The sequence below is a fragment of the Shewanella litorisediminis genome, from assembly GCF_016834455.1.
GTDB classification, from domain to species: domain Bacteria; phylum Pseudomonadota; class Gammaproteobacteria; order Enterobacterales; family Shewanellaceae; genus Shewanella; species Shewanella litorisediminis.
In genome coordinates, this window is record NZ_CP069213.1 from 3,882,532 (window position 1) to 3,939,642 (window position 57,111).

Here is a 57,111-nt window from a genome sequence, read left to right on the forward strand (position 1 = left end):
GCGGGGCCACAGCAAGATATTCAAAGGTGGAATCATGAAAAAATCACAACTGGCACTGCTGCTGCCACTGCTCGTGGGCGCCTCTGCCGCCAATGCCATGGAGCTTTACAACGACAACAAAAACAGCCTCGGCCTTACCGGCTGGCTTGGCTTCAATGCCCTCTATGACGGCGATGAAACCGCAGTGAACGACAACCTGTCGCAGCTGCGTTTTACCTTCGAGCGGGAAGAGCGCAATGGCTGGCGTGCCTATGCGGTGACCGAATGGGGCGTGAATATCGTCTCAGGCAATGAAGATCTGGTGATGCAGGGCGGCAAACTGAATGCCGAAAAGAGTGGCGACTTCCTCAATAACCGCCTTGGCTATGTGGGCCTGTCCCACGACCATTACGGCAGCCTGACCTTCGGCAAACAGTGGGGCGCCTACTATGATGTGGCCGGCACCACAGACCTGCCCAACGTGTTCGCAGGCTACAGCGTGGGCGCCTACGGCTTTGGCGATGGCGGCCTGACCGGCACCGGCCGCGCCGACAGCGCCTTTTTGTACCGCAACAGCTTTGGCCCCGTTTCCATCGCGCTGCAATACGCCGCCAAAAACAACGGTGATATCAGCGTGACCGACAGCGACGGCAACCAGATTGACGATGCAGAGCTGAGTTTTGACAACAGCTACGGCGCCTCTGTGACCTGGGCGGTGACCGATAAATTCAGCCTGCTGGCAGGCATGAACCGCGGCGATATCACAGGCCACATCGGTAACAGCCAAATCGATGAAGCCAATCAAATCATCGGCATCGGCGCCATGTACGGCAGCTACTACCACTATGCCGACGAGCGCAAGGCCGACGGTCTTTATGTGGGCTTTAATGCCCACCAAAGTGAAAACAACGAGCAGGTGAATGGCGACCTGTACGATGCCACCGGCGCCGAGCTGATGCTGGCCTGGCAGGCCGACAATGGCTTTGTGCCCATGGCAGTGCTGACCTATCTCGATTTGGATACCGACGACAGCACCCCCATCACAGGCAACTGGACCCGCCGCTTCGCCATGGTAGGGCTGCACTACAGATACAGCCTGGATACCGTGATGTTTTTCGAGGCCAAGCTCGACTTCTCCGACATGGACGACAAGTCGCTGGAAGCATTGGAAGACAACCAGTTTGCGGTGGGCATTAACTACTTTTTCTGATTGCGCTCCTGATCCCGCTACACAAAAAGCGGCGTGATTTACACGCCTTGATGACCGCCACACCCGGGGCAGATTCGCCATGAGGCCCCGGGCAACAGCGCCGACCTCCACTTCCACCGGCGCTGCGGTTTGGTCATATCCTCTCGCCACGGGGATTTCCCGTGGTGTTTTTTGTGTTACCGCCCACTACACCCGCACGTTCTTGAACTGCCAGGCGTAGTCGTCATCCACATCTTCGGGGAAGAGTTCGCCACGCTGATAAAGCGGTGTCCAGTCAGTGTACTCTCCCACCACGGGCCCAAGATAAGGCCCCATGATCTCAAGGTTGCGGCGATAGTCCATCTCGTCCGACTCCACCACCCCGGCATTGGGGTTTTCCAGCGCCCAGACGATACCCGCCAGCGCCGCCGAGGTGACCTGCAAACTGGTGGCCCCGTTGAAGGGCGCCAGGGCTCTGGCCTCTTCGATAGACAGCTGCGAACCGTACCAGTAGGCATTCTTCTTATGGCCCGCCAGCAGCACCCCAAGCTCGTCCATACCGCTGACAATCTCATCCCGCATCAGCCGCTGACGCGACTGCATCTGGAAATTTTTGCCATTGAACTCGTGAAGCGACATCACCGCATCGTCGCAGGGGTGGTAGGCGTAATGACAGGTGGGCCGATACACCAGCTTGCCTTCCTGCTTGAGGGTAAAAAAATCGGCGATGGAGATGGCTTCGTTGTGGGTGATCAAAAAGCCGTGGAAATGGCCGTAGTTTGGTGTCCAGGTACGGACCTTCACAGTCGCGCCGGGGCGTTTTAAGTAAATGGCCGCGCCGCAACCCTCTTCGTGGCGGCCACCATCACGGGGGAAGTGTTTCTCGTGGGTGCCCCAACCCAGCTCGGCGGGTTGGGCACCTTCACTGACAAAACCGTCGCAGGACCAGGTATTCACAAACTCATCCATGGCCTTGGCCTGATGGGCCACCTGGGTATCGCGCTCGGCGATGTGAATGACCTCGATGTTGAGGTCGTGGGCGAGCTTGGCCCAGTCTTCGCGGCTTTTGGGTTCAATATAGGTGCCGAGAATGTCCTGTTGCAGGTTCATCAGCGCCTGTTTCACCAGATGGGACACCATGCCGGGGTTGGCCCCCTGGGCCACCACGGCGGTGGGGCCGCCGCGGTATTTGTCTTTGAGTGCCAGCACCCGCTCCCGCAGGGCATAGTTGGAGCGGGCGGCAAAAGACTTGCTGGGGTCGGTATAGCCACCTGCCCAGGGCTCGATACAGGTATCCAGATAACGGGCGCCGCGGGCCTGGCAAAACTCAATCAGGGCGATGGAAGACACATCCACCGACAGATTCACCAAAAAGTCGTTCTTGCCCAACAAGGGCATAAGTTCACTCTGGTAATTCTTACGGGTCAGGGGCATCTCGATAAAGCGAATACCCAGTTTATCGGCCTCTTCGCGGCCCCTGTCGTCGGCGGTAATGATGCAGATGTTTTTGGGAGAGATATCGATATGTCGCAGTATGAGCGGCAGCAGGCCCTGACCTATGCTGCCAAAGCCGACAATCAGGATGCGGCCGGGGGCTTTAACGTACTTGATTGGCTGAGTCATGTCGGTGAGAAACCTCCTTCCAGCAATGCCTCAATACCCGAGGCAATGAAATGTTCATCGGATGATGAACGCAACAGACGCTGACAGGAGCCAGTTGCAAACCCTGACGTGCTCAGGCTACAACCAGCGCCGTACCCTGGCCTTGTACTCAGTAAAGGCATCGCCGAAGCGCGCCGCCACCATGGCCTCTTCAGCGGGAATGCGCTGGGCGTTCATCAGCACAAAAAAGCACAGCGGCGACAGCAGCGCCAAGCCGCGCCCCAGTAGACAGACCTGTGCCAAGAGCAGCAATAACATGCCAAGATACATGGGGTTACGAGTGAGACCATAGATCCCATGGGTGACCAGTGCATCCGGGGACTTGGTTGGGTCTACCGTGGTGCCAACGCGCCTGAAGAGGCCCGCCGCCGTTAACAACAATAAGGCGCCTGCCAGCCCAAGCGCTGCCCCCAACAGCAGCAAGAATCCATTTCCGGCCAGCCAGGGCTCGCCATCCAACAAGCTGATACCAGCGGCCGCAGCCAAGCCCAACATCAAAAACAGCGGGTATCTGGTCAGTGCTGCAACCATCTTCTTGCCCATCAGGATTCCTTATCTGTTTGGCTGGAACGTTACCCGAGTGTAACATCGCAGGGATTAAAGGATGCTTGAAATTTGCCCGATACTGTGACGCCGCCATGCAAAGCCACGACCACAACACCTCCCAACAACATGCCACCAGCGCGCCCGAATTTGACGCCGCAAAGGCAGAAGTGCGCTTGATAGAAGGCAGAGATGCCAGCCTGATTGCAGACTATTTCGCCCGTAACCGGGCTCACTTTGCGCCCTGGGAGCCTTTGAGGGCGGCGGACTACCACAGTGCGGCCCAGTGGCAGGCGCGCATTTCGGAATCTCTGGCCAATCACAGCCAATGCAGCTATCTGGTGTTGGCCGACCCGGCGCACATTTGGGGCATGGCAACCCTCAGCAATCAGGTGCGCGGCCCCTTTCAGGCCTGTTATCTGGGCTATGGCATCGACCAATCGCTGCAGGGCAAGGGGCTTGCCACCCGGCTTTGTGAAGCCGCCCTCACCTATGCCTTCGATGAGTTGAAACTGCACCGGGTGATGGCCAACTACATGCCCGCCAATCACAGATCCGCCGCGCTGTTAAAGCGGCTCGGCTTTGAGACGGAGGGGCTTGCCCGCGCCTATCTTCAAATCAACGGCCAATGGGAAGACCATGTGCTTACCGCGAAGATTGCTCCAGGGTCAGCTCGTTAGGTTACCCAATCTGGCGAAACGTCTGGCACTGTTTATAGCGGTTCTCGGCGAGCTTTCGTATTGCCATGGCTCGGGCAGGTACTTGTCCCTCACCTGCAACAGGTATTTGCTGGCCAGCATTTTTTCGCGCCCTTTGAAAAAGGCAAAGGCATAGAAGTTTGCGGCGATATTGGCGAGATACTTGTCAGGTCCTGTGAGGCAGGTGTCGGTAATGGCCAAGGCGCGCAGCTCATCGAGAATATGTTCCTGCATGAAATAGTGATCGGCAAAGGGGACTTCTTCCTGCATGGCGCTCAACCAGCGCTCCACCCAAACCGACACCAACAGCGAGTTGTAAGCGGGATTTCTGGATGCCAACGCCCTTGCCACCTGTTCGTCGAGCTCATCCCCGCCAAACCATTTTTCATTGAGAATTTGCATCAGGGTCATGCCCAACGGCAGATCTGCTGTTTCACTTTCAAACAACAGGGCAAGGGTTTCCTGCGCCAATACCCAGGCATCCCCGGTGGCGGCCTGGGCCCACAACAGCTCTTGCCGCACCCGCAGATCCCGGGGCGAGATATCCCTGGCTTGCTGCAGCACATTCACGGCCTGATTACCCCAGCGCTGCCATTTTCGCACCGCGCTTTGGGGCAGATAGTCTATGGTCAGACCGGAGCGTTCTTTCCAGGCCCGAATGAGTAAGCGTCGCCCCTCAAAGAGTGCCGGAATTGGGCTGGATGAGGCGCGAAGCCAGGGCCCAAACCAGCGTGCGGCGTCGGCCTGAACGGCAAAATAGCCAATCAGCACTTCCTGTTCGCCCCGGCTGATGGCATCGAATGCATCTTCAAACTGTGGCCAATCCCGATTGCGAAGCCATCCCTCAAACTCAGCTATTCGGCCGTAGCCGAGGGCGGGATCATGATCCGTTTTTTGTCCAAAGATTCGTACGTACCAATACACGAGTGGCTTCAGCATCTTCATTCCCTGAATGCGTAAAAACACAGCCTACTGAAAATAAATAATAAATTCACCAGCAACCTGTAGGCGAACCCGCTTTTTTTTATACAGGCCCGCTTCAACTTGCCGGCAAAACACAGGCGCATAAAAATTAAGCTTGCCATAATGATTACAATTGTAATAGGTTTAGTATTACATCTGTAATCAATAATACAGGCAGCGCCATGACCCAACCTGAATTGAAAGACATCAGCCCCACCGAACTGGAAGTGCTCAAGGTGCTGTGGCAACAAGCGCCCCTCTGCGCCAACGATATAGTCGAGGCCCTTAACCGCAGCGGTGAATGGCATGAAAAAACCGTCAAGACCCTGATAAACCGGCTGGTGAATAAGGGCGCTTTGGGGTTTGAAAAGGATGGCCGGGCGTATCTTTACTTCCCCAAGCTCGCCGAGGATTCCTACCAGCGCAAAGAAAGCCTGAGCTTTATCGAGCGGGTATTCGGTGGCAAGCTGGCGCCTCTGGTGGCGGGCTTTGCGGGCAGCAACAAACTCACCGAAGAGGATGTTGCCGAACTTAAGCAACTTATCGATGCGTGGGAAAAGGAGCAAAAGCATGATTGAGCTCGTTCTCAGGCTCACGCCACCACTGACGCTGCTGCTGGCACTGCTTCTGCTGCTGCGCCCCTGGGTGCTGGAGCGTTTCGGTGCCCGCCTTCAATATGGCCTGTGGCTGTGTGTGCCCGTGCTACTGCTGGCGCTTATCGTACCTATGGCAAGCCCGGCCAGTGGCAACGCGATGGAAACCTATAGGGTCACCCTGGGCGAGCTTTCCCACGGCGCCGGTAAAACCGATTGGCTGAACGCGGCATATGTCACCGGTCTGGTGCTTGCTGTGTCTGTGCTCGGCTTAAGCCTGCTTCGTCTTGCCCGACTGATGCAAGGCGCCAAGCCGGTGGCCAGCACCACCTATACCAATAACAGACTACGTTTACTCGCTTCTACTGACGCCCAAGGACCCTTTGTATTCGGCCTGTTTCGTCCCACTGTTGTGCTGCCCGAAGGCTTTGAAGCGCGCTTCAACCACAAAGAACAAGAGCTTATTCTCGCCCACGAACTCAGCCATTGGCGCCGGGGCGACCTGCATTGCAACTTACTGGCGCTGGCACTGTTATGCCTGTGTTGGTTTAACCCCCTGTGCCTGCTGGCGTATCGCCGCTTCAGACAGGATCAGGAAATGGCCTGCGACGCCGATGTCACCATCGAACTCAGCCAGGCCGACCGTATTGCCTATGGCCGCGCGCTCATTGGCAATGCCGCTACGGTTGCCCGGAGTTGGCAGCCGCTTTCACACCACTATGGAGATAAACACACCATGAAACAAAGACTCATACAGCTCAAACACAGCAAGGGTTTCAGCGCCAATTCTCTGCTGACCCCACTGGCACTGGTGGCCGCCCTCGGTATCTGGGCCCAGGCCCCTGCCATGGCTGGCGACCATAAGGAAGAGGCCAGGCCTGTGGTCCGGATTGAGCCCAAGTATCCCATTAATGCTGCCAAACAGGGCATTGAAGGCTATGTACAGGCGAGATTCGATATCGATGCCAAAGGCAACGTATCCAATGTCGTGATATTTAAATCAGAACCCCAGGGCGTATTTGATAAGGTATCAATCGATGCGTTGAACCAATGGCAATATGAACCCAGGGCAACCAAAGCCGTTGAGATACAACTCGACTACAGGCTGACCCCACCTCAGGCCAGCAGTCAAAAACCGGGTGACGGCGAGCGCGAACGTATTGCCGTGCTGCCCCACAACGAAGAAAAACACTGATATCAATTCGCTAAGCAGCAACACAGACTTTCCGGCAATGGGCCAAACTGCCGGTTAAGCAGGCACAGTGCAAACCCACAAGCGCTCTGCACGCCACGCGGAGAGATTATGCGCATGCGCTTATCGTTATATTTACTTTGCAACGGAGTGTTTATTCCCATGTTAAAAAAGTTACTGTTCAGTTCTCTATTTTTTGCTACCTGTGTTGATGCACAAGAACAGGATTTTTCAGCCATGTTATCTTGCAATGCGTCATCGGATAAACCCGGATTTGCTGTCAGTATCGAACAAGCTGGAAAGCATATCTTTAAAGGCGCTCTCGGTGTTGCAGACATAAGCACTCGCGAACCACTAAAAGTTGATGACATTTTTCAAATCGGCTCAATTTCAAAGCAATTTACTGCCGCTGCGATACTTCAACTCGCTGAAAATAAAAAGTTATCCTTAAAAAGCACTCTGGGTGATTTTATTACAGATATTCCAGTGGCGTACGCCAGCCTGACGATTGAAAGCGTGCTAAGCCATACTTCCGGGCTACCAAATTACAACACGGATACTGAGGTGAGACAGCGATGGGACAAGTACGCACCCATTGATGAAGTGATTAATGTTGTCAGTAAAATGCCCGTCCTGACTCAGCCTGGTATTGATTATGCGTATTCAAACACCGGTTATATTTTATTAGGAAAGGTGATTGAGATTGCTTCTGGGCTGACATATAGCGAGTATTTACAACAAAATATTTTCTCGCCATTAGGCATGAAGAATTCATCCGTTGTGACTAAAGGGGTAAGTTCAAAGCAAATGGTTAAAGGCTATACCTCAAACAGAAACGCACCTAATCTGTATTTGCCTCCCGAAACCGTTGACCGCAGTTGGATTTTTGCGGCGGGTGCAATTGCATCGACTCTTGATGATATGAGCCTGTGGTATCGTGGTTTACGTTCTGGGAAGGTAATTTCGGCTGAAAATTATCAGCTGATGGTCACCAGAGCAACATTAAACAACGGTGAATCAATCAATTATGGGTTTGGTATGGATGTCTATCCGATAAGCGGCCAACCGTCGTACAGCCATCAAGGGCAAGTGCCAGGTTTTATGGCTTGGTCAGTTTATTTTCCCTCGCATGATTTACTTGGCACCGTATTCGGGAACAATGATTCTGTTCATCCTGGTCCAACTTTGTTAAATATGATTGCAAGGCAACTTCATCTTTCACCAGCACCAATTCTTCATAAAAACATTACAGAACAAGCTAAGGCTCTGATTGGCCTTTACAAAGGTGAAGACGATACGGTGATGACTGTTACATTCGATGATGGCAAAATCAGAGCGAAAACAGGCGATGGTGTCATCCGAAAATTAGTCCTTCGGGAAAATAGCTCATTTTCATTTGAATGCACGGAAGATTATTATCAACTTCGACAGCAGGATGATAAGCATTTGCTTGTTCCTGTCAGTATTTACTTTGGTGAGCGTGCACCTTTAGTTCGAATGGAAATATAACAATCGCCATCAAAAACCGACCCAGACAGGCCATTTTGTCGGGTTTATATCGCCCCCAAGCTTGAAAAGCTGGCGCGGCTATTGGAGGATGACAAGGCCAAGCCATTTGGCCACGACCTTAAGCTACCCAAGGCGTGATTTCACCACAAGGGACTGTCATGGAATACGCACCGGAATACAGTAAGCAGGAAAAATGGACGCGGGTATGCCTGTATTCGCTGCTTGGATTGCTGCTGATTATGGGCCATCGGTTGTGGTTCAATCCATTGATTGAAGACTTCGCCAATCGTCCCCACTGCTATCAGTTTGCCGGCCTGAATGGTGCCGACTATTTCTGGCAGATCATCCTGGTGGGTATTCCGGTACTGGTGCTCATCCCCATGTTGTTTACTCTGGTGCCGATGGCCATCAGGGGACTGGTGCAAGGCCGCTTTCCCCCCGAGGGAGAGAAAGTATATAAACCCACACTGGTGGTCCGTGGCTACAAAGCCTATGTAAAACCTGTTCTCTACCTGACCATAACGGCGGCCTGCGTCCTCTTAATCTGGTGGGGCCAGCAGCAAGCCGCTATCATGCCAGCGCTGGACAGCGATAAGCTGGACCCCAGCCTGTGTCAGCCAGACACAAGATCAATTCAGATAGGTTAAGGAGAAACCTGATGTCCTGGATTTGCAAACATTGCCACACCAAGGTGGAAGACGAAGCTTTTGAAGTCTGCTGGCAGTGCAATACTCCCCGAGATGGCGAAGCGCCTGCACCAAAAGCTGTGCTCGCCTGCTTGCGTTGCCATACTCCCCTGCGTTTTGTCGGCAGCAAAGACTTCCATGAAGGCAGCCGTTGGGGTGTGCTGGGTGAACTGGGAGAGCTTTTCGTCAGCAAAGAAGCCCTCGATATGTATGCCTGCCAAAGCTGCGGCAAGGTGGAGTTTTTTCTCTCCGGCTATCAGGGCGAAGACGCCTAATCTCAGGCAGCTGATGTCAGACAAACCCGGATTCGCCACCTTGAATGCATTATCCACTCCATAAGAGAACAGGCTGGGTGAGCAAGCACTCTGTGGTTTGTCCACCAGACCTGTCCTGGTCCTAACGTTTGCCCGGCAGAGCATACATCCAACTACACCGCCAGTGGCGATGCCAAATCGGCTGCGAGCCCCTTAGCCTTGTCGAGCGCCTCGGCCACCGACCTTTGGTGGCGCTCATCACCAAACTCTTGATACTCGGCGGCAATATGGAAAAACCGGCTGGCGCCGAGATAGCGGCTTAGAAGCTCAATGTGGGCGCCCAAGTGATCCCTGTGCGCCTGAGCGCCGCCGGGCTCAAAGCCGGACTCGCCGCAGGAACTCAGCAGCACCAGGGTTTTACCGCTCAGGATGGGTTCAATCGGGCAATCGCCACGGGCCAAATCGAATGAGAAGGTCTTGTTGATGCGAATGACCTGATCGAACCAGGCCTTCAGCGCCGCCGGCATGCCGTAGTTATACATGGGCGCTGAAATCACTATCACATCAGCTGACACTACCTCATCTATAAGCTCATCGGAAAGCGCCAACACCCTCGCCTCCTCATCGCTCAGGCTGGTCCTCTTAAAGCAGGCCGCAATCCAGTCCACAGTGATAAAATCGGGCGGTGTCAGTGCCAGGTCGCGCTGAATATATCGGGCGCTTGAGTGCTGCGACCGATAGCTCTTTACAAAGCTATCAGCCAATCTGCGTGAGATGGATTGATGTTGCGACTTTTCAGGGTCAAAGTTGCGGGCGCTGGAGTCGATTTGTAACAGTGTGGCCATGGGCATTCCTTGGTGTAATTAAGACCCTGGCATTTTTGCAAGCACCGCCTTGACGGACAAACGAGAAAGCACGCAATATAACTTAGCTTATCTCATTCATGATACTCACCATGTTTTCACAGTTACCCTCCCTGAATAACCTTAAAGCCTTTGCGGCAGCGGCCCATTTCAACAGTTTTAAAGTCGCTGCCGAGGCACTTAACGTCACGCCAACCGCCATTTCTCATCAGATAAAGCATCTGGAGCAGTTTTTGAGTGTTCGCCTGTTCGAGCGGCAAGTACGCCAGGTTGTGTTAACCGCCGAAGGGGAAAAACTGGCAGCGACCACAGAGCGGATGTTCCGTGAACTCAGTAACACCCTGACAGAGCTGACCAAGCCTGCCACGCAAATCACAGTGTCCTGCTGCACGTCGTTCGCCACCCTGTGGTTGGCACCGAGGCTTGCGGATTTTCAGCAACGCTATCCAGACATCGACGTACAAATCCTTGCAAGCGACAGCCTGCATGACTTCAGCGAGGCCACGCAGCTGGATATCGCCCTGCGCTACGGTCAAGGGGTGAATGATGGGGAAATCCTGCTTGCGACTGAAACCCAAAGCTGCTACCAACTGAGCACCAACCCTCAACCATCAGGCAGACTGTTTGTGACCCACTGGCGGGAAAGCAGCGCCCTTGGAAATCTGCCATGGCAGCAGCACCTTGACGGATTAGGCTTTACTATCAAAAGTTTCGAGCAGGAGCAGTACACCCTGCAGGCGGCGCTGGCGGGGCAAGGAATGGCGCTTATCAGCAATGTGCTCGCCGAATCCGTGGTCAAACAAGGGTGGCTTGCAAAGCAAGACCACATGCCGGAATTTGCAGGCTACAACTATTGCCTGCGGCTAAATCCCAAGCGCGAGCACAACCACAGGGTGCGCGCCTTCGCCCACTGGCTGCAGGCAGAGTTTGCTCCGTTGCAGAACAGCAGCACCACGGATTAATAGCTTTATGATGCACAATCTTAGCGCACAGCATTCGGTGGCAAGCAAGTAGGCTTTACTGTGTTTGCCATTCTCTTGTGCCCCTACCGCGGTTACCATATTGGCGGCTCGCCAATCCGGAATACCAAAAGGTCATTAACCATCCATTGCAGGATTTGTAATCCATATCAACCCATTTAGCATAGATGTCGGGCCAAATTGAATTACCCTCAACAGCATAAATATGGAAACCCAGCGCTGCTTTTCCTTCCCCACAGCCGCGGCGCGCACCTTTCCTCCCATGCCTTAATTCATAAGGCTTTGCATTATTGGGAACTTTGAGATGACTAACTACTTTGACAATCCCTTTGCGGGCAAACCGATAAAGGATCAGATTACCAACCCCAATATTAAAGCAGGCCGCCACAGCTATTACTCCGGCTACTACCATGGGCACAGTTTTGATGACTGCGCACGCTACCTGAGCCCGGAACGCGATGATGTGGACCAGCTCATCATAGGCAACTTCTGCTCCATTGGTTCGGGCGCCGTGTTTATGATGGCGGGTAATCAGGGACACAGGACCGACTGGGTTACCACCTTTCCGTTTTTCTATCAGGACAACCCGCACTTCGCCGGCGCCGTAGATGGCTTTCGCCGCGCGGGCAATACAGTGGTGGGCAATGATGTGTGGATTGGCTCGGAGGCCATGATAATGCCCGGTGTGACCATAGGTGATGGCGCTGTGATTGCCAGCCGGGCGCTGGTCACCAGGGACGTTGCACCCTATGAGATTGTCGGTGCCAACCCCGCCAGGCACATACGTTTTCGATTTGATGAACGTCAAATACAGCAATTACTGGAAATGACATGGTGGCACTGGAGCGACGCTGAGCTGCAGGGCGCCATGGCACTGCTGTGTTCGGGCGATATCGACGGACTTTATCAATATTGGCAGCAGCAGATACTGCCCAACCGTGCCAACCAGCCGACCTGAATCAACCCCGTCTATCCACCTCGGGAGATGCACTAGTCTATGAAGTTTTATTTACGCCGGATGAAGCCCAAAGCGGCCTGCCCACCACGCCCGCCGATGAAAAAAATCCTCTGGTCCTGGCTTGGGGCCTTTGTGGGCATCTATCTGGTAGCAAACCTGGGGCAATGGATGGGGTCGGTAGAGCCGGGGCACATGTTTGTGATTGGCTCCTTTGGCGCCTCAGCGGTGCTGGTGTACGGCGCGCCCATGGCGGATTTTTCCCAGCCCCGTAATCTGATATTGGGTAACCTGCTTTCGGCCTTAATTGGCGTGAGTGTGTGGCAGCTTGTGGGTGATAATCCAGTGCTCGCCTCAGCCCTTGCGGTATCACTTGCCATTGCCGTGATGCACCTGACCCGCACCATGCACCCACCTGCGGGCGCGGCGGCGCTGATTGCTGTGATAGGCGGTGACAGCGTGCAGCGCCTCGGCTACCTGTATGCCATTACCCCTGTGCTGCTCGGCTCCCTGGCCCTGCTGTTGGTGGCGCTGGTTATCAATAATCTGTCGTCCAATCCCAAACGCCACTATCCGCGATACTGGCTCTAGGCGACTGGCATCAGGTGACTGGCTCCGGGCCGCTGTGATTGCGGAAGCTGTCTCCTGACGCAGCTAGCGCGCTGGCTTTTTCTGCCCGAAGGCAGCCCCCGACCGACGCTGCTTTTTGTCAGCTTTGGTGGCATGCTGCATCAGGCGCTGAAACTTCGGGCATTCGAGGTAACTGGGGGCGCTGCACTGGGCTGCATGCCTCAGGCCATCGCGCATGGCGCTGAGCCGTTTGATGCGTGCATCCAGTTCGTCGGCCTTTTCTAACAGCCTGGCTTTGTCTATCTCGGGTACGCCATCAGTTCCGAGCATGCCGGCAATCTCATCCAGTGAAAAGCCCACCGACTGACCCAGGGTAATCAGCGCAAGCCTCTGCAAAATCCCGGGCGGAAACACCCGCTTGAGGCCATCGCGGCCGATGGAGCAAATAAGCCCCTTTTCCTCGTAGTATCTGAGCCTTGAAGCCGCAACGCCCGATTGTTTGGCCACCAGTGAAATATCCATCCCATCCTCCTTGACCTCAAGTCGACTTGAAGTTGTACCCTGCAGATTGCTTAACAACAAGGACCGGAGAGAAGAATGCAACTTTTGCTGCAAATACTGATGATTGGCGCTGGGGCGACCCTGGTGATGGATCTCTGGGCCATGCTCAGACTCAGGCTGTTTGGGGTACCTTCGCTGAACTACGCCATGGTTGGCCGCTGGCTGCTGTGGATGCCCAAAGGGCGTTTTACCCATAACCCGATAGCAAGCGCCGAGCCTCAGCATGGAGAAATCTTAATTGGCTGGCTCGCCCATTACGCCATAGGTATCGCCTTTGCCGGACTGCTGCTGCCATTTGCCGGAGCAGAGTGGTTTACCGAGCCTTCAGCGGGCCCGGCGGTTGCTCTGGGGCTTGTCACTGTCGCAGCGCCTTTCTTTTTGCTGCAACCGGCGCTGGGTATGGGAGTCGCGGCATCACGCGCGCCGAGGCCCTGGCGCACCCGGGCACACAGCCTGGTAACCCACGCCGTCTTTGGGCTTGGCCTGTACATCAGCGCCCTTGTGGGTAAGGGTAAGGGCATTGGTCTGCACTAGCACAGAAATCTCTCGGGATAAAAAACGCCGCTGAACAGCGGCGTTTTTATTGGGAGATTATCCTGGCTTACGAGCCTTGGGCGCCGAACTGCCGCCACCGGGCTTGCCGGCACTTGATTTACCGGCACTGTTTTTTCCAGCATTGGGTTTACCAAAGACGGGCTTGGCACCCGGGCGAACATTGCTGCCGCCTTTACCCTGAGGCTTGCCCTGAGTATTCGCCGGGCTGTTACCTTTGGCGTTGGTCGCGCCCTGCGCCTTGCCCCTGGCTTGTGTCTTGCCCTGGGGCTTTCCTTTCTCGCCGGCACCCTTGCGGTCGTCGAATTGATTGGCGCTGAAGCGGGTAAAGGCCTGCTGGCCTTTCTCTGCCTTTTGCTTGCCACTGTTCCCCTTACCGGCCCACTGCTCGGCGCGGCCTTCGGGCGGCACCAGATGCTGGGTACCTGTGCCAATCAGGTGCTCCTTGCCCATGGCTATCAGGGCCTCACGAATGAGCGGCCAACCGGCGCTGTCGTGGTAACGGAGCAGCGCCTTGTGCAGGCGGCGCTGGCGGCCCTTTTTCGGTACCGGCACTTCTTCACTGCTGTGCTTGACGTTTTTCAGCGAGTTCAGCTCTGTGTGATAGATGGTGGTGGCATTGGCCATGGGCGACGGATAGAAGTTCTGCACCTGATCCAGCTTGAACTTGCGCTCCTTGAGCCAAAGCGCCAGATTCACCATGTCTTCATCCGTGGTGCCCGGGTGGGCCGAGATAAAGTAAGGGATCAGGTACTGCTCCTTGCCCGCCTCTTTCGAGTACTTATCGAACAGCTCCTTGAACTTGTCGTAGGTGCCCATGCCGGGTTTCATCATCTTCGACAACGGGCCTTCTTCGGTATGCTCCGGCGCGATTTTCAGGTAGCCGCCCACGTGGTGCTTGGCCAGCTCCTTCACATAGCGCGGGTCTTCGATGGCAAGGTCATAACGCACCCCGGAGGCAATCAGCACCTTTTTGATACCGGGCACATCACGGGCAGCGCGGTACAGGTCTATGGTGTGCTGATGGTCAGTATCCAAATGGCCACAGATACTGGGGAATACACAGGACAGGCGGCGGCAGGTCTTTTCGGCCTTCTCGCTCTTACAGCCCAAACGGTACATGTTGGCCGTGGGACCGCCAAGATCGGAAATCACCCCGGTAAATCCGGGCACCTTGGCCTGGATATCCTTGATTTCCTTAACGATAGATTCCTGCGAGCGGCTCTGGATAATACGGCCTTCGTGCTCAGTAATGGAGCAGAAGGAGCAGCCGCCAAAACAGCCACGCATGATGTTGATGGAGGTCTTAATCATGTCGTAGGCAGGGATTTTTTCCTTGCCATACACGGGGTGCGGCACCCGCTGATAAGGCAGGTCGAACACCGCATCCATCTCTTCGGTGGACAGGGGCCATGCCGGTGGATTCACCCACACGCCGCGATCGCCGTGGGGCTGAAACAGGGCACGGGCACAACCGGGGTTTTGCTCCTGGTGCAGGATACGCGAGGCATGGGCGTACAGGTACCTGTCTTCGCTCACCCGCTCGAAGGCGGGTAAGAGCACATAGGTTTGCTCCCAGGGGCGCGGCTTGGGCGGCTGTATGCTGATGGGCTTGGCCACGGTCACGCCGTCGGGCGCCGTCTCGTCGTTAAAGACCTTTACATCGGTGGGACCGGATAAATTCTGACAGCCCACATCATCGGCGCCATAAGGGTTGGGGATGGGGTCGATTTTATGCAGCTGATCGATTTTGCGGGAGTCCATGCCGCGCCAGCCTGGCATGGGCGTCTTGCTGATAATGGCGGTACCGCGAATGTCGGTCAGTTGTGATGCCGCCTCACCGCCAGCCAGACGGTGGGCAATTTCGGCCAGTGGCCGCTCGGCATTGCCATACACCAGGATGTCGGCCTTGGCGTCGAATATCACGCTGCGACGCACCTTATCTGACCAATAGTCGTAGTGAGCGATTCGGCGCAGGCTGGCCTCGATGCCACCAATCACTACGGGTACATCTTTGAAGGCTTCTTTACAGCGTTGGGTGTACACGGTAACGGCGCGGTCGGGGCGCTTGCCACCCACGTTTCCGGGGGTATAGGCATCGTCGTGGCGCAGTTTGCGATCGGCAGTGTAACGGTTGATCATCGAGTCCATGTTGCCCGCCGTCACCCCGTAGAAAAGGTTGGGCTTACCCAGCTTCATGAAATCGTCTTTGCTGGACCAATCGGGCTGGGAAATAATGCCCACGCGGAATCCCTGGGCTTCCAGCATGCGGCCAATCACCGCCATGCCAAAGCTGGGGTGGTCAACATAGGCATCGCCCGTGACTATGATGATGTCACAGCTGTCCCAGCCAAGCTGGTCCATCTCGGCCCGGGACATGGGCAGGAAGGGGGCTGTGCCGTAGCACTCTGCCCAGAATCTGGGATAACTGAAAAGGGTGGCTTCAACGCGCATCACACTAACCTGACGACTCAATCACTCTGGCATCATCCCCGGATGACGCCGTTTCAAGGGCGCGGAGTATAACAGGACTCCGCCCTTAAGTGTGACTAAAAAACAACCAAAGACCGAGTTTTTTCGTCGGATGTTATGGCGAAATTATCCCCCGAGGCCAAGACCCCATTGCGCCAGGTTTATCAGTGCCAACACCAGCACCACAATCCAGGTGCCAAGGGTGCCAAGGAAGCGCCCTGCATGGTAACCGCCCCGGCCCTGGGTCAGGCCAATGCCATGCAACACCCTCGCAATCAGCCAGCTTGCACCTATCAGATGCAGATACAGGGGCGACAATCCGTTGAGTTCGGCGCAGGCCAGCAACAGAAGCACCAGGGGGGCATATTCCATAAAATTGCCGTGCACCCGAATCGCCACTTCAAGGGCCTTACTGTGCCCGGCACCCAAGCCGATTTTTTCGCTGCGCCGCAGCCGGACGACACCCCAGGCAAACACCAGCATCAAGAGGGCGGACAAGCTTAAATACAAGGCTGCAACCGGTAGTGGCATATTTGTCTCCAAAAGGTTGTTGGATTGGCATTATTCTTTGAAATGTCATTAAATCCGGTTAACCCCCCGGTTGCAACTTGGGGTATGATCCGCGCGCCCGTGCAATCGCGGGCAGGCCGACTAACCTACAGGGTGGACATACTAGGCGTGGACAACGTAGAATTCATTGAAAAACGCAGGTTTATCATTAAGTTGGGAAAGGCTCTGCACAAGTTTGGCACGCCGGCGTACCGACTGGAGACCCACTTGCAAAATGTATCCAGAATGTTGGGTATCGAGGGGTATTTTCTGATTTCCCCCACCTCCATGACCTTCGTACTGCAACACGATGCCGATCAGGAATATAACCACGTCGCCCGGGTGAAACCCGGTGAGCTGGATCTGGGCTCCCTTGCCCGCACCGACGAACTGGTGGATGAACTTATCAGCGGCAAGCGCACCCTGCAGGATGCCATGGATCGCCTGGAAGAAATCATCAACAAACCCAATCCCTATGGCCCACTGCTCACCCTGCTGGCGTTCGGCTCGTCGGCCGCAGCCTTTGCCATGCTGATGGGCTCGGGTTGGAACGACGTGCTCTGGTCGGGTCTGCTCGGTCTGATAGTGTATGCGCTGGTTTACCGGGCCGAGCGTTCCAAACGCATGGCCGAAATGCTGGAGCCTCTGGCCGCCATTGTTTGTGCTCTGGGCGCCACCTTCATCAGCCAGTACGATCCCGGCATCAATATCCCTGTGGTGATTCTATCGGGGATCATTATCTTTATTCCCGGCCTCGCCTTGACTTTGGGATTGGCAGAGCTCGCCGCCCGGGATCTCATGTCAGGCACCATGCGCATCATGGATGCGGTCATGCTGCTGTTTAAGCTGTATTTTGGTGCCATTCTCGGACTGGTGGTGGGTAAAGCCTTGTTTGGAGAGGCTATTTATATGGAGTCTCAGCCCGTACCGAGATTAGCCATCTGGTCTGCGGTCCCCATTTTGTCCATGGCGCTGGTGATTATCTTTAAAGCCCGCATGAAGGATGCGCCATGGGGCGTGCTGGCCGGGATTGTGGCCTTCTTTTCGGCCATGGCGGGCGGTATCTATCTTGGCGACAGCATAGGCATTTTTATCGGCGCCTTTGCCGTGGGGATATACTCTAACCTCTTCGCCCGCTGGATGAAGGCACCAGCCTCCATTGCCTTGCTGCAGGGGATAGTGATCCTGGTACCGGGCAGCAAAACCTACATAGGGCTGAACGTGCTTATCTCGGGTGAAACCATGCTCAACCAGGCCCATCTGGGGTCGCAGATTTTCCTGATTTTTATGTCACTCATTGCCGGCCTCATCTTTGCCAACGTGGCCGTGCCACCGCGCAGAACCCTCTGATATATCGGGGCTAATGAGACACTTCATCAGCCCCGATTTTCGTCGATAGTTGCACATAAGCTTAAGTAAAAATTTGAGTTTTTTCTCGCCTTGCCTTGACTATCCCCTTGCTTGTACTGTTAATGAAATGTGGGTACCAGGCAACGGAGGGGCTGACAGTGGCAACAGAACTTCGAGTGAAAAGCGCGTTGTTGCTTGGCCTGCCCCTTGCCTTTGGCGCGCTGGCCGAGACGACTCCTCAAGCAGCCGCCGATGGGGAGGAAAGTGCCGAAGTGGGCAAGATCCTGGTCATCAGCCACCCCATCTTTGATGAGTCAGATCCTGACACCTTTTTTATTCACCGCTGGGCCAACTTCCTGCACATCAACACCCGTGAATCCACGGTCAAAAACCTGCTCAGTTTTAAAGAAACCGACTCTGTTACCCAAAAAGATCTGGATGAGGCTCAGCGCTTATTACGAGCCGAGCCCTATCTCAGAGATGCCAACATCAAGTTTGCCGAGCCTGACCCGGACGCCGATGAAGCAAACGGCCACAAAGATGTGGCGGTTGAAACCTGGGACAACTGGTCGTTACTGCCCACCATCAGTGCCAGTCATAACGGCGGTGACACCAAATATTCATTCGGCATCAAAGAAGACAACCTCCTGGGTACAGGGATAAAAACCCGCCTAAAATATCAATCCGATCGCGACAGGACAGGTTACAAGGTCGCCTTTGATATACCGCTCACCATAGCGCCCCATGGCAGACTGGCCGCCGACTTTTATGACAACAGCGACGGAGAGGCAGCGCACCTGTATTTCGAGCGCCCCTTTTACACACTGGACGGCAAACTGATGTACTCGGCCGAAGTGCTCCACGATAAACGCACAGATACCCTGCGGCAAAATGGCGTGGAAGTGAATGAATTTACGCATAATGTAGATTACGTCAACCTGCGCTACGGCTGGCTTGCCGACAAAAACCCTGACCACCTGAGCCGCTGGATAATTGGCATCACCCAAGATACCCACAGCTTTGAATCAAGCAGTCTTTATCCCGGCGCCGAACTGCCAATGGACCGGGACTTTCTCTATCCCTGGGTGGGCTGGCAGTACATTCAGGATGACTACCGGGTGCTGAGAAACATACATCTCATCAACTACAACGAAGACTTTAACCTGGGCTGGCAACATTATTTCACCGCAGGCCTCGAAGTAAGGGACACAGACGGCGACCTACCCGGCGTACACCTGGGCATGGCGTCTTCCAAAGGCTTTGCCAGCGAAGACAGCCTGCTGCTGTTATGGCTGAAAGGCAGGGCAACTTTTAACACCACGCAAAAAGACAATTATCAACTGCAGGGTATCGCTGAGTACTTTTACCAAATCAATCCCAAGTGGACTGCTTATGGCAAGGCGGTGATGGGCACCTCCAACAACACCTACGGGGATGTGACTATTGCTCTGGGCGATGAAACCGGACTCAGGGGCTATCCCAACGACTATCAGCATGGGGATCACCACTGGCTGCTGACGGGGGAAATCCGCTATTACCCCAATATCAATCTTTATCAGCTGGCAGAATTGGGCTGGGCTGCCTTTATCGATGTGGGACAAGCCTTTGGCGGCCCCGAGGCAGCACTGAATGAAAACCGGGATCCCATAGCCGCGATTGGCATAGGGGCCCGCATTTATTCGTCCCGCTCAAGCTACGGTCATGTCGCTCACCTGGATTTCACCGTGCCCTTTAGCAGCGGCGAGCATGTGGACAGCTGGGAATGGCGCTTTTTGGTAAAGAACCGATTTTAAGGGCCATTTACCAGATAAGCAGGTTGCCACACCAGGCTTACCAGCACTGTGATCATAAAACTTATAAAAGCAAAAAGGCCGCTCGAAAGCGGCCTTTTTATCAAAGAGTTGAGTCGACCTATAAGCCGGGTTCTGTGTCTCCCGAAGGAGCGGCAATCATTCCTCTAGGCCTGCAATCGCTCGCAGGCTCAAGCAATCTACCCGGTTCCGACGCGAGCCACGCCATAAGGAACCCTATTTGATCTTGCTCCGGGTGGAGTTTACCTTGCCACGAACTGTTACCAGTCGCGCGGTGCGCTCTTACCGCACCGTTTCACCCTTACCGGCCCGAAGGCAGGCGGTCTGTTCTCTGTTGCACTTGTCGTCGGCTTACGCCGCCCAGACGTTATCTGGCACCCTGCTCTGTGGAGCCCGGACTTTCCTCCCCGCTCTTGCGAGCGCAGCGACTGCCCAGTCGACTCGGCGCGGATTATAGCCCAACGACCGCGGCTCACCAAGGGCTTTCGACCTCGCCCTTGGTGATGGTATTACAATCCGGCATCCAGACCCGCTTTGTAGAGGGCATTTTTTTTCAGATCGTGAATTTGCGCCGCCATGGCTGCAGCCTTTTTCAATGGCAGTTCGGTCGCCAGCAGGCTCAGGGTCTCCATGGCCTTGGCGGGAATGGCCTCTTCGGTTTCCTCGGCCACAAAGCCGTGGCACATCAGCACCATCTCGCCTTTTTGCTGATTGTCATCACTCTTTACCTTCTCCAGTACCTCGGCCGCAGTACCACTCAAAAAGGTTTCGAAGGTCTTGGTCAGCTCACGCGCCATCACCATGGGGCGATCGGCGCCCAGCACTGCCACTATGGCTTCGAGCGTTTGCAAAATACGGTGAGGGGATTCGTAAAAAATCAGGGTACGCGGGTCTTCCCTTAGCGCAGTGAGTTTATCCGTGCGGCCCTTGTCCTTGGCAGGCAAAAAACCCTCGAAGGAAAAGCGGTCTGAGGGCAAACCCGAGGCACTGAGGGCGGTGATAGCGGCGCAGGGGCCCGGCAAAGGGATAACGGCAAATCCGGCTTCGCGCACCTGAGACACCAGATGGTAGCCGGGGTCAGATATCAGCGGCGTGCCGGCATCACTCACCAGCGCCACGGCCTCGCCCTGGCTCAGTTTTTCAATAATCCACTGGGCGCGTGCACGCTCGTTATGATCGTGCACCGAGGTGGTGCGGGTGCTGATGCCAAAATGACTGAAGAGACGACCCGAGTGGCGGGTGTCTTCGCAGGCAATCAAACTCACCGATTGAAGAGTCTCAACGGCCCTCGGGCTCATGTCTCCCAGGTTGCCTATGGGGGTCGGAACGATATAAAGCGCTGGGGGCAGGGACATAATTACCTCTGGAGTATGATGGCCAAGGCTTTAACCCCGGGCCGGAGAAGGTTAAACTGAGCTCAGCATATTACCAGAGTGAAGCCAAGTGTTGAAAAGCCGGAATCAATTGAAATTAGCAGGTGTTGCGCTGTTTCTGTCGTTATTGGCAGGTTGCGGCAGCACACCAAGGACAGAAGTCAGCCAGCCACAGGGCCCCGTCTCTTTGGTGAAAGCCGAGCTTTCTTCCAGCCAATATCTGGCGCTTGCCGATTCGGTAAAGGATACTGCATCACGCAGCCGCTACCAGTTGCTGGCCGCCCACGCCATGTTGAACGAGGCCAATCCCCAGGGGGCAGCGCAATTGCTTGGTGCCATCAGAGGCAACCTGGCACAGGACACAGAAATCCAGGCCGAGTTCAAATACCTGACAGCCCGCACCCTGGAGCAGTCCGGCGATGCGGCTGCGGCACTGAAAACCCTGGTTTACCCCGGTCATTGGAAACTGCCGGATTGGCAGTGGGTGTCCTATCATCAGCTGCGGGCACAGCTTTTCCGCATCAAGAAACAGCCCATGGACGAGGTGCGAGAACTCGCCGAACTGGGCAAGTACCTGAATGCCACTGACGCTGCCGAACTGAATGATCGCCTGTGGGGTATTCTGGCACCCATGCATGAAGAGACCATTGAAACCTTTATGCAGGAAGCCACATCCCCGGTTTACAAGGGATGGCTGCAGCTGGCCTTTATCGCCAAACATTATGCCGTCGACCCACAAACCCTGGTGCGTTTTCTGGGAGACTGGCAACGGGAAAATCCATTCCACCCGGCGGCCAACCGTTTGCCATCTGATTTGGACCGCGCCCTCAACGCCAAACCTTATCTGGCCCGCAACATCGCCGTCCTCCTGCCCCTCTCCGGCAGTGCCGCCTCGGCCGGCTACGCCATCAAGCAAGGCATACTGGCGGGCTATCTGGCCGCAGACGACAGCACGACCAAGGTGAGATTTTACGACAGCGGCACCAATGCAGTAGCGGCTTATCAGCAGGCGCTCGCAGAAGGCGCTGAATTTATTATCGGCCCCCTGCTGCAAAGCAGTATCGAAGCCATCGAGGCCCTGCCAAAGGCAGAAGGCCCATCGGTGCCTCAGCTGTATCTCAACCAAATTGGCACTTACCAGGCCAATGTTGATAAGTTCTATTTTTCCCTGTCACCTTCTGAAGAAGCCAGCGATGCCGCCGAACGTCTGTATCGTGATGGCGTAGAAAAGCCGCTGCTGCTCGCCAGCGCCGACGCCACCGGCCGCCGTATGGCCGAAGCCTTTAATCAAACCTGGCGCAAGCAAACCGGGGACATGGCCGAGGTCCATTATTTCGAGCAGGGCAATGAAATGAAGCTCACTGTTCAACGCGCTCTCGGCGTGCTGGACAGTGAAGCCCGTATCGCGCGCATGAAGGAGATCCTCGGTCGGCGTCTCGAGGCCGAGTTCCGCTCCCGCGAAGATGTGGATGCCATTTACATGATTGCCAGCCCGCAGGAAATACAACTGCTCAAACCCTTTATCGATGTGAGCTTCTCAGTGTTTGCCGATCCTGTGCCCATGTACACGTCGAGCCGCGCCAGACCCCAGGATAATGCCCGTCAGGTGCCGCAGGAGTTCAACAATGTCATGGTCAGCGACATCCCCTGGCTGATGCAACTGAGCAGTGAATCCAGGGATATCAATGATTTGTGGCCAACCTGGAACAACGGCCAGAAACGCCTGTTTATCATGGGCTGGGATGCGCTGGATCTGGTGGGCAAACTGGCACAAATGCGCGCGTTCCCGGGATTTCAGTTCCAGGGGCGTGGCGGCGTCCTGTCGGTGACCCACGACGGACTCATCAAACGTCAGCTGTCCTGGGGTAAAATTCAGCGCGGTGTATTGAGGCCTTTGTGAACCAGGGCCAGCTCGCCGAAGAGAGAGCCATGAAGCACCTGTGCGCCAATGGGCTGAGGCTTGAGGCGCGTAATGTGCGTTATCCCTTTGGTGAGTTGGATTTGGTGATGCGGGAAGGACGGGTGTACGTGTTTGTGGAAGTCAAATTCCGTACCCCTAAAGGCTTTGGCGACGCAGTGCAGGCCTTATCGGCAGCGCAGCAGCAAAGACTCAGGCGCGCAGCCACCCATTATCTTCAGTGCCATCGTATCGAGGCACCCTGTCGGTTTGATATGGTGGCCATCACAGGGGATAAATTGGAATGGATAAAGGATGCGTTTTGATACAAAAGTCGCTGCCATCTCTATGAACAACAATTTAACCCCCTACCCTCTACTCGCGCGCTGCTTTATGGCATGATAGCGGCAGTTTATTTTGTAAGGATCCACCATGTTAGAACGTATCAAAGACAGCTTTACCGAGTCGATTCAGACCAAGATCGATGCCGCAGAAGCCCTGCCGGATTCTATCGCCAAGGCGGCTGAGATGATGGTGGCCTGCCTTTTGGGTGGCAATAAGATCCTCGCCTGTGGTAACGGCGGCAGTGCCGGTGATGCCCAGCACTTTTCGGCCGAGCTGCTGAACCGTTACGAAGTAGAGCGCCCACCGCTGCCGGCCATTGCGCTGACCACAGATTCATCAACGCTGACGGCCATCGCCAACGACTACAGCTACGATGAAGTGTTTTCCAAGCAGATCCTCGCGCTGGGCCAGCCCGGTGACATACTGCTGGCCATCTCCACCAGCGGTAACTCGTCCAACGTGATTAAAGCCATGGAAGCAGCCCTGAGCCGTGACATGACCATAGTGGCCCTGACCGGTAAAGACGGTGGCGCCATGGCAGGACTCCTGGGTGCCAGCGACGTGGAAATTCGGGTTCCGTCCAATGTGACTGCCCGCATTCAGGAAGTGCACCTGCTGGTGATCCACTGCCTGTGCGACAACATCGACCGCACCCTGTTCCCTCAGGACGAAAACGCATGATAAGACTGCTGCTGACCGCACTTGCCTGTATCACACTGACCGGCTGTGCCGGTGCCGTGATGGTAGGCGCCGTCGGTGGCGCCGTGATGGCCAATGACGAGCGCTCTATTGCGACGCAATTGGACGACACCAACGCCGACTTTGTGATTTCAAGCGCCCTGATGAAAGATGAGGAGCTGAAGGCCAAAACCAACATCACCGCCGTGGTCATGAATGGCAACGTGCTGATGATTGGTCAGGCGCCCAATTCCACCTTAAGGGATAAAGCGGTAAAAGTGGTCCAGGATCTCAAGCTCGGCGGTAAGATCCACAACCAAATCCGCATCGGTAATCCCACCTCATTCACCACCCGAAGCAACGACACCTGGATAACCACCAAGGTGAAGGGGCGGATGCTCAATGAGAAGACCCTGGACATTACCCGGGTCAAGGTGGTCACAGAAAACGGTGAAGTCTTTCTGCTGGGACTGATTCCGCGATCTCAGGCAGAGCTCGCGGTTGAAGTCGCCCGTAACACAGCCGGCGTGCGTAAAGTCATTAAGGTTTTCGAACTCATCGAATAACCTCAACCTCACTGATGGCCTGCCACAGGCGGGCTATCAGTGGTGCAATCAGCGATGGCAGCACCACCAGCGCGGCTCCCCACCACACGTGCTCTCCCGGCCACTCATCGAACCACCACCATCCCAGCGCCACAATAAACAAGAGGCCGCTGTACTCTCCGATGGCAATATCCGCCGCTCTCGCCCTGCGATAGGCCAGCACACAAAACCAGTGATATGCCATTAAAAACAGGTTACTCGCCAGCGCCACGCCGAGTAATGCCCAGCTGAATCCGGCAAAGTTATTGAAGGCGGCAAAAATCAGTGCAATCGGCAGCCCCAGCAGGTTATAGAGCAAGATGGTCACCACCGGGCTTTCGGTGGCGGGCAGCTTTCTGAGCAGCAACTGACACAGCGAGAAAGTGACGGCTGCGCCAAGTACCATCAGTCCTGACCAGCCAATTTGGGTGGGCGCCAGAATAAGCAGAATTCCGCCAAATCCCAGGATGGCACACAGCCACTGACCTGCGCTGACGCGCTCACCCAGCAGCCACCATCCCAACAGCATGATGATGAGGGGGGCGGAATAGAACAGCGAACTGACGGTCGCCAGTGGCAAGGCCATCAGCCCCAGAATTAAAAAAAGCGCGCCAACAACACCAACACTGGCGCGCCAAAGGTGGATTTGTAAGTGTTGCGTATGAGGGCGGCCCGCAAGCCACCACAGCAGCAGCAGCATCAGGCTGGAGGTAAGTTGTCTGAGCAATAAAAAGCTGCCGGCGTTGGCATCCTCGGGCAACCATTTCACAGACACATCGTACAGAGCGCTGAAAACGTTGCCTACCAGCAACAACAACAACCCGGCCAGTACAGCTCTTTGCACCTTTAATCACCTCAGCTCATGGAACTGAGCGCATGATATAGCCCACAACTAGCTAAGAAAAATGATGTTTTTTTATCATCCATGAATTAGATTCATGCATTATCATCCCTGTAAGCGCTTTTCTGATGCGTAAACTTCCCCCTCTGCGGGCACTGCAGGTTTTTGAAGCCGCTGCCCGCCATCTGCACTTCTCCCGGGCTGCCGAAGAGTTGTGCCTGACCCAAAGTGCCGTCTCACATCAGGTCAGGGCACTGGAGCAACATCTGGGGCAAAGCCTGTTTGCCCGCCGGGGCCGCGAGCTGGCACTGACCCCAAAGGGCGAGCAGTTATTTCTGGCGGTACAATCCGCGCTGGATGGTCTGGATAGCCTCTGTCGTCAGCTGAATGAGGCTGAAAGCCGGGAACTGAGGCTGGCGGTATACAGCTCTTTCGCCGTGAAGTGGCTGATCCCGAGACTGGGGGATTTCCGCCGTCAACATCCGGGCATCAAAATTCACCTCGAGATGGTCAGCGGTGACCCACCGCTATCGGATCAGGTAGCGGACATGTTTATTTGCGGTGAGCAGCACCAAAGGGGCTTTTGGCAAACATTGCTCAGACCGGAGCGCCTGATCCCCGTGTGCAGCCCGGCACTGGCCAATGCCCTTGGCGAAGCGCTGGTCATGCCGCTGCGACTGGACAGCCTGCCGCTGCTTTCAGTTGACGAGGCAGATATAGGACCGGATTGGACTCGCTGGGCCAGGTCACAGGCGCAAACGCTGACCCAGGCACAGCTGCAGAGCTACAGCCATGTGCTGCTGGCGATTGAAGCGGCCATTGCCGGTCAGGGCATCGCCCTGGCATCGGATTTCATCGTGGAAGGTGACATCGCCGCCGGAAAGCTGATGGCGCTGCCCTGGCCGGCGCTGGAAACCGGGTTTGGTTTCCATTTCTGTTGCCGCGAGCGGCGCCTCAAGGAACCAGCCATGGCCGCCTTTGCCGAATGGATCCAGCAACAAGCCGCCACAGCCGGATAACAGACATAAAAAAATCAGCCTCTTGGGCTGATTTTTTTAACAAAGCCGACTGGCGTTATACCAAGAGGCCGATTTTTTCGTAGACCTGTTTCAGGGTTACTTCGGCGCGCGCCTGGGCCTTCTCTGCGCCGTCACGCATAACGGTATCCAGGAAAGCCCTGTCTTCACGGAATTGACGATAGCGCTCCTGCAGCGGCTCCAGCATGCCAACCACGGCTTCACCACAGGCAACCTTGAGATGGCCGTACATCTTGCCTTCGAAATCGGCTTCGAGCGATGCGATGCTCTGCCCTGTCACACCTGACATCAGGCTCAGCAGGTTGGACACGCCTGGTTTGTTGTCCACATCGAAACGTACCACTGGCGGCTCATCACTGTCGGTCATGGCCTTCTTGAGCTTTTTCATTACCGCCTTGGGGTCTTCCAGCAGGCCAATCACGTTATTGCGATTGTCATCGGACTTGGACATCTTTTTGGTGGGGTCCTGCAAGGACATCACCTTGGCACCCACGGGCGGGATAAAAGGCTCTGGCACGGTAAAGGTATCGCCGTAAGCGTTGTTGAAGCGAATAGCGATATCGCGGGTCAGCTCAAGGTGCTGTTTCTGATCCTGCCCCACTGGGATTTCATTGGCCTGATACAGCAGGATATCTGCCGCCATCAACACAGGGTAGCCAAACAGGCCCACGTTGATGTTGTTGGCATGCTTTTGTGACTTGTCTTTAAACTGAGTCATGCGCGACAGCTCACCCATCTGAGTGTAGCAGTTGAGCACCCAGCCCAGCTGAGTGTGCTGCGGCACCTGAGACTGGATAAACACAGTGCTCTTTTTCGGGTCAACGCCACAGGCCAGATACAGCGCCAGTGTATCCAGGCAAGCCTCACGCAGGGCTTGTGGGTCCTGACGTACGGTAATGGCATGCAAATCCACCACACAATAGAGACAATCATGACTGTCCTGCATCGCCACCCACTGACGCAGTGCACCCATGTAGTTGCCTATGGTCAACTCGCCTGATGGCTGTGCGCCGCTGAGAACGATGGGTTTAGTCATGTACTTACTCCGTTAATGTGTCGCCGTGAGGCGAGTCAAGATATCTGCAAAGGTGTTACATACGGCGTCTGGGCCAGAAAGCCCAATATCTTCACCGTAGTTGTAGCCGTAGGTCAAGCCAAAGGATGCAATTCCAGCGGCTTTGGCGGCCAGTATGTCGTTGCGGCTGTCGCCCACCATCAAGAGCTCTTCATGACCAAGCTGCCAGCTGTCCAAAATGTGGGTCAATGGCAGGGGGTCCGGTTTCATTCTTTCCAGCGAATCACCACCGAGCACCAGCTCAAAATGGCCGTCGATGCCAAACGCCCTTAACAATGGCAGGGTAAACCTGTGGGGTTTGTTGGTTACGATAGCCATGCGGATCCCCATGGCCGAGAGCTCATTCAGCGTTTCGATGACCCCATCATACAAACGACTGTGGCACTCCAGATGGCGCTCGTAATGGCGCATAAAGAGCGGCATGGCATCGTCCAGCATGGAGCCGGTTACATCGCGCCCGAGTGCATGGGTCAACGCCCTGGCCATTAAGACTCTGGCACCATTCCCAACCCAGGTTCGCACCTCGGCCTCAGTGCACTGGGGCAGATTCAGCTCGCGGAGGGTGTCATTAGTGGCTGCGGCCAGATCCGGTACGCTGTCAATCAGGGTGCCATCCAAATCAAAGGCGATGGCACGAATTCGATTCACCAGTGCCATCAGCCTGATACCTTGGCCAGTTCGGCACGCATGCGGTCAACGACAGCCTTGTAATCCGGCTTTCCGAAAATGGCGCTGCCAGCCACAAACATGTCGGCACCGGCTGCGGCGATTTCAGCGATGTTGTCTTCTTTCACGCCGCCATCCACTTCGAGGCGAATGTCGTAACCGCTGGCATCGATTCGCTCACGTACCTGCTTGAGCTTATCCAGAGTCGCAGGGATAAAGGATTGGCCACCAAAGCCAGGATTCACTGACATCAGCAGGATCACATCCAACTTGTCCATTACGTAATCCAGATAGTGCAGCGGCGTGGCTGGGTTAAACACCAATCCCGCCTTACAACCGTGGTCACGAATAAGTTGCAGGGTGCGATCTACGTGCTCTGAGGCTTCCGGGTGGAAGGTAATGATGGAGGCGCCCGCCTTGGCGAAATCCGGGATGATGCGGTCCACCGGCTTCACCATCAAATGCACGTCGATCTCCGCAGTAATGCCATAATTTCGCAGCGCCTGACAGACCATGGGGCCAATCGTCAGGTTGGGCACATAGTGGTTGTCCATCACATCGAAGTGAACCACATCGGCACCGGCGTCCAATACAGCTTTAACGTCATCCCCCAAACGGGCGAAGTCGGCAGAAAGGATAGAAGGAGCAATCAGGTAAGGGCGCATATTCAGAGTCTCTGGCATGGGTTTAGAGGGCGCGTATTTTATCCGATTTCCCTATTTTTTTCCGCACTTTCTGTCGATTTTATGGTCTGCAACACATCAAACGGGACGAATCACTGCCCTGTGCTGTATCAATTGAAAGAAACTTGTTCAAAAAGCGTGCGCCTTTGTTATAATCGACGACCAAGCTGAACCTGAACACTAGCGATAAAGTCTGTCTCAAAGGAAATGACGATGGGAACTACTAATCCGCAACAAGCGCCGCGTCGCTTTGCCAACCTGAAGGCCGTCATGGTGTTATCCACGACTGTGTCTGTGGTCGTTGCTGGTTTGATTTTTCAGTCGGAGGCCGGCGACAAGGGCACGTCAGCTTGTGTATGCAGCGCAAATACAAGCTATAACAATAGCTTGCCAGCAAGCCACCCCAACAATCGCTGCGCCACCCAGTCTCAGGACTTGAGCTGGAAATCCTGGCTCACCGGCAGCAGCCGCACCACCCAATTCCACTTCCTCGATTTACTCGAGCTGCTGCATGGCCATAACAGCCAGCCAGCTGAAAGTCCGGCAGCCAACCAGCGTTAAGCCAGGACTACTATGGCGGGATTCCTGAGAATATTGAGCAGCACCCTTGCCGCTTTTTTTGGGGTTCAGTCAGAAACCAATCGACAACAAGATTTCAGCGCCAAATCTCCCGTTCCCTATATCCTGATGGGCTTATTATTGGCAGCCTGTATGGTTTTGGGTCTTATCTGGGTAGTGAATCTGGTATTGAGTTGATAAAGGGCGTCTCCAGCCAAACCTGATATCAATCCAGCGACTCCAAATGGAATGTTTCATCATAGAGCGCCATCAGCTCATCCACTTTATTACGCCCACTGCCTTTTTGACTGATATTGCGCTGCACCTTCACCGTTGCCAGTTTTGCCCCAAGGTATAAGCCGCGGGTCAGAGGGATATCATGATTGCTGATGAGCACAGGTATGCCACGCTCTACTGCTATGTGACGTGAGTGGCGGGCCAGCAGCGCCTGATCGTCCAGGGTAAAACCAGCACCCACATAGGTGGTAAAGCTTGCCGTGGTCGACAAAGGCGCGTAGGGCGGATCGCAATAAATCACGTCGCCGCTGCCTGCGAGCTCAAACGCCTGCTCATAGCTGATGCAGAGAAATTCGGCACGTTGCGCCTTAACAGAAAAGGCGCGGATTTCCTGCTCGGGAAAGTAGGGCTTTTTATAGGAACCGAAGGGCACATTAAACTCTCCCTTGCGGTTGTAACGGCATAACCCATTAAAACCATGGCGGTTCAGATACAGGAAATAGACTGCGCGGCTAAAAGGGTCTTTGGATTTGTTAAAGCGGCTGCGGATATCGTAATAGGCATCTTTGGAGTTCATCTCATCGCAAAAGAGCGCCCTGGCCGCCCGGATATACTCTTCAGGCTGTGCCTTGACTATCTTATAAAGCCCAATCAAATCCTGATTGATATCGCAAAGCAGGTAAGCATCGTATTGGGTATTGAGAAAGACAGAACCTGCACCAACAAAGGGTTCAACCAGGCGCTTTCCCTCAGGCAAATGGCGACGCAAGTCGTCCATCAGCTTGAATTTACCACCGGCCCATTTTAGAAAGGCCCTTTGTTTCATGGTCATGATTGGGAAATGCCGCCGGAAGAGATAAAGAAGCCCCTGATTGTACTTTGTTTAATTTGAAATTTCACCGGCGGATACCGAATCCAGCGGTCGATAAGAGGTTAAGTCCTTCCAGGCCCGGACCCAGGGTTTGCCACCGCCATAACGCTCCATCACAAGCTTTGCCTGAGCGTTCGCTTCAACTTCACTGGTATAGTTTCCCTGCAGTATTACCAGCTTATCCTTGTAGTGCACCAATCTGAGCTCCGGCTCAGATGCCATACGCCGAAATATGGTGGCAGCAGAGTCCCGCTTGCTGACCGTGGCCAATTGTAAGGTATAGCCTGTTTCAGGCAACGCCTGAATCGACCTTTGATACCATGCCTGTGCGGCAAAAACCGAGTTCTCAGGGACTGCCGGGACTTGAATGGCGGCTGATTCGATTGGCTTTGCTTTGTCTGCTGCGACTTGTGCAGCTAACGGCTTCGAGCCTTCGCTCTGTTGTGTTTGAGTCAAACTGACATCCTGTACCGCGCTGTCGTGAGTCATCTCAACATGTGGTTCCTGCTTACCCCTTGTTGTATCTGACTGGATAGTCTCAGCGGTAGGCACCTCGGCTAATCGCCTTGCCTCCTCAAGAGCGGCCTCATCAGCCAGGCGCTGGGCTTCCTGCTCAGCCCGAGCGGTTACCTCAGCGAGTTCAATTTCAGCAAGCAACGCCGCTCTGGCCGTAAAATAGCCGGTTAACTGCCGTTCTCCCCACGGAGACAACAAGCCTGTTTCAGGAAACTCTTGCGGCTCAGCCTCAGAAACTTCGCCAGGATGGCTTTGCACCAGATACCACAGGCCCAAAGAGAAAGTTGCGGTCAGCGTTACAGCGCCCAGCATCCGCCAAAGACGTCTTCTATCCGGCCGCTTTTGCTCTTCTGGCTGAAGGGCTCTCTCCAACAAGGCAACCACCTCACCAGGCCTGCCCTTCTGCTGCTCCAGTTGCGATTTAACGATATCACGGGGCACATAGGGTACGGCATCAGTTCGGCTTATCAGGGTGTAATAGAGCGCTTCGCGCTCACCTATTTCGAGGGGGTCTATGTCAATTGGCAACATCAACTCGCGTTGTACGCCGGTCAATTGGCTGTATATGTGCCTGGCTACCTCAGGTGTTGCTGCTAATGTGATGGCAATGGGACGCCCGGCGCATTGCTGGTTGGTCAGCAACAGGCATTCAGCCCAGAGCTCCAGCGGCAGGTGATGCGCATCATCTATCAGTATGTGAAGAGGTTTCGTTAAACGCTTTGATAACCGGCGCAGGGTATTGCCCAAAGGCTCTTCGTCATCGAAAAGGGGATCTGACAGTAACTGGATGAGGATTTTACGACGAATTTCGGCAGCATCGGCATGCATGGGACATACAACCAACGCCGAGTTGTAATCTTCGAGCTCACTGACCAAAGCCGTGAGCAAGGTGGATTTACCGGCACCTTCATTACCTTGAATAACAACCAGTTGCTGACTATAGCAAGCAACATGCTGCATTCGCAGCAACAGGGCCTCTTGGGAAGGCAGCAGTACTGAAGGAGGAATAAATGTCATGTTGCACCCGATATCAGGGGCGGCGAATGACCTCTGCCAGTTCGGCATCAGTGGCCTGACTACTGACTTCAGCAGCACCAATGCCCAGAGGCAAAACTAATCGCAACTGACCACCCAAAACCTTTTTATCTCGCCGCATATGCATAATAAAGCTATTAAAGTCCATCGACTCCGGAGCCTGGACGGGCAAATCGAATGCCTGAATAAGTGCCGTAATCCGACAAAGAATTGACTTATCGATTAGCCCCAGTGTTACCGAAGTTTGTGCAGCAAGGACCATGCCAGCGGCAACGGCTTCGCCATGCAACCAGGTACCGTAGCCCATTTCAGCTTCGATGGCATGACCGAAGGTATGTCCGAGGTTGAGTAAAGCGCGAACACCTTGCTCGGTTTCATCTTCCGATACCACCTCGGCTTTGATCTCACAGCAGCGGGCAATAACGTGGGTAATTGCATTTTGATCCAAGGCTTTAAGCGCTGAAACATTTTGCTCAAGCCAGGCAAAAAGCTCATTGTCACGGATAATGCCGTATTTGATCACCTCAGCCATACCGGCAGCGAACTCCCTGGCTGGCAGGGTTTGCAGGCAATTAATATCAATTACCACCAACTTGGGTTGATAGAAGGCGCCTATCATGTTTTTACCCAAGGGATGGTTCACGGCAGTTTTTCCGCCGACAGAGGAGTCGACCTGGGATAAAAGCGTGGTTGGAATTTGGATGAAATCAACACCGCGCTGATAACAAGCCGCAGCAAACCCCGTCATATCTCCAATCACACCACCTCCGAGTGCAACCAGAACACAATCACGGGCAAAATTGCCTTCGAGCAACGCGTCAAAAATCTGATTGAGATACTCGAGAGTTTTGTATTGCTCGCCATCAGGCAGGATCACAGAAGCCACCTGAGCCGCGTTAGCGGACAGGGTGGCACTGATTTTATCGAGATACAGGGGGGCAATTGTCTCGTTGCTGACAACAAGCACCTTTTTGCCACTCACCACAGGTGCAAAGAGCGCCTGATGTTCAAACAAATTCGGGCCAATGTGGATCGGATAACTTCGATTTGCCAAATTAACCTGAATTTGCTTCATGGTGTGTCAGAATCCCAACTGTTCGATGATTTGATTGGCAACAACCTTGGCACTTTGGTCATCGGTTTTGACAATCACGTCAGCGATTTCTTCATAGAGTGGATTACGGCTCTCGGCCAGAGTCTCAAGCACTGAACGAGGATCATCGACCTGCAACAACGGACGGCGCTTGTCTCTTTGAGTGCGAGCAACCTGCTTATCAATGGTTGTCTCGAGATATACCACAATCCCCCTTGCAGACAGAAAGTTACGTATATCTTTGCTTTGTACTGAACCACCTCCGGTTGCCAGCACAATACCTTGCTTTTCGGTTAAGTCGGCAATCACCTGCGCCTCACGACGACGGAAGCCTTCTTCACCTTCAACATCAAATACCCAAGCAATGTCAGCCCCAGTACGGCTTTCAATTTCTTGGTCAGAGTCATGGAATTCCAAGTGCAGCATTTGAGCCAGATGTCGGCCTATGGTGCTCTTGCCCGCGCCCATAGGGCCTACCAGAAAAATATTTCGTTTTTCAGCCATTTCTTATACGTCTGAATCGTTTATGAAGTGTCTACCTATGCCATCCCAAACTGGGCGGCGATCTCAATACCTTGCTCTAAAGAGACTTGACCGGGGATTATCTCAGTAGAAAGGTGGGGAAGGCAAGTCAGTAGAAGAGTAAAACCAAGAAAAGCTGCGAGAGTGGAAAACAAAAGGGCCGGTTAACCCGGCCCTTTTAGTGTTCTTAAGATCAGATTTTTTCCGTCACAATTTTGGGGGTAACGAAGATAAGCAGTTCCTGACGCTCATTTTTATCTGACGTATTGCGGAACAGGAATCCAACCAAGGGTATATCACCCAACACAGGCACCTTGCTGACACGGCTGATAAGATTCTGTTGATAGATGCCACCCAGTACTATGGTCTCACCATTATCTACCAGTACCTGAGTGCCAATACGCTGAGTATCGATAGCTACAGCACGACCTGTAGGTGTATCCACAGTTTCGCCCTGACTGTCCTGGGTGATTTCCAGATCCAAGATCACACGGTTATCGGGCGTGATTTGGGGGGTTACCCGCAAAGACAGCACCGCTTTTTTAAAGGTAACTGTGGTGGCACCGCTTGAGGCCGCCTGAACATAGGGTATTTCAACACCCTGCTCAATATATGCCGCTTTCTGGTTGGAAGTAGTGATACGAGGGCTCGCAATAATTTCACCCTTGTTTTCCTGCTCCAACGCGCTCAATTCCATATCCAATACTGTGCCATCGGCAAGCTTGGCAACATGGAAAGCAATGCTGGCTGCATTGGTTGGCGCCGGGAGGTTAACATTCAAACGGTCACTGATAGCAGGAATGACGCCACCGGCAATACTTTCAGCACCTTCGAGCGAACCCGAGGTTCCCTTACTACCCTGCTGATCGGTGATTCCCCAGCGAATACCCAGGTCTTCGGCGACGTTATCCTTCACGGTCACCATGCGGGATTCTATCAGTACCTGACGAATGGGAATATCAAGCACTTCTATCATGCGCTGCACGTTGGCCAGAGTCTCTGCAGTATCTTTAACCAGCAAGGTGTTGGTACGCTCATCTACCGCGACACTGCCTCTATCGCTCAGCAGACTTGAACCTTCGCTCTTCAGCAGCTCTGCAATATCAGTGGCCTTGGCATAATTGATTTGCATGTACTCGGAATAGAGTGGTGCCAGCTCCTGCACTTCCTGCTGATTACGCAGTTCCATGCTCTCGCGGACGGCAAGCTCTTCGGCAGGTGCAACCATCAGGATATTGCCTTCGATACGCTTATCCAGTCCTTTGGTTTTCAGGATCAAGTCGAGAGCCTGATCCCAAGGCACATCATCCAGCACCAGCGTAATATCACCCTGAACCGAATCACTGGTTACCAGGTTGAAGTTGTTGTAGTCGGCAATTAACTGCAACACAGTACGAACAGAAATGTTTTGGAAATTCAGCGACAAAGTCTTGCCGTTATATTTCTTCTCCTGCTTAACCGACGCCTGACGAGCCACCTTGTTCATTGACAGTTTAAACTGGTTGGCTTCCTGAACGTAGTTGTACTCGTACTCACCGCCGATATCGACCTGAATACGTGTAACCAAGTCTTCCTTAAAGGTCTCAAAGCTCTTTACGGGAGTAGCAAAGTCCTGAACATCCATGACATACAACATGTCTTTTGGAATATCAGTGTTATAAAACTTAACCTCTAACTTGGCACCAATCTGTTCTACATTCGCAGCGACCTTGGTGTTATTCAGCTGAACAACCAGCTCCCCCCCACCTTTGCCATTACGACGAAAATCGATATTTTTCACGCCGTTGACATAAGCGCCTGAGGACGAATTGGTGTCTGTGGCGGCAGTGACTACCGCATCGTTTACCGTTAAGCGATAGCTGTTACCAACCACTGCGCCTTGATAAGGCAGCACTTTGGACAGATTAATGCCAACAACCAAATCCGAGTCCTGTTGCTGGGCATTCACCTCAGTCACGCCGCCGCGGTTCACCGGCATGGCGTTTGTCGCTAATCCAGAAATACTGTCATCAAATGAAAGCAGTATTTGAGCCGGAGTAGCATTGAGATTGATTTCAGGCTCAGCAATGGGGTTTTCAAACACCAACTCGAGTTCCAATTGGCTGTCTATCACCGAGTGATACTTAACGTCGACCAGCCGATTGGCCGCCACGGCTGCTGTGGTTACACCGAAAAACAACGCAATTCCCACCAAGGTTTTTGCCAACCCCGGCTTGTTGATGCGTGTTGTGAACGCGGCAGAAGATTCCATCATTCCCTCATCCTTCGCAGGTTATTCTCCAGCCAATTCCAGGGTGCTGGAACGCTCTGCCCAGCAACCGGAACCGTCCGGAATTAATTCTATTACTTCAACATTTTGTGGCGTGACTTTACTAATACGGCCATGGTAAAGCCCCAGATAGTCTCCCACACCCAAGCGGAATACATTGCCATCATTGGTTTGCACCAAGGCCCAAATACGCTTGTCCTGGGTCAAGGTGCCCCGCATCTTCAGGTTATCCAGCGCGTAGGTTTCAAGTCTTCCTTTACGACGCTTGAGATCTGGCTGGGTACAATCCTTGGAAACATCCACAGCTTCTTCGGTCAACTCCCTTGACGGGGGAACGAAGGGACTGCGCAGCAATTCAGCCTGATAAGCAAAATGCTCAAACACAGGAGGCTCTTTTAGCGGTGGAATCTTGGCAACATGCTGAGCTTTCGTTGTAGTAACAAATAGTTCCAAATCGCTGCGATCGCCAATACAACCAGTCAAAAACAGTAAGATAGTGGCTAGCGGCAAGACTCGTTTCATTTCTTGCCTCCTTTAGCCGGCTTTGAGCCTTTCTCTGGTGGAAGTTCCGCTCCTTCTTTAAAGCGGTACGTTTTGGCCAGAATATCCATGGTCAGAATGTCACCATCCTGATGTTTAATCACAAAGTCATGCAAGCTGACGATACGGGGCAATTTAGCCACCCCACTGACCATGCTGCCCATCTGGTGGTAGTCACCGCTCACAACCATTTTGATGGGGAATTCAATGTAAAAGTCACGTTGTACAGCACCTTCCCAATCGAGGCTCTCAATATTAAGTCCCGAGTCCGTGGCCACAAAGGTCAGGTCATCCAGCAATCCATCCATTTCATTTTCTGACGGCAGCATTTTAAGCAGCTCGGCAAACTGGGCTTCCATCTCTTTCAACTGCTCACGGTAAAGCTTAAGGTTGGCGGCTAGTTGATACTTTTTCTGAAAGTCCTGCCTCAATTGCACTTCTTTTTCCTGCTCTCTCTTCAAGCCGTCAATCGCATCGGAAATAAACAGAAAATAGCTGGCAACACCCACAATAACAGCCAGGAGAACGGCAAACACGACCTTTACCTGCGCTGGCCAGCCACCAATGTTCTCAAAATCAATGTCGTTGAATTCGCTCAGATCCAGCTTCATTTCGCCGCTCCTTTTTTACTGGCGGCCGCTTTTTCCAGCTCTTGGGCGGCTTTATCAACAACTGTTACCTTGAGACTGAAGCGCTGCAGTTTTCTGAGCTCGTCATTCTGAGACACAATGCTTTGCATCACGGGATCGTCAAGCCAAGCTGACGTTTTCATTTTACGCATCATATTGGCAACGTTGTTATTGGACTCGCTGCGTCCCTCAATCCACACCATGGCACCTTTCTTTTCAATGCTTGAAAGATAGATACCGGGTGGCACAACACGAACCAGTTCATCAAGTACGTGAGTGGGAAGATTTCTTGCCTGTTGCAAATTCAGAATAATTTCTGTGCGACGCTCGATATCTTTCTTGCGTTCAGTAATTTTCTTAATCTCGGCGATTTGCTTTTCGAGCAACTGAATCTCGGCTGTCAAAAACTCGTTTCGGGCTTTCTGCTCATCAGTCATCATGTCGATAACCTGTAAACAGGCAAACACCAAAAATGCCGACAACAGGAATACGAGTGCCAGCGCGCCAATATAATCACGCTTTTGCTTTTCCCTGGCCTCTTCACGCCAGGGCAACAGATTTATGTTCGCCATTGACCGTAGCTCCTTAATGCCAGGCCACAGGCAACCATGTATTTGCTGATACTGGGTTGCAAGGTGGATTTAACAGAATCGTCGGCATGCAAATTTCCCTGGAAAGGGTCGGCAATAATGGTATGTACACCCAACTCATTGGTCAGCAAATTCGCCATACCTTCGAGACGAGAGGTTCCGCCACAAAGCACTATGTAATCCACTTTATCTCTGCCGCTGGATGTACAGTAGATTTGCAGCGTTCTCTTAATCTGCTGCAAAAGTTGCGTCTGGAAAGGAGATAGCACCTCGAACATATAGTTACGGGGCAAATCGCCTTCTACTTTAGCTTTCTCAGCTTGTTCATAGGACATGCCGTAAAAAGACAAAATAGATTGGGTGAACTGCTCGCCACCAAAGGCCTGCTCACGGGTAAATGTGGTTTCACCCTGATCGACTACCGCAAAGGTGGTCATATTGGCGCCGATATCTACCATGGCAACGACCTTCTGGCTGGCACCTTCTGGAAGTTGCCCAAAAACCAGCTCTGCTGAACGGCCCAGTGCATATCCCTCGATGTCGACGACCTTGGTCTCAAGATCGACTTCGTCGAGTGCATCCACCCGGGCATCGATATTCTCTGTACGACAAGCGCTCAGGAGCACATCTACTTTGCTTGGGTCAATGCTGTTAACGCTCAAGGTTTCAAAGTCGATGCTGACTTCATCGAGTGAGTAAGGGATGAGGTTATCGGCTTCGATCTCAATTTGAGCTTCCATCTCTGCCTCATTAAGCGAAGCATCCATGTAGATCACCTTGGTCATCACCGCAGAACCAGAGACTGCAACAGCTGCGAATTTGCAACTCTTTGGGAGGGTGCGCCTGAGCTGACGCAAACAGTCAACAACGGCCGCAGCATCACGAATATCGTGATCGTTTACGGCTCCCTTCTTCACGGGAACAGCAGCGTGACTTACAATTTTATAACCATCAGCCGTCTTGCTCAGCAGAATCGCCTTGACTTCATGGGAGCCAATGTCGATCCCCACCATCTGCGGAGCCTGACGCTTCCATAGATTTGAAAGCATAGTCCATTGTCACTTTAGTTTTAGGTTGCAGAGATAGAGTAGCACAAAATCAACTCGTTATACTTATTTGTATAGAATGTTTATAGGTTTTACAAATGGCAATTTTTTGACGCTGCTTTTTACTTCACCCTAGCCATTTGCCCTTATATACTGTGGCCTTCGTAAACTATTTTGGAATTATCTGGTGAAGTGGCTAAAACGTATTCTCATTGCCCTCTTTAGTTTAGCCTTACTCGGAGTAGGTGCTATTGTTGCGGCATATTTTTATGTTTTGCCCGACCTGCCCGATGTCACGACCCTTAAAACGGTTCAGCTGCAAACACCGCTGAAGATATACAGCCAGGACGGCAAGCTTATCTCACAATACGGCGAAAAGCGCCGTATTCCAATGAAACTTGAAGACGTCCCCAAGCCCTTGTTGCAGGCTTTTTTGGCTACCGAAGACGCTCGCTTTTACGAACATCAGGGGATAGACCCCATAGGCATTATTCGTGCCGCCTTTGTGTTGGCTGCTACCGGCGAGAAGAAACAGGGTGCAAGTACCATTACCCAACAGGTAGCGCGTAACTTCTTTCTTACCAGAGACAAGACTATTATCCGCAAAGTAAAAGAAATCTTTATTTCTTTTCACATTGAGGAATTGCTCACAAAAGATGAAATCCTTGAGCTCTATGTAAACCGCATCTATTTAGGTCAGCGTGCTTATGGTGTAGGCGCGGCAGCTCAGGTTTACTACGGCAAAGATTTGAAAGACCTGTCACTCGCCGAAATGGCCGTGATTGCAGGTCTCCCCAAGGCACCGTCCACATTGAACCCTATCTCCTCCCCCGAGCGAGCGCTCAATCGCCGTAATATTGTGTTGATGCGGATGCGCGAAGTGGGCTACATCAACGACAGCGAATACCAACTCGCCATATCCCAACCCAACACAGCCTCTTACCACGGTGCTGAAATAGATCTGTATGTTCCCTACGTCTCTGAAATGGCGCGGGACTACATGATTCAAAAATATGGTGAAGAAGAAGCCTACACCGGTGGGTATAGCGTATACACCACGGTAAATTCTGATCTACAGCTCAAGGCCCAGAAAGCACTGCGTAACAACATTTACGCCTATGATGAACGCCATGGCTATCGCGGCGCGGCTGAAGTGCTCTGGAAAGACGAAGCCCCCGCAACAGATACCCTTGTCAGTGCCCTGAAGAAAGTCGCATCGGTGCAGGAGTTGGAACCGGCAGCTGTTATCAATGTGCAGGAACAACAGGCAACCGTGCTGCGAAACAACGGCGAAACCGTCACCCTCCCATGGCAAGGTATTCAGTGGGCCCGCAAGTTTATCAGCGACACCCGCCAGGGTGCGGCGCCAAAAGCGGCCACCGATGTGCTGACAGCAGGCGAGCGCATATGGATACGCCACAACGGAGAAGACTGGCAATTATCCCAGGTGCCGGAAGTATCCAGCGCCATAGTGTCGCTCGATCCTCACAATGGTGCTATACGCGCCCTGGTGGGCGGTTACAGCTTCAGTCAGAGCCAGTTCAACCGGGTCACACAGGCCAAACGTCAGCTGGGTTCCAACATTAAGCCGTTTATCTACGCCGCCACGTTGGAAAAAGGCTATACCCTGGCAACACTTATCAATAATGCCCCCATCAACAAGCCTGACTTGAGCCAAGGCACAGCCTGGCGCCCCAAAAATTCGCCTGACACCTACACAGGCCCCACCCGCCTGCGGGTAGGCCTGGCGCAATCGATTAACGTGATGGCAGTTCGTGCCCTGCGTTACTCAGGTATAGATGCAACAGTTGAGCTGTTAACCCGCTTTGGGTTTGATCCGAACGATTTGCCACGCAATGAATCGCTGGCATTGGGCTCTCCTTCTGTTACTCCGTTGCAGGTTGTAAGGGCTTTCTCAGCCTTCGCCAATGGGGGTTATCTGGTTGAACCCTTCTTCATCGACAGAGTCGAGTCTGCGACCGGTAATCTGGTCGAAAAAACTCAGCCAACGCTGGCTTGCGAAGCACCTGCACAGGACGAAATAGCTGGGGGCACTAATGCAGCCGAAGCTTCTGCTCCGCCAGCCATGCTGGATGCATCAGTACAAACGGAAGCTTCACCCCAATGTGGCGATCCTGCTGCCCGCTATGCCAATCGGGTGATATCAGAGCAAAATGCTTTCCTTATCACCGAAGCCCTCAAGAGCGTAATTTGGGGTGGCGGCGATTTCAGCAAGGGCACCGGCTGGAACGGTACCGCGTGGCGTGCTGCTCGCTTGCTGAAACGTCATGATATTGCAGGTAAAACGGGTACAACCAACGAGTCACGCGATACCTGGTTCAGTGGCTTTAATCCTGATTTGGTCACCACAGTTTGGGTTGGCTTTGACGACCATGGCCGCGAGCTTGGTCGTACTGCCTGGAACGCCAACGGCGCCAAAGACCAAATTTCAGGGGCAGAAGCGGGCGCGAAAACCGCAGGCCCAGCCTGGAACGAATTTATGTTTATGGCCCTTGCCGACACACCTGAAAAAGCCATGCCGGTGCCGGCAGGCATAGTCTCTGCCCGAATCGACTATAACTCGGGTAAGCTAAGCCGCCGTACCGACCACACCAGTGGCTTCGAGTACTTTGCCGCAGGTACAGTACCAACAGATTATGCCAACTCAGCCACCACCGAAGACGATAACACGGCACCGGAAACCACCGCTGACGATTTGTTCCAATAGGCGTCAGCGCGATTTAGCGATATAAAGAAGGGCCTGATGGCCCTTCTTTATTGTCTGTCTTCATTTTCGACTCTCGTCTCTTCACTTTCGGCTCTCTTCACCCTCAACGCCTGCCCTTCCCATGGTGGTGGCAGATGGGGGTTATGGTGAATAAGGCTCAATATGCACTCCAGAATTCAGTCACCGATGGGGAGCATAGGGCGTTAAGGCTTGCTCAGGATGGCAAGAGCACCGCCAAGATTGCAGTCTGCCTGTTTAATGCCAAAGGCACTGCGCAAAGAGGCTTATCGGAAGCAATCTATAAGCTAGGCGCGGCCAATCGGGTCGATGCGGCCCGTATTGCCACCCATCGGCTTGGCTCTAAGTTGCTCCGAAAAGATTCTCTGTTAGTATATGTATAAATTCACAGTAATCCGGTGCCAAGGCATTGCAAAGACTGGATCTTGTTCCCGTAACCGAACTCAAGGGCGTGGCCGCCCGGGTCGCAGAAAAACTCAGTAAACTGGGGGTTAATACCGTCCAGGATTTACTGTTTCATCTGCCGCTGCGTTACGAAGACAGAACCCGCCTTTATGCCATCAATGAACTCATCCCCGGTACCACGGCCACTATCGAAGCCGAAGTGATTTCAAGCCAAATCGTCAATGGCCGAAAGCGTATGCTTACCTGCAACGTGCGCGATGCCAGCGGCGGTCTGACCTTACGTTTTTTCAATTTCTCCATGGCGCAGAAGAATGGCCTGCAGCCGGGCATGACTATCCGCGCCTTTGGTGAAATCCGTACCGGCAAGCATCAGCTGGAAATCATCCATCCGGAATACAAACTCACGGCGCCCGGCGAGTCACCGAGCCTCGCCGATACCCTGACGCCCATCTATCCCACCACCGAGGGCCTGAAGCAAGCCAGCTGGATACGGCTCACCGAGCAGGCGCTGGAACAGCTTGAGGAAGGCGGGCTGCCGGAGCTGCTGCCTGAGTCATTGCAGCCCAACCGTTTAAGCCTGGCCGATGCGGTGCGCACTTTGCACCGGCCACCGGCCGATGCGGAACTGTGGCAGTTGGAGCAAGGCCAGCATCCGGCTCAGCAGCGGCTGGTGCAGGAAGAACTGCTGGCCCACAACTTAAGCATGCTGAAAATCCGCGAGCGCAGCAATCAGGATGCCGCCGAGCCGCTCGCCGCCACGGGTCAGCTTATTCCCCGCTTTCTTGAGAGCCTGCCATTTGCACCAACCAATGCCCAGTCGCGGGTAGTCGCAGAAATTCATGCCGATATGGCCAGGGCCACCCCCATGATGCGTCTGGTGCAGGGTGATGTGGGATCGGGCAAAACCCTGGTGGCGGCACTGTCGGCGCTGGCGGCCATCGAAAATGGCTGTCAGGTGGCACTGATGGCCCCTACCGAGCTTTTGGCCGAGCAGCACGCCGCCAACTTTGCCCGCTGGTTCGAGCCGCTGGGGCTTAAAGTCGGCTGGCTTGCAGGCAAGCTTAAGGGCAAGGCCCGCGCCCAAACGCTGGAAGATATCGCCACCGGCGCTGCCCAGATGATAGTGGGTACTCACGCTATTTTTCAGGAACAGGTGAGCTTTTCCCGCCTCGCGCTCACCATCATCGACGAGCAGCATCGCTTTGGTGTACACCAGCGCCTGGGGCTGCGTGAAAAAGGCATTCAGCAGGGCTTTTTTCCCCATCAGCTCATCATGACCGCCACCCCTATCCCCCGCACGCTGGCGATGACAGCCTATGCGGATTTGGATACCTCGATTATTGACGAGCTGCCACCGGGGCGAACGCCCATCACCACGGTTGCGATTCCCGACACCCGCCGCATGGATGTGATTGAGCGGGTGCGTCAGGCCGCCTTGCAGGACAAGCGTCAGGCCTATTGGGTGTGCACCCTGATTGAAGAGTCGGAAGTGCTCGAATGCCAGGCAGCCGAAGACACCGCCGCAGGTTTGAAAGAAGCCCTGCCGGAGCTTGGCATCGGCCTGGTGCACGGCCGGATGAAGGGCGCCGAAAAGCAAGCCATCATGGCCGACTTTAAAGCAGGCAAGCTGGACTTACTGGTGGCCACTACGGTTATCGAGGTGGGTGTGGATGTACCCAACGCCAGCTTGATGATCATCGAAAACCCCGAACGGCTGGGGCTTGCGCAACTGCATCAGCTGCGGGGGCGGGTTGGCCGGGGCGCGGTGGCCAGCCACTGTGTACTGCTTTACAAGGCGCCGCTCAGCTTCACCGCCCAGGCACGTCTTGGGGTGCTGCGGGAAAGTAACGACGGCTTTGTGATTGCCCAAAAGGACCTTGAGCTTCGCGGTCCCGGTGAAGTGCTCGGTACCCGCCAGACAGGTCTTGCCCAGATGAAGGTGGCCGATTTGGTGCGGGATCAGGCGCTTATTCCCCATATTCAGAAGCTGGCGCGCCATCTTATGAGCCAGGCCCCCGACAATGTGGATGCCATTATCGAGCGTTGGCTCGGCGGCCGCGAACAATATGTTCAGGCTTAGCCATTCGCATTAAATATTGTTTTTGTTCAGCCTTGGGCTATGGACATCGACCGGCGAACTGGGACAATGGATGTTTACCGGGTCAGTAGCAACAAGGAGCCAAGATGCAAGTCAATCCAGAAGACAGAATCACCCCGCAGGAAGATGTATCCCAGCGCAGCAACCGTCTGTCGGCCCTGCTTATCCTGGCACTGATTGCCATTGCCGCAGGATTGTGGATGTATGTCACCCGCTCGCCTGAGCCCGCTCCTGTGGTGGAGGTACCAACAGAAGCCCCCCAGCCCACGCCTCTGCCCGAGCCGGTGGTGACGGACATTGAGCCCGAACCGGCCCCTGAGGCACAATCCGAGCCACAGGTTGTAACCAACGCTCCCGAAGAAAAAATGTCGGATGTCGTGGTAGATCCCATCCCCGAACTGGCAGAGAGCGATACCTTTGCCACCCAAAAAGCGGTCGCATTGGCGGGAGACCTACCCGTACAGCCCATCATTGCCCAGCAGGATCTGGTACGCCACTTCGTGGTTTTTATGGATAATCTGGCCGAAGGGCAACTGGCGCGCAAACAAAGCCCCCTCAAGGGCCCGGAAGCTAAATTCACCGTCAGTGAAATTACCGCCAAAACCTATTTAAACCCCGACAGCTACAAGCGCTACGATTTGTACGCCAATTACATTGCCAATTTAAATGAAGAGAAACTGCTGGAAACCTATGCCCAGATGACGCCTATGTTGGAACAGGCCTTCGATGAACTGGGATACGATAACGTGAGCTTCAAGGAACGCAGCCTCAAGGCCATCGATCAGTTGTTGGCCGCCCCCATCATCGAATCCCCCATTGAACTTGTGACCTTCAGCGTCAACTACAAGTTTGCCGATCCTGAACTGGAAGCCCTGCCTCCGGCCCAAAAACTGATGATCCGTATGGGCCCGGAAAACAGCCGCAAGGTGAAAGCCGCGCTGAAGAAACTGCGGCCATTATTGCAATAACACTCCATAATTTAACAACTTGCCCCCGGATACCATGCGGTCTCCGGGGGCTTCTGTTATCAGGGTGTTTTGATATAGAATAATCAGTCCAAAAATAGACGGACTAAACAATAAGCAGTCCGCGAAATCAAGCAATAACGATACCTGCCCAATTCGGCTCAAGTGATGGATAACTTACGGCGCCCGACAACAGCGTCAGAGGCAATGCAGTGCATTTAACTTTCAGCGTGATGGCGTGGGGGGGATGGTCCCCGGCTTATCAAGACAGGGATAGCTGGGCCAATTGGCAAAAGACGCTCTCTGAACCGAGCAGCACTGTCACGCCTGCGCTGCCTCAAGTGCCGGCAATGCAGCGTCGTCGCTTCAGTCGCCTAAGCCGCATGATGCTCGATGTCGCCTTCCAGTGTGAACCCGCCCCCCAATGCCGCAGCGTGTTTGCCTCACGCCACGGCGAGCTGAATCGCACCATAGATCTGCTCCACAGCGTCATCATCCGAGAGCCTTTATCCCCTATGGGTTTCAGCCAGTCGGTGCATAATACCGCCAGTGGCCTGTTTGGCATTCTGAGCGACAATCGCGCCGCGTCCACTTCCATTGCGGCAGGCACAAGGAGCCTGTCTCAGGCCATGGTGGAAGCCTATGCCCAGCTTTGCGAAGACCCAACCCCGCTGCTGCTGGTGTTTGGCGACGATCCTGTACCGCCGGTCTACAACGACTACACCGAAGAATTCGAACTGCCGCTGGCTTTAGGTATGGTGCTGGCACCCGAGGCGACCGGAAAACCTCGCCTGACGTTGTCCAAGGACAACAAACTCGACCCCATGAGTTATGGCCTGCTGCTGGCTAGCCTTGCCAGAGGCAAGAACTGCCAGGGCCATCTGTCTGGTTTCGACTGGAACCTGCACCATGACTGAGCACACCCAAAAGCTTGCGCGCCGCTCGCCCTGTCAGCGCCGGCTGACGGGACTTGCCTACGTGCCGCGCTGGCTGGGGGGCATGCTTTGCTACATCTGTTTTGGCCTTGGCGGCCTGTTAAGCTCACTGACCATTTTGCCACTGCTGAAATATTGGCCAGGCACGCCCGAGGTACGCATCAAGCGGGTGCAAAAGGCCGTGCACATGATGTTTCGCGGTTTTGTGCACATGTTGTCGGCGGCGGGTGTGATAAAACTGGATACCAAACAGGTGGAGCGGCTCGCCAATGCTGAAGCCATGTTGGTGATTGCCAACCACCCTACCCTGATTGATGTGGTCGTGTTGATAAGCCTGATGCCCAACGCAGGTTGTATTGTTAAACAGGGCCTTTGGCGCAACCCTTTTACGCGCGGCGTGGTATCGGCGGCGGGTTATATCCCCAACCGCGGCGCCGAGTTGCTGCTGGATGATTGCCGCAATGTGCTCAGCCGTGGTACCAATCTGATTATCTTTCCCGAAGGCACCCGTACCGTGCTTGGCGAGCAGATTAACCCCTTTGCGCGCGGCGCGGCCAATATCGCCCTGCGTACCGGCAGCGATATACTTCCTGTATTGCTGCACACCAAGCCCCCTGGCCTGACCAAACAGGACCCCTGGTGGGAAATTCCCCGGCGCACCATTGGCATGACGGTAGAGGTAGGAACACCCATATCCGCCATGGACTACAAGGCCGAGGAAGGAGGAGACGCCAGGATGGCAAGAGTACTGACCAGGGAAATGGAAAACTACTATAAACAAAGACTTGAAATAGAATTATGACATTACATGAACAAATCAAACAGCTGATCATCGACTGCCTCGATCTGGAAGACGTGACCATTGCTGACATAGAAACCGATGCGCCCCTGTTTGGCGACGGCCTGGGACTGGACTCCATCGATGCCCTCGAGCTGGGTCTGGCCATCAAAAAGCAGTTCGATGTGAAGATTGAAGCCAACTCCGACGCGACCAAGGCTCACTTCTACAGCGTGGCAACCCTCGCCAGCTTTATTGAATCTCAGCGTGGCCAGGAGTAAAGCAATGGACAATCGCGAGCAAATTCTGGCGAAGCTGACCACCATTCTGGTGGACGACTTTGAAATCGACGCCGATGCCATCAGCCTGGAAGCCAATCTGTATCAGGACCTGGATCTGGACAGCATCGACGCTGTGGATCTGGTAATTAAGCTGCAGCAGCTCACCGGCAAAAAAATTAAGCCAGACGAATTCAAATCGGTACGTACTGTGGAAGATGTGGTTAACGCCATCGAGGCTCTGGTTCAGAGCTGATGCGCGTTATCGAGGTATTGACGGCGGCGCTGCTGCTCTTATACCCGCTCACCGTATGGCTTGGGCTGAACTATCTGCCGCCGGGGGTACTGGCTGGCCTGCTGTGCCTGCTGCTACTGCTGCGGTTGGTATTAAAACGCCAGCAATTGAAAGCCATGGCACTGCCGCTGCTGGCAGGGGTACTGCTTACCGCCGGCAGCCTGCTGGCCAAGCGTCAGGACTGGTTACTCTACTACCCGATAGTCATTAACCTGACCATGCTCGGGGTATTCGGCCAGTCACTGGTGCGCGGCCCCAGCATGGTGGAGCGTCTGGCGCGTCTCGGCGAGCCGGACCTGCCCGACGAAGCCGTACCTTATCTTCGCAGAGTCACGGCGCTTTGGTGCCTGCTCTTTGTGGTAAACGGCGGCATGGCCTTTTATACCGCCCACTTTACCAGCCTGGAAATCTGGACCCTGTACAACGGCCTGATTGCCTACATTCTGATGGGCATACTGGCTGGCGGGGAGTGGTTGTACCGCACCTTCGTTTTGAGAAAAGGTGCCTGACATGTGGATAGCATCGCGATGACATCTCTGCTCTACAACGCCCTGACCCGAGGCCCGGCGGCCCAGCAGCTGATAAGCTTCAATCACCACGATATTCTCACCGGGGCACTGTTTACCACCCAGGTGCATCATCTGTGGCAGACCCTCAGCCAGAAGAGAGAACAGCGCTGGCTGCTCTCCTGCGAGAGTTCCGACTTATTCGCCATTGGTCTTTGCGCCGGGTTGCTGGCGGGCAAGGAGCTGGTGCTGCCACCCAACACCCAAAGCGGCACCTTAAGTCAGCTCACCCAGAATTTCGATGCCGTACTCTCGGATGTGCCCCTGTGTGAAGGCCACGCCTGGGTTGCCCTGAAAAAAGAAACCGCCCAAACGCCGGCCCCCTGGCCCGATGCCAAGCCCAGCGGCAGCCTGATCCTTTACACTTCGGGCTCCAGCGGCGAGCCCAAGGCGGTGAAAAAGACCCTCGAACAGCTCGACATCGAGGTCAGCACCCTCGAAGCCACCTTTGCCGCCGCCCTGCCCCATTGCAGTGTTATCGCTACCGTATCCCACCAGCATATCTATGGTCTGCTGTTTAAAATTCTCTGGCCACTGGCGGCCGGACGCCCGTTTTTAAGCGATTTGGTGGAATACCCCGAGACCCTGAGTTACTACACGGCGCTGCTGCCCAACCTGTGCCTTATCAGCAGTCCGGCGCAGCTCAGTCGCCTGCCGGATGCGCTGGAAAACGAGCGCCAGCTGCACTCCCCCAGTCTGGTATTTTCCTCTGGCGGCCCCTTGAGTGAAGATGCCGCCCATGGCATCCAGAAGGTCTATGGCAGCCTACCCATCGAGGTCTATGGCAGCACTGAGACCGGCGGCATTGGCTGGCGCAGACAAGCCTCCTCTACAGAGGCCTGGCAGGCCTTCCCCGGCATCGAAATTGCCAGCGCCGAGGATGGCGCCCTGCTGCTGCGCTCGCCTTATCTCGACAATCCCGCCGAAGTACTGCGCCTGGAAGATAAAATCGCCATCGATGACAATGGCCGTTTTGTGCTGCAAGGCCGGTTGGACAGGATTGTAAAAATTGAAGAAAAGCGCCTGTCGCTGGTGCAGATGGAAACCCTGCTGGAGAGTCATCCGCTGGTCAGTCGCGCCGCCCTGGTCCTGCTCACAGAGCCCCGCACCCAGCTTGGCGCCGTGGTAGAGCTGTCAGACAAGGGCAAGGCTCTGCTCGCCGAGGAGGGCAAACTCGCCCTCAACAACCAATTGAAGGCGCATCTGTTAACCGAATTTGAACGGGTCACCCTGCCAAGGCGCTGGCGTTACCCGGATGAGCTGCCGCTGAATCAGCAGGGCAAGCGCGTTCACCAAACTTTGATTGAGCTGTTCACCCATGATTAAGTCATTGCTGCCACAAGTTTTGGCGCGCGAAGAGACAGATACGGAACTGAAACTCAGGCTCGCCATCGATGCCGACCTGCCATTTTTCGAGGGCCACTTCCCGGGGCAAAGCGTACTGCCGGGGGTGACCCAACTCGATTGGGCGGTACGTTTTGGCTGCGAGCATTTTGGCTATGATGCCAGCGTGGCAAGCCTGGAAGTGCTTAAGTTTCAGCAACTGATGCTGCCCGGCACCGAGGTGGATTTGCTGATAAGCAACAACGCTGCCAAGGGCAAGCTGACCTTCGCCTACAGTGAAGGCGAGCGCCGCTTCGGCTCGGGCCGGATAGTGATTGCCGCGCACGGGGATAGCTGATGCGTGTTGCCATAGTCATCCCCAATTACAACCACACCCATGCCATCGAACGCACCCTGGAAACGCTGGAGCCTTTGGGGCTGCCGGTGTATCTGGTCAACGACGGCAGCAACGAGGCCACCTGCCACCTGCTGATGGCCCTCGATGCCAAATACCCCTGGGTGAACCTGCTGCACCACCCCTTCAACCGGGGCAAAGGGGCTGCCGTAATGACGGGCCTGCGAGCAGCCTTCAAAGCGGGCTTTACCCACGCCCTGCAGGTGGATGCCGACGGGCAACACAGTCTGGAGGATATTCCGAGGCTTCTCACCGCCGCCGCCAAGCATCCCAAGGCGGTGATCTCCGGTAAGCCCCTGTATGATGACTCAGTACCCAAGGGACGGCTCTATGGCCGCTACATCACCCATTTCTGGGTGTGGGTCGAGACCTTAAGCTTCGCTATTCAGGACAGCATGTGCGGCTTTCGTGTCTATCCGCTGGCCGCCACCGAGGCGCTGTTTTTAAGCGAGCAGCTTGGCGAGCGCATGGACTTTGATATCGAGGTGCTGGTGAAACTCTACTGGCGCGGCGTCGATGTGGTACACGTGCCCACGGCGGTAATTTATCCCGAGGACGGCGTCAGTCATTTTCAGGGGGTTGCCGACAATGTGCGCATCAGCGCCCTGCACACCAGACTCTTTTTCGGCATGCTCAAACGCCTGCCAAGTCTGCTTGGCCGGGGCAGAAAGCAAACCCACTGGTCATCCATCAGTGAGCGCGGCAGCTATTGGGGCATTAAGCTGCTCGCCGAGAGCTACCGATTCGGCGGCCACTGGCTGTGCCGCGCCATCATGTACCCGGTCATTGCCTATTTCTTTTTGACCGGCGGCGCTGCCCGCAAGGCGTCGATGGCATTTCTTGAGCGGGTACAGGCACTGGAGCCAAATCATCCCCAGCTTCAGCCACGGGTCAGCTGGCGCCACAGCCTCAGGCACTTCCTCACCTTTGGTAATGCAGCGCTGGATAGAATCGATGCCTGGTGCGACCGGATTAAACTGAGCGAAGTCGATTTCCCCGAACGGGCGCTGCTCTCGGACATGCTGGAGCGTGGTCAGGGCGGTGTGCTTTTGGTATCGCACCTTGGCAATCTCGAGCTTTGCCGGGCCATCTCCATTCACCAGCGCAAGGTGAAGGTAAACGTGATGGTGATGACCGCCAACGCCGAAAACTTCAACCGGGTGCTGAAGCAGCTAAACCCGGACAGCGATTTAAATCTCATTCATATCAATGAGCTGGATCCTTCCACCTCCATCATGCTGGCAGACAAAGTTGCCGCCGGTGAACTGGTGGTGATTGCCGGGGATAGAACCGCCAGCGGCAATGCCGGAAGAGTGGTGGAAGTGCCTTTCCTCGGTGAAACCGCCCCCTTCCCACAGGGGCCCTTTATTCTGGCGAGCCTGCTGGATTGCCCGGTATTTCTGATGTTTTGTCTGCGTGAGCAGGGCCGCTATCGGGTGCATGTGGAGCCCTTTGCCGACACGCTCAAGGGCCCCAGAGCAGGCAGAACTGAACGCATTCAACACGCGGTGGTGCGCTACGCCGAAAGGCTTGAGCACTATGCCCGCAAAGAGCCGCTGCAGTGGTTCAACTTTTTCGATTTTTGGCGCCGCGGCCAATGAGGCAGAGGCCCGGGCAAACGCCACAGGAACGGTAACATGACTAACCAATCAACTAAAATGAAAGAGACTGTTAAGTTTGGCTACGGCGCCCTGACCATAGAGCAGGTCGTTGCCATCGCCAAAGGCGCCAGGGTGGCGCTCAGACGCGACCAGGAATACGTGGATTACATCCAGCGCGGCGCCCGCTTTATCGACAGTCTTCTGGCCGAGGAAGGCGTGGTCTACGGCGTAACCACAGGTTATGGCGACTCCTGCACAGTCACGGTGGGGCTGGATCTGGTGCACGAACTGCCGCTGCACCTGTCACGCTTCCACGGCTGCGGTATGGGCCGCGAGCTGACCCCAATGCAGTCCCGCGCCGTGATGGCCTGTCGTCTGAATTCACTTGCCATCGGCAAGTCCGGCGTCAGCTTTGAGCTTTTGGAGCGCATCGAGACCCTGATAAACGAAGATATCTGCCCGGTTATTCCCGAAGAAGGCTCGGTGGGCGCCAGCGGCGATTTGACCCCGCTGTCTTACCTTGCCGGTGTGCTGATTGGTGAGCGTGACGTGTTTTACCGCGGCGAGCGTGTGCCCAGCAGCGAGGTGTTCCAGACGCTGAATATCACCCCACTGAAGCTGCGCCCGAAAGAGGGCCTGGCACTGATGAACGGTACTGCGGTGATGACGGCGCTGGCTTGTCTTGCATATGACAGAGCCGACTACCTGACCCGTCTGTCGTCACGCATCACTGCCATGGCATCCTTGACCCTCAGGGGCAACTCCAACCATTTCGACGATATCCTGTTTGCCGCCAAGCCCCATCCGGGCCAGAATCGGGTAGCCACCTGGATCCGTGACGACCTCAACCACCACGAGCATCCACGCAACTCCGACCGCCTGCAGGACAGATATTCCATCCGCTGCGCGCCCCACATCATAGGCGTGCTGGCCGATGCCCAGCCGATGCTGCGCCAGTTTATTGAGAACGAACTCAACAGTGCCAACGACAACCCGATTGTTGACGGCGAGGGCGAGCATATTCTCCATGGCGGCCACTTCTACGGCGGCCATATCGCCTTTGCCATGGACAGCCTCAAGAATCTGGTGGCCAACATCAGCGATCTGATTGATCGCCAGATGGCGCTGGTGATGGATCCCAAATTTAACAATGGGTTGCCAGCGAATCTCTCCGGCGCAGAAGGCGCCCGCCGCCCCATCAACCACGGCTTCAAGGCGGTGCAGATTGGCGTATCGGCCTGGACCGCCGAGGCGCTCAAGCTCACCATGCCCGCCAGCGTGTTCTCCCGCTCCACCGAGTGCCACAACCAGGACAAGGTGAGCATGGGTACCATTGCCGCCCGCGACTGTTTGCGGGTGCTGGAGCTGACCGAGCAGGTGGCCGCTGCCGCGCTGCTCGCCATGGCCCAAGGCATGCGCCTGCGCATCCGTCAGGGCGAGCTGTGTGAGTCGTCACTTACCGCTTCTGTGGCCAAGACTCTGGCCCAGGTGAGCGAGGCTTGCCCGCTGGTGACCGAAGACAGGCCACTCGAAGCCACCCTGCGCCAGACGCTGGCACGCATTCAGGCCGGTGAGTGGGAGGTGTGTCGATGAAATCTCTGCTCAGCGCCGAGACGGAAATCATCATCCCCTTCCACGATGTGGACCCGATGCAGATCACCTGGCACGGTAACTATTTGCGTTACTTCGAGATTGTCCGCTGTGAGCTCCTGGACAAACTCGACTACAACTACCGCCAGATGCAGGCATCAGGCTTTGCCTGGCCGATAGTGGATGTGCAGATAAAATATGTCCGCAGCAGCACCTTTGGTCAGAAAATTCGCGTCAGCGCCGATCTGGTCGAGTGGGAAAATCGCCTGAAAATCAATTATCAGGTGCGTGATGCCGAAAGTGGCGAGCGGCTCACCAAGGGCTACACCATTCAGGCCGCCGTGGACATGAGCAATAACGAACTCTGCTTTGTCACGCCCGAGGTGTTTCAGGCCAAAATTCGCCCACTGCTGGGCGAGGCAGACGCCTGAATTTGGCTAAAGAAGGCCAATGTGTTTAACCCTGAGCGCATAAAGAGGTAACTATGGGGCTGATTGTTAAGTTTTGCTTTGCAGTACTGCTGTCCATGCTGGTCTGGCTGCCAGCGCAGGCTGAAGACACTGCCCAAAACGCCGACGTCAATCTCTCGGCGCTCAGTACTGCCCTTAAGCCACAGGGGGCGGTGCGCGGTGAGTTTGAACAGACCCGCACCCTCAAGGCGTTAAAGCGGCCGCTGGTCAGCCGGGGCAGCTTTGTGTTCTCACCCGAGCAGGGCCTGATGTGGGCGCAAAGCCAGCCCTTTGAAAACCTACTGATTTTAAGCGAAACCCGCATGCTGAGCCGCGACAGCGAAGGCCTGTGGCAAGAGACCAAGGTCGATGCCAAAGCGGGCCCGGCCACCTTAATGCCTATGCTGGTCAAGGCAATGATGGGCGGCGACGTGGCTACGCTGGAGCAGCATTTTTCGCTGGCCTTAAGCGTGAAGGACAATCACTGGCAGTTAAGCCTCAGCCCAAAAGACAGTGACATCAAGGCGCTGTTTGCCGCCATTGAGCTCGAGGGCAGCCTGCTGGGCGAAGCCTCGCAAGCCTCAGGCGCCCACGCCAGCGCCGACAAGGCCAGCACCGACAGACTGAAACTAATCAGCCCCAATGGCGATGTCAGCGATATCCGCTTCAGTAGCCAGCAAAGCGGGCCGCTGTCGGAGCAAGAGCGGCAGGCCTTCAACCCGCAAATTGAGTCGGGGCACTGAGTTAGATGGCGCTTGGGGGAAGCAAAATCACAGATAAGCCACAGACTGACTGCCGCGCAGGGCTCAGGCTCGTCCTTTGGCTATTGCTGCTCGCCGCAGCCGTCATTTTCGGCGTCAAAACCCTCAAAGAGAGGGATGTGGTCGAAACCGACATCCTCGCCATGCTGCCCCATTTGCAGCAGGATGCTCTCACCAGCCGCGCGCTGGACAGTCTCGAGACCCGGCTCGCCAACGAAAGCTATCTGGTGCTGACAGGCGAAGACAAAGCCGCGACTATCAAAGCCGCCAGGGGCATGATGGCCGAGCTTGCCAACTCTCCCGCCTTCTCGGCAGTACGCAGCGGCAGCGAACTCGACCCCAAGGACATTTACCGGCTCTACTTTCCGGCTCGTTTTCATCTGCTGACCGAATCACAGCGCACGCTGCTGGAAAAGGGCAAGGTCGATGTGCTCATCAAGCAGGCCGAAATCGCCCTCTACAGCGCCTTTGGTTTTGCCAGCAGCGAGCTTATCAGCGAAGACCCTTTGTTGCTGTTTCCGGCGCTGATGCAAGGCTTCGGCAAGGGCCACCGCCTCGGAGAGGAAGAGGGCATATTGCTTGGTAACTCAGGCGGCCAAACCGCCGCCATCATCATGGCCAAGGGCAAAGACAGCGTGTTCAGCCCTGCCGCCCAGGAAGCGCAGCTCAATGCCATCAATAGCGCTTTTGATAAGGTAAACCAGGGTAACCAACTGAGCCTGCTCAAAGCCGGTGCCCTGTTTCATGCCCTTGAGGCCACCCAGAGCGCAAAGGCCGAAGTGTCCTTGATTGGCTCATTGTCGCTCGCAGGCGTGGTGCTGCTGGTGCTTTTGAGTTTCCGCTCACTGATGCCGCTGCTGATGGCAAGCCTTACCCTCGCCAGTGCCATGGTGAGCGCCAGCCTGTTCACCATCCTCATTTTCGGCAAGTTACACCTGCTCACCCTGGTGTTTGGCACCTCGCTGATTGGCATTGCCATCGACTACAGTTTCCATTTTTATGCCGAGCGTATGGACCGCAATGAAAGTGCGGGCAAGACCCTCAGTCGAATCCTGCCGGCACTCACCCTTGCGCTGGCCACCAGCGTGCTTGCCTATCTGGCGCTGGGTTTTACCCCCTTCCCGGGCATGCAGCAGGTGGCGGCCTTTTGCGGCGGCGGCCTTATCGGTGCCTACCTTACGCTGTATCTTGCCTATCCGGCGCTGGCTGGCAGCCGTATTCAGGGCTCAAGCGCGGTCATCAATCTGGCGTCCAGCTTTCTTGCCCCATTCGAGGCCATTGGCCCCAAGGCTGTGGTATTGGGCAACCTGATAATCTTTGTGGTTGGCGCTGCCGGGCTTGGCAAACTTTCCAGCCACGACGATATCCGCAGCCTGCAGCAGGGTTCGGATGCCCTGATGGCAGAAGAGGCCAGGGTGAGAAACTTGCTCTCGGGCGGGGTGGATAATCAGTTTTTGCTGGTGCGGGCCGACTCGATGGAGGCGCTGCTCATGAGGCTCGAAGCCCTTGCGCCTGTGCTCACTCAGGCTGAAAAAGACCAACTGCTGCAAAGCCATGTGAACCTTGCCGATTACCTGCCATCCGGGGCGCGGCAGCTGGAGGACTATCGCCTGCAACGGCAAATCTATGGCCCAAAGCTTGGCTACATAGTCGCCCGGCTAGGGCTGGACGCTGAGCTCGAGGCAGATCTCAGCGCCAAATATCAGGCCGGAGTACAATCCCCATTAGCAGCGGAAGCCTTTTTTACCACAGCGCTGGGAGCCAGCCTCAAACCGCTGCTGCTTGAGCCCAAGGCCAAGGATGCCAAAGCTCCAGAGTCAGGGGCCCAGGAATGGGGCGCCATTGTACTGCTCGGCGGCATTCAGGATTTACCAGCAGTTAACGAGGCTGTATCGGCACTGCCGGGGGTGACTCTGGTGGACAAGGTGGGCGATATCTCCGCACTGATGGGAAATTATCGCCAAACCACCCTGTGGCTGCTGGCGCTGGCGCTTTTTATCGCCTTTGGGGTGTTTGCCCTGCGCCACTCCCGGAAACTCGCCGCCGCTATGGTGGCGGTACCGGCGCTGGCGGCGCTGCTCAGCCTGTCGCTGCTGGGGCTTTTGGGCTCACCACTGACCCTGTTTCATGCGCTGGCGCTGCTGCTGGTATTCGGCATCGGCGTGGATTACAGCCTGTTTTTTGCAAGAGATGAGAGCCGGGAGGATGGCCACAGAGTCATGCTGGCAGTGCTGCTGTCAGCCACGTCCACCACCCTCGCCTTTGGTCTGCTGGCGCTCAGCAACACTCCGGCAATACACTATTTTGGCCTGACACTGGCCCTCGGGATTGGCTTTACCCTGCTGCTCTCCCCCCTTATTCACACTTTCAAAAGGAAACTGAACTAGATGCATTCTGGAAATAGCAAGCCACTCGATATGGCTGTGGATGTTGTGATTATCGGGGCCGGTCCCTCCGGCGCTATTGCCGCCAGCCTGCTGCACAAGGCCGGTAAACGGGTGCTGGTGCTTGAGCGGCAACACTTCCCGCGCTTTTCCATTGGCGAGAGTCTGCTGCCCTGCTGCATGAATTTTATCGAAGAGGCTGGCATGTTGGAGGCAGTGAATGCCGCCGGTTTCCAATTTAAGAATGGCGCCGCATTTCGCCGAAACGGTGTGTACACCACCTTCGATTTTACCGATAAGTTCACCCCGGGCCATGGCACCACCTTCCAGGTGCAGCGCGGCAACTTCGACAAGCTGCTGGCAGACACAGCCGAGGCGCAGGGCGTGGAAATTCGCTACGGTCACACGGTTGAAAGTATCGACATCAGCGGAAAACCAAGCCTGAGTGTGAGCACTGAGGCAGGTTACAGCTATCGGGTCGAAGCCGGGTTTATGTTGGATGCCAG

57 protein-coding genes, 1 other RNA gene and 1 pseudogene (1 of these 59 only partly in view) are annotated in these 57,111 nt (G+C 54.9%); 37 read left to right on the forward strand and 22 right to left on the reverse strand.

Annotated features, from left to right (window positions below; all coding sequences use genetic code 11):
* Positions 1-34 precede the first annotated feature (34 nt).
* On the forward strand, positions 35-1,189 hold the full coding sequence (locus tag JQC75_RS17135; RefSeq protein ID WP_203325224.1) for a porin: 1,155 nt from the start codon (positions 35-37) through the stop codon (positions 1,187-1,189).
* A gap of 186 nt (positions 1,190-1,375) precedes the next feature.
* Here JQC75_RS17135 and JQC75_RS17140 read toward each other — a convergent pair whose 3' ends face one another.
* Together JQC75_RS17140 and JQC75_RS17145 are read right to left on the reverse strand one after the other, a co-directional pair.
* Complete coding sequence (locus JQC75_RS17140; RefSeq protein WP_203325225.1) at positions 1,376-2,791, reverse strand: homospermidine synthase; 1,416 nt, start codon at positions 2,789-2,791, stop codon at positions 1,376-1,378.
* A 117-nt stretch (positions 2,792-2,908) separates the two neighbouring features.
* Positions 2,909-3,373, reverse strand: a complete 465-nt coding sequence (locus JQC75_RS17145) for a methyltransferase family protein (protein ID WP_239002037.1) — start codon at positions 3,371-3,373, stop codon at positions 2,909-2,911.
* Between the two features lie 65 nt (positions 3,374-3,438).
* Between JQC75_RS17145 and JQC75_RS17150 the strand changes: the two genes are divergently transcribed.
* Complete coding sequence (locus tag JQC75_RS17150) at positions 3,439-4,053, forward strand: GNAT family N-acetyltransferase (protein ID WP_239002038.1); 615 nt, start codon at positions 3,439-3,441, stop codon at positions 4,051-4,053.
* On the opposite strand, the gene JQC75_RS17155 is transcribed toward JQC75_RS17150, so the two are convergent.
* Complete coding sequence (locus JQC75_RS17155; protein WP_203325226.1) at positions 4,042-5,010, reverse strand: hypothetical protein; 969 nt, start codon at positions 5,008-5,010, stop codon at positions 4,042-4,044. The genes JQC75_RS17150 and JQC75_RS17155 overlap by 12 nt on opposite strands.
* A gap of 206 nt (positions 5,011-5,216) precedes the next feature.
* Here JQC75_RS17155 and JQC75_RS17160 point away from each other — a divergent pair, with 206 nt between their 5' ends.
* From JQC75_RS17160 to JQC75_RS17180, 5 genes are all read left to right on the forward strand, one after another.
* Positions 5,217-5,612, forward strand: coding sequence for a BlaI/MecI/CopY family transcriptional regulator (locus JQC75_RS17160; RefSeq protein ID WP_203325227.1), 396 nt, complete (start codon positions 5,217-5,219; stop codon positions 5,610-5,612).
* On the forward strand, positions 5,605-6,822 hold the full coding sequence (locus JQC75_RS17165; RefSeq protein ID WP_203325228.1) for a M56 family metallopeptidase: 1,218 nt from the start codon (positions 5,605-5,607) through the stop codon (positions 6,820-6,822). Before JQC75_RS17160 ends, JQC75_RS17165 begins: the two co-directional genes overlap by 8 nt.
* A 159-nt stretch (positions 6,823-6,981) precedes the next feature.
* Positions 6,982-8,328: a serine hydrolase domain-containing protein gene (locus JQC75_RS17170; RefSeq protein ID WP_203325229.1), complete on the forward strand. Its 1,347-nt coding sequence runs from the start codon at positions 6,982-6,984 to the stop codon at positions 8,326-8,328.
* A 158-nt stretch (positions 8,329-8,486) separates the two neighbouring features.
* Positions 8,487-8,975, forward strand: coding sequence for a hypothetical protein (locus tag JQC75_RS17175; RefSeq protein ID WP_203325230.1), 489 nt, complete (start codon positions 8,487-8,489; stop codon positions 8,973-8,975).
* A gap of 11 nt (positions 8,976-8,986) precedes the next feature.
* Positions 8,987-9,289 (forward strand): hypothetical protein, encoded by a 303-nt coding sequence (locus tag JQC75_RS17180; protein WP_203325231.1) that lies wholly within the window; start codon positions 8,987-8,989, stop codon positions 9,287-9,289.
* 152 nt (positions 9,290-9,441) lie between these two features.
* Here the strand turns inward: JQC75_RS17180 and JQC75_RS17185 are convergent, their stop codons facing one another.
* Positions 9,442-10,113, reverse strand: a complete 672-nt coding sequence (locus JQC75_RS17185; protein ID WP_203325232.1) for an FMN-dependent NADH-azoreductase — start codon at positions 10,111-10,113, stop codon at positions 9,442-9,444.
* Positions 10,114-10,223: 110 nt separating this feature from the next.
* Here JQC75_RS17185 and JQC75_RS17190 point away from each other — a divergent pair, with 110 nt between their 5' ends.
* The 3 genes from JQC75_RS17190 (at position 10,224) to JQC75_RS17200 (ending at position 12,657) form a co-directional block, all read left to right on the forward strand.
* Complete coding sequence (locus JQC75_RS17190) at positions 10,224-11,093, forward strand: LysR family transcriptional regulator (RefSeq protein WP_203325233.1); 870 nt, start codon at positions 10,224-10,226, stop codon at positions 11,091-11,093.
* 322 nt (positions 11,094-11,415) lie between these two features.
* Positions 11,416-12,069, forward strand: coding sequence for a type B chloramphenicol O-acetyltransferase (catB, locus tag JQC75_RS17195; protein WP_203325234.1), 654 nt, complete (start codon positions 11,416-11,418; stop codon positions 12,067-12,069).
* A gap of 39 nt (positions 12,070-12,108) precedes the next feature.
* Entirely contained in the window at positions 12,109-12,657 is a 549-nt protein-coding gene (locus JQC75_RS17200; RefSeq protein ID WP_203325235.1) for an HPP family protein, read from the forward strand.
* 63 nt (positions 12,658-12,720) lie between these two features.
* Here the strand turns inward: JQC75_RS17200 and JQC75_RS17205 are convergent, their stop codons facing one another.
* Positions 12,721-13,158: a helix-turn-helix domain-containing protein gene (locus JQC75_RS17205; protein ID WP_203325236.1), complete on the reverse strand. Its 438-nt coding sequence runs from the start codon at positions 13,156-13,158 to the stop codon at positions 12,721-12,723.
* A gap of 75 nt (positions 13,159-13,233) precedes the next feature.
* On the opposite strand from JQC75_RS17205, the gene JQC75_RS17210 reads away from it, so the two are divergent.
* Positions 13,234-13,731, forward strand: coding sequence for a DUF2938 domain-containing protein (locus JQC75_RS17210; protein ID WP_203325237.1), 498 nt, complete (start codon positions 13,234-13,236; stop codon positions 13,729-13,731).
* 57 nt (positions 13,732-13,788) lie between these two features.
* On the opposite strand, the gene JQC75_RS17215 is transcribed toward JQC75_RS17210, so the two are convergent.
* Complete coding sequence (locus JQC75_RS17215) at positions 13,789-16,203, reverse strand: YgiQ family radical SAM protein (protein ID WP_203325238.1); 2,415 nt, start codon at positions 16,201-16,203, stop codon at positions 13,789-13,791.
* Positions 16,204-16,347: 144 nt separating this feature from the next.
* A complete protein-coding gene (locus JQC75_RS17220) occupies positions 16,348-16,752 on the reverse strand; it encodes an MAPEG family protein (protein WP_203325239.1) in 405 nt (134 codons plus the stop codon).
* Positions 16,753-16,899: 147 nt separating this feature from the next.
* Between JQC75_RS17220 and JQC75_RS17225 the strand changes: the two genes are divergently transcribed.
* Positions 16,900-18,120: a threonine/serine exporter family protein gene (locus JQC75_RS17225; RefSeq protein WP_203325240.1), complete on the forward strand. Its 1,221-nt coding sequence runs from the start codon at positions 16,900-16,902 to the stop codon at positions 18,118-18,120.
* 122 nt (positions 18,121-18,242) lie between these two features.
* Positions 18,243-19,913: a BamA/TamA family outer membrane protein gene (locus JQC75_RS17230; RefSeq protein WP_239002039.1), complete on the forward strand. Its 1,671-nt coding sequence runs from the start codon at positions 18,243-18,245 to the stop codon at positions 19,911-19,913.
* 105 nt (positions 19,914-20,018) lie between these two features.
* Here the strand turns inward: JQC75_RS17230 and rnpB are convergent.
* Together rnpB and rsmI are read right to left on the reverse strand one after the other, a co-directional pair.
* Positions 20,019-20,375, reverse strand: an RNA gene (gene rnpB, locus JQC75_RS17235) — RNase P RNA component class A.
* Positions 20,376-20,440: 65 nt separating this feature from the next.
* On the reverse strand, positions 20,441-21,286 hold the full coding sequence (gene rsmI / locus JQC75_RS17240; RefSeq protein ID WP_203325241.1) for a 16S rRNA (cytidine(1402)-2'-O)-methyltransferase: 846 nt from the start codon (positions 21,284-21,286) through the stop codon (positions 20,441-20,443).
* An 88-nt stretch (positions 21,287-21,374) separates the two neighbouring features.
* On the opposite strand from rsmI, the gene JQC75_RS17245 reads away from it, so the two are divergent.
* From JQC75_RS17245 to JQC75_RS17260, 4 genes are all read left to right on the forward strand, one after another.
* Positions 21,375-23,204: a penicillin-binding protein activator gene (locus JQC75_RS17245; RefSeq protein WP_203325242.1), complete on the forward strand. Its 1,830-nt coding sequence runs from the start codon at positions 21,375-21,377 to the stop codon at positions 23,202-23,204.
* Positions 23,201-23,527 carry a YraN family protein gene (locus JQC75_RS17250; protein WP_203325243.1) on the forward strand — a complete coding sequence of 109 codons (327 nt, stop codon included), beginning with the start codon at positions 23,201-23,203 and terminating at the stop codon, positions 23,525-23,527. Before JQC75_RS17245 ends, JQC75_RS17250 begins: the two co-directional genes overlap by 4 nt.
* 106 nt (positions 23,528-23,633) lie before the next feature.
* Complete coding sequence (locus JQC75_RS17255; protein WP_011761463.1) at positions 23,634-24,227, forward strand: phosphoheptose isomerase; 594 nt, start codon at positions 23,634-23,636, stop codon at positions 24,225-24,227.
* The gene (locus tag JQC75_RS17260; RefSeq protein WP_011761464.1) at positions 24,224-24,790 is read left to right on the forward strand and encodes a BON domain-containing protein; all 567 of its coding nucleotides are present in this window, start codon (positions 24,224-24,226) and stop codon (positions 24,788-24,790) included. The genes JQC75_RS17255 and JQC75_RS17260 overlap by 4 nt, the downstream gene beginning before the upstream one ends.
* On the opposite strand, the gene JQC75_RS17265 is transcribed toward JQC75_RS17260, so the two are convergent.
* On the reverse strand, positions 24,780-25,652 hold the full coding sequence (locus JQC75_RS17265; protein ID WP_203325244.1) for a DMT family transporter: 873 nt from the start codon (positions 25,650-25,652) through the stop codon (positions 24,780-24,782). The two genes, JQC75_RS17260 and JQC75_RS17265, sit on opposite strands and share 11 nt — an antisense overlap.
* Positions 25,653-25,777: 125 nt before the next feature.
* Between JQC75_RS17265 and JQC75_RS17270 the strand changes: the two genes are divergently transcribed.
* Complete coding sequence (locus JQC75_RS17270; RefSeq protein WP_203325245.1) at positions 25,778-26,668, forward strand: LysR substrate-binding domain-containing protein; 891 nt, start codon at positions 25,778-25,780, stop codon at positions 26,666-26,668.
* 55 nt (positions 26,669-26,723) lie between these two features.
* Here the strand turns inward: JQC75_RS17270 and trpS are convergent, their stop codons facing one another.
* From trpS to rpe, 3 genes are read right to left on the reverse strand one after another with little or no spacing between them, the layout of a single operon-like run.
* Positions 26,724-27,722, reverse strand: coding sequence for a tryptophan--tRNA ligase (trpS, locus tag JQC75_RS17275; protein ID WP_203325246.1), 999 nt, complete (start codon positions 27,720-27,722; stop codon positions 26,724-26,726).
* A 12-nt stretch (positions 27,723-27,734) separates the two neighbouring features.
* A complete protein-coding gene (locus tag JQC75_RS17280; protein ID WP_203327262.1) occupies positions 27,735-28,412 on the reverse strand; it encodes a phosphoglycolate phosphatase in 678 nt (225 codons plus the stop codon).
* Between the two features lie 5 nt (positions 28,413-28,417).
* Positions 28,418-29,092, reverse strand: coding sequence for a ribulose-phosphate 3-epimerase (gene rpe, locus JQC75_RS17285; RefSeq protein ID WP_203327263.1), 675 nt, complete (start codon positions 29,090-29,092; stop codon positions 28,418-28,420).
* 231 nt (positions 29,093-29,323) lie between these two features.
* Here rpe and JQC75_RS17290 point away from each other — a divergent pair, with 231 nt between their 5' ends.
* A complete protein-coding gene (locus tag JQC75_RS17290; RefSeq protein ID WP_203325247.1) occupies positions 29,324-29,671 on the forward strand; it encodes a hypothetical protein in 348 nt (115 codons plus the stop codon).
* 12 nt (positions 29,672-29,683) lie between these two features.
* A complete protein-coding gene (locus tag JQC75_RS17295) occupies positions 29,684-29,866 on the forward strand; it encodes a DUF2970 domain-containing protein (protein ID WP_203325248.1) in 183 nt (60 codons plus the stop codon).
* 28 nt (positions 29,867-29,894) lie between these two features.
* Here JQC75_RS17295 and JQC75_RS17300 read toward each other — a convergent pair whose 3' ends face one another.
* The 9 genes from JQC75_RS17300 to JQC75_RS17340 all read right to left on the reverse strand — a co-directional run bounded on the left by JQC75_RS17300 (position 29,895) and on the right by JQC75_RS17340 (position 39,019).
* Complete coding sequence (locus tag JQC75_RS17300; RefSeq protein ID WP_203325249.1) at positions 29,895-30,737, reverse strand: Dam family site-specific DNA-(adenine-N6)-methyltransferase; 843 nt, start codon at positions 30,735-30,737, stop codon at positions 29,895-29,897.
* Positions 30,738-30,788: 51 nt separating this feature from the next.
* Complete coding sequence (locus tag JQC75_RS17305) at positions 30,789-32,309, reverse strand: AAA family ATPase (RefSeq protein ID WP_203325250.1); 1,521 nt, start codon at positions 32,307-32,309, stop codon at positions 30,789-30,791.
* Positions 32,310-32,322: 13 nt separating this feature from the next.
* Entirely contained in the window at positions 32,323-33,402 is a 1,080-nt protein-coding gene (aroB, locus tag JQC75_RS17310; protein ID WP_203325251.1) for a 3-dehydroquinate synthase, read from the reverse strand.
* A gap of 6 nt (positions 33,403-33,408) precedes the next feature.
* Entirely contained in the window at positions 33,409-33,924 is a 516-nt protein-coding gene (gene aroK / locus JQC75_RS17315; RefSeq protein WP_203325252.1) for a shikimate kinase AroK, read from the reverse strand.
* A 211-nt stretch (positions 33,925-34,135) separates the two neighbouring features.
* On the reverse strand, positions 34,136-36,193 hold the full coding sequence (locus tag JQC75_RS17320; RefSeq protein ID WP_203327264.1) for a type IV pilus secretin PilQ: 2,058 nt from the start codon (positions 36,191-36,193) through the stop codon (positions 34,136-34,138).
* Positions 36,194-36,214: 21 nt separating this feature from the next.
* Positions 36,215-36,733, reverse strand: coding sequence for a pilus assembly protein PilP (locus JQC75_RS17325; protein WP_203325253.1), 519 nt, complete (start codon positions 36,731-36,733; stop codon positions 36,215-36,217).
* Positions 36,730-37,362, reverse strand: a complete 633-nt coding sequence (locus JQC75_RS17330) for a type IV pilus inner membrane component PilO (RefSeq protein WP_203325254.1) — start codon at positions 37,360-37,362, stop codon at positions 36,730-36,732. The genes JQC75_RS17325 and JQC75_RS17330 overlap by 4 nt, the downstream gene beginning before the upstream one ends.
* Positions 37,359-37,952: a PilN domain-containing protein gene (locus tag JQC75_RS17335; protein WP_203325255.1), complete on the reverse strand. Its 594-nt coding sequence runs from the start codon at positions 37,950-37,952 to the stop codon at positions 37,359-37,361. Before JQC75_RS17335 ends, JQC75_RS17330 begins: the two co-directional genes overlap by 4 nt.
* The gene (locus tag JQC75_RS17340) at positions 37,940-39,019 is read right to left on the reverse strand and encodes a pilus assembly protein PilM (protein WP_203325256.1); all 1,080 of its coding nucleotides are present in this window, start codon (positions 39,017-39,019) and stop codon (positions 37,940-37,942) included. Before JQC75_RS17340 ends, JQC75_RS17335 begins: the two co-directional genes overlap by 13 nt.
* Before the next feature lie 184 nt (positions 39,020-39,203).
* Between JQC75_RS17340 and JQC75_RS17345 the strand changes: the two genes are divergently transcribed.
* From JQC75_RS17345 to JQC75_RS17425, 17 genes and pseudogenes are all read left to right on the forward strand, one after another.
* On the forward strand, positions 39,204-41,744 hold the full coding sequence (locus tag JQC75_RS17345) for a penicillin-binding protein 1A (RefSeq protein WP_203325257.1): 2,541 nt from the start codon (positions 39,204-39,206) through the stop codon (positions 41,742-41,744).
* A gap of 179 nt (positions 41,745-41,923) precedes the next feature.
* Positions 41,924-42,145, forward strand: a pseudogene (locus tag JQC75_RS17350) (hypothetical protein); the annotation flags it as partial.
* A 26-nt stretch (positions 42,146-42,171) separates the two neighbouring features.
* On the forward strand, positions 42,172-44,247 hold the full coding sequence (gene recG / locus JQC75_RS17355; protein WP_203325259.1) for an ATP-dependent DNA helicase RecG: 2,076 nt from the start codon (positions 42,172-42,174) through the stop codon (positions 44,245-44,247).
* A 104-nt stretch (positions 44,248-44,351) separates the two neighbouring features.
* Positions 44,352-45,233, forward strand: a complete 882-nt coding sequence (locus tag JQC75_RS17360) for a DUF3014 domain-containing protein (RefSeq protein WP_203325260.1) — start codon at positions 44,352-44,354, stop codon at positions 45,231-45,233.
* A gap of 209 nt (positions 45,234-45,442) precedes the next feature.
* Positions 45,443-46,147, forward strand: coding sequence for a beta-ketoacyl synthase chain length factor (locus tag JQC75_RS17365; protein WP_203325261.1), 705 nt, complete (start codon positions 45,443-45,445; stop codon positions 46,145-46,147).
* Complete coding sequence (locus JQC75_RS17370) at positions 46,140-46,967, forward strand: lysophospholipid acyltransferase family protein (protein WP_203325262.1); 828 nt, start codon at positions 46,140-46,142, stop codon at positions 46,965-46,967. Before JQC75_RS17365 ends, JQC75_RS17370 begins: the two co-directional genes overlap by 8 nt.
* The gene (locus JQC75_RS17375) at positions 46,964-47,224 is read left to right on the forward strand and encodes a phosphopantetheine-binding protein (RefSeq protein ID WP_203325263.1); all 261 of its coding nucleotides are present in this window, start codon (positions 46,964-46,966) and stop codon (positions 47,222-47,224) included. The genes JQC75_RS17370 and JQC75_RS17375 overlap by 4 nt, the downstream gene beginning before the upstream one ends.
* 4 nt (positions 47,225-47,228) lie before the next feature.
* Positions 47,229-47,477 (forward strand): acyl carrier protein, encoded by a 249-nt coding sequence (locus JQC75_RS17380; protein ID WP_203325264.1) that lies wholly within the window; start codon positions 47,229-47,231, stop codon positions 47,475-47,477.
* Positions 47,477-48,025 carry a COG4648 family protein gene (locus JQC75_RS17385; RefSeq protein ID WP_203325265.1) on the forward strand — a complete coding sequence of 183 codons (549 nt, stop codon included), beginning with the start codon at positions 47,477-47,479 and terminating at the stop codon, positions 48,023-48,025. The genes JQC75_RS17380 and JQC75_RS17385 overlap by 1 nt, the downstream gene beginning before the upstream one ends.
* Positions 48,026-48,043: 18 nt before the next feature.
* Positions 48,044-49,408: an AMP-binding protein gene (locus JQC75_RS17390; RefSeq protein WP_203325266.1), complete on the forward strand. Its 1,365-nt coding sequence runs from the start codon at positions 48,044-48,046 to the stop codon at positions 49,406-49,408.
* Positions 49,401-49,763, forward strand: coding sequence for an ApeI family dehydratase (locus tag JQC75_RS17395; RefSeq protein ID WP_203325267.1), 363 nt, complete (start codon positions 49,401-49,403; stop codon positions 49,761-49,763). The genes JQC75_RS17390 and JQC75_RS17395 overlap by 8 nt, the downstream gene beginning before the upstream one ends.
* Positions 49,763-51,421: a glycosyltransferase family 2 protein gene (locus JQC75_RS17400; protein ID WP_203325268.1), complete on the forward strand. Its 1,659-nt coding sequence runs from the start codon at positions 49,763-49,765 to the stop codon at positions 51,419-51,421. Before JQC75_RS17395 ends, JQC75_RS17400 begins: the two co-directional genes overlap by 1 nt.
* 36 nt (positions 51,422-51,457) lie before the next feature.
* The gene (locus JQC75_RS17405; protein WP_203325269.1) at positions 51,458-53,014 is read left to right on the forward strand and encodes an HAL/PAL/TAL family ammonia-lyase; all 1,557 of its coding nucleotides are present in this window, start codon (positions 51,458-51,460) and stop codon (positions 53,012-53,014) included.
* Positions 53,011-53,442, forward strand: coding sequence for an acyl-CoA thioesterase (locus JQC75_RS17410; RefSeq protein ID WP_203325270.1), 432 nt, complete (start codon positions 53,011-53,013; stop codon positions 53,440-53,442). Before JQC75_RS17405 ends, JQC75_RS17410 begins: the two co-directional genes overlap by 4 nt.
* A 53-nt stretch (positions 53,443-53,495) precedes the next feature.
* Positions 53,496-54,203, forward strand: a complete 708-nt coding sequence (locus tag JQC75_RS17415) for a LolA family protein (protein WP_203325271.1) — start codon at positions 53,496-53,498, stop codon at positions 54,201-54,203.
* A gap of 5 nt (positions 54,204-54,208) precedes the next feature.
* The gene (locus JQC75_RS17420) at positions 54,209-56,608 is read left to right on the forward strand and encodes an MMPL family transporter (RefSeq protein ID WP_203325272.1); all 2,400 of its coding nucleotides are present in this window, start codon (positions 54,209-54,211) and stop codon (positions 56,606-56,608) included.
* Positions 56,609-57,111 carry the 5' end (the start) of an NAD(P)/FAD-dependent oxidoreductase gene (locus JQC75_RS17425; RefSeq protein WP_203325273.1) on the forward strand. It continues 772 nt past the right edge of the window, so only the first 503 of its 1,275 coding nucleotides appear in the window; it begins with the start codon at positions 56,609-56,611; the stop codon falls past the right edge of the window.

Coding starts and splice junctions, on each gene's coding strand:
- JQC75_RS17135 (WP_203325224.1), top strand. CDS start 35: ATGAAAAAATCACAACTGGCACTGCTGCTGCCACTGCTCGTGGGCGCC.
- JQC75_RS17140 (WP_203325225.1), bottom strand. CDS start 2,791: ATGACTCAGCCAATCAAGTACGTTAAAGCCCCCGGCCGCATCCTGATT.
- JQC75_RS17145 (WP_239002037.1), bottom strand. CDS start 3,373: ATGGGCAAGAAGATGGTTGCAGCACTGACCAGATACCCGCTGTTTTTG.
- JQC75_RS17155 (WP_203325226.1), bottom strand. CDS start 5,010: ATGCTGAAGCCACTCGTGTATTGGTACGTACGAATCTTTGGACAAAAA.
- JQC75_RS17160 (WP_203325227.1), top strand. CDS start 5,217: ATGACCCAACCTGAATTGAAAGACATCAGCCCCACCGAACTGGAAGTG.
- JQC75_RS17165 (WP_203325228.1), top strand. CDS start 5,605: ATGATTGAGCTCGTTCTCAGGCTCACGCCACCACTGACGCTGCTGCTG.
- JQC75_RS17170 (WP_203325229.1), top strand. CDS start 6,982: ATGTTAAAAAAGTTACTGTTCAGTTCTCTATTTTTTGCTACCTGTGTT.
- JQC75_RS17175 (WP_203325230.1), top strand. CDS start 8,487: ATGGAATACGCACCGGAATACAGTAAGCAGGAAAAATGGACGCGGGTA.
- JQC75_RS17180 (WP_203325231.1), top strand. CDS start 8,987: ATGTCCTGGATTTGCAAACATTGCCACACCAAGGTGGAAGACGAAGCT.
- JQC75_RS17185 (WP_203325232.1), bottom strand. CDS start 10,113: ATGGCCACACTGTTACAAATCGACTCCAGCGCCCGCAACTTTGACCCT.
- JQC75_RS17190 (WP_203325233.1), top strand. CDS start 10,224: ATGTTTTCACAGTTACCCTCCCTGAATAACCTTAAAGCCTTTGCGGCA.
- catB (WP_203325234.1), top strand. CDS start 11,416: ATGACTAACTACTTTGACAATCCCTTTGCGGGCAAACCGATAAAGGAT.
- JQC75_RS17200 (WP_203325235.1), top strand. CDS start 12,109: ATGAAGTTTTATTTACGCCGGATGAAGCCCAAAGCGGCCTGCCCACCA.
- JQC75_RS17205 (WP_203325236.1), bottom strand. CDS start 13,158: ATGGATATTTCACTGGTGGCCAAACAATCGGGCGTTGCGGCTTCAAGG.
- JQC75_RS17210 (WP_203325237.1), top strand. CDS start 13,234: ATGCAACTTTTGCTGCAAATACTGATGATTGGCGCTGGGGCGACCCTG.
- JQC75_RS17215 (WP_203325238.1), bottom strand. CDS start 16,203: ATGCGCGTTGAAGCCACCCTTTTCAGTTATCCCAGATTCTGGGCAGAG.
- JQC75_RS17220 (WP_203325239.1), bottom strand. CDS start 16,752: ATGCCACTACCGGTTGCAGCCTTGTATTTAAGCTTGTCCGCCCTCTTG.
- JQC75_RS17230 (WP_239002039.1), top strand. CDS start 18,243: ATGAAATGTGGGTACCAGGCAACGGAGGGGCTGACAGTGGCAACAGAA.
- rsmI (WP_203325241.1), bottom strand. CDS start 21,286: ATGTCCCTGCCCCCAGCGCTTTATATCGTTCCGACCCCCATAGGCAAC.
- JQC75_RS17255 (WP_011761463.1), top strand. CDS start 23,634: ATGTTAGAACGTATCAAAGACAGCTTTACCGAGTCGATTCAGACCAAG.
- JQC75_RS17260 (WP_011761464.1), top strand. CDS start 24,224: ATGATAAGACTGCTGCTGACCGCACTTGCCTGTATCACACTGACCGGC.
- JQC75_RS17270 (WP_203325245.1), top strand. CDS start 25,778: ATGCGTAAACTTCCCCCTCTGCGGGCACTGCAGGTTTTTGAAGCCGCT.
- trpS (WP_203325246.1), bottom strand. CDS start 27,722: ATGACTAAACCCATCGTTCTCAGCGGCGCACAGCCATCAGGCGAGTTG.
- rpe (WP_203327263.1), bottom strand. CDS start 29,092: ATGCGCCCTTACCTGATTGCTCCTTCTATCCTTTCTGCCGACTTCGCC.
- JQC75_RS17290 (WP_203325247.1), top strand. CDS start 29,324: ATGGGAACTACTAATCCGCAACAAGCGCCGCGTCGCTTTGCCAACCTG.
- JQC75_RS17295 (WP_203325248.1), top strand. CDS start 29,684: ATGGCGGGATTCCTGAGAATATTGAGCAGCACCCTTGCCGCTTTTTTT.
- JQC75_RS17300 (WP_203325249.1), bottom strand. CDS start 30,737: ATGACCATGAAACAAAGGGCCTTTCTAAAATGGGCCGGTGGTAAATTC.
- JQC75_RS17305 (WP_203325250.1), bottom strand. CDS start 32,309: ATGACATTTATTCCTCCTTCAGTACTGCTGCCTTCCCAAGAGGCCCTG.
- aroB (WP_203325251.1), bottom strand. CDS start 33,402: ATGAAGCAAATTCAGGTTAATTTGGCAAATCGAAGTTATCCGATCCAC.
- aroK (WP_203325252.1), bottom strand. CDS start 33,924: ATGGCTGAAAAACGAAATATTTTTCTGGTAGGCCCTATGGGCGCGGGC.
- JQC75_RS17320 (WP_203327264.1), bottom strand. CDS start 36,193: ATGGAATCTTCTGCCGCGTTCACAACACGCATCAACAAGCCGGGGTTG.
- JQC75_RS17325 (WP_203325253.1), bottom strand. CDS start 36,733: ATGAAACGAGTCTTGCCGCTAGCCACTATCTTACTGTTTTTGACTGGT.
- JQC75_RS17330 (WP_203325254.1), bottom strand. CDS start 37,362: ATGAAGCTGGATCTGAGCGAATTCAACGACATTGATTTTGAGAACATT.
- JQC75_RS17335 (WP_203325255.1), bottom strand. CDS start 37,952: ATGGCGAACATAAATCTGTTGCCCTGGCGTGAAGAGGCCAGGGAAAAG.
- JQC75_RS17340 (WP_203325256.1), bottom strand. CDS start 39,019: ATGCTTTCAAATCTATGGAAGCGTCAGGCTCCGCAGATGGTGGGGATC.
- JQC75_RS17360 (WP_203325260.1), top strand. CDS start 44,352: ATGCAAGTCAATCCAGAAGACAGAATCACCCCGCAGGAAGATGTATCC.
- JQC75_RS17370 (WP_203325262.1), top strand. CDS start 46,140: ATGACTGAGCACACCCAAAAGCTTGCGCGCCGCTCGCCCTGTCAGCGC.
- JQC75_RS17375 (WP_203325263.1), top strand. CDS start 46,964: ATGACATTACATGAACAAATCAAACAGCTGATCATCGACTGCCTCGAT.
- JQC75_RS17380 (WP_203325264.1), top strand. CDS start 47,229: ATGGACAATCGCGAGCAAATTCTGGCGAAGCTGACCACCATTCTGGTG.
- JQC75_RS17385 (WP_203325265.1), top strand. CDS start 47,477: ATGCGCGTTATCGAGGTATTGACGGCGGCGCTGCTGCTCTTATACCCG.
- JQC75_RS17390 (WP_203325266.1), top strand. CDS start 48,044: ATGACATCTCTGCTCTACAACGCCCTGACCCGAGGCCCGGCGGCCCAG.
- JQC75_RS17395 (WP_203325267.1), top strand. CDS start 49,401: ATGATTAAGTCATTGCTGCCACAAGTTTTGGCGCGCGAAGAGACAGAT.
- JQC75_RS17400 (WP_203325268.1), top strand. CDS start 49,763: ATGCGTGTTGCCATAGTCATCCCCAATTACAACCACACCCATGCCATC.
- JQC75_RS17405 (WP_203325269.1), top strand. CDS start 51,458: ATGACTAACCAATCAACTAAAATGAAAGAGACTGTTAAGTTTGGCTAC.
- JQC75_RS17410 (WP_203325270.1), top strand. CDS start 53,011: ATGAAATCTCTGCTCAGCGCCGAGACGGAAATCATCATCCCCTTCCAC.
- JQC75_RS17415 (WP_203325271.1), top strand. CDS start 53,496: ATGGGGCTGATTGTTAAGTTTTGCTTTGCAGTACTGCTGTCCATGCTG.
- JQC75_RS17420 (WP_203325272.1), top strand. CDS start 54,209: ATGGCGCTTGGGGGAAGCAAAATCACAGATAAGCCACAGACTGACTGC.